Source organism: uncultured Pedobacter sp., from assembly GCF_913776295.1.
In the GTDB taxonomy this organism is placed as follows: Bacteria; Bacteroidota; Bacteroidia; order Sphingobacteriales; family Sphingobacteriaceae; genus Pedobacter.
In genome coordinates this window covers 57,672-115,342 of record NZ_CAJYOJ010000045.1, presented here as the reverse complement: position 1 = coordinate 115,342, position 57,671 = coordinate 57,672, and the positions used below count along the sequence as shown (strand labels likewise).

Annotated in this window: 41 protein-coding genes and 1 pseudogene (2 of these 42 cut by a window edge); 30 read left to right on the top strand and 12 right to left on the bottom strand. The window is 40.6% G+C overall.

Annotation, left to right across the window (positions count from 1 at the left end; all coding sequences use genetic code 11):
• The 4 genes in view from QZ738_RS09470 to QZ738_RS09455 are tightly spaced (at most 9 nt apart) and all read left to right on the top strand, a layout consistent with a single transcriptional unit that may run on beyond the window.
• Nucleotides 1–728: the 3' portion of a hypothetical protein gene (locus tag QZ738_RS09470; RefSeq protein WP_293786899.1), read on the top strand. It extends 2,509 nt beyond the left edge of the window; only the last 728 of its 3,237 coding nucleotides appear in the window; its start codon lies beyond the left edge, outside the window; the stop codon is at nucleotides 726–728.
• Entirely contained in the window at nucleotides 712–1,827 is a 1,116-nt protein-coding gene (locus tag QZ738_RS09465) for a phosphoadenosine phosphosulfate reductase family protein (protein WP_293786897.1), read from the top strand. The genes QZ738_RS09470 and QZ738_RS09465 overlap by 17 nt, the downstream gene beginning before the upstream one ends.
• A gap of 9 nt (nucleotides 1,828–1,836) precedes the next feature.
• Entirely contained in the window at nucleotides 1,837–2,883 is a 1,047-nt protein-coding gene (locus QZ738_RS09460) for a DUF262 domain-containing protein (protein ID WP_293786895.1), read from the top strand.
• Nucleotide 2,884: 1 nt separating this feature from the next.
• On the top strand, nucleotides 2,885–3,727 hold the full coding sequence (locus QZ738_RS09455; RefSeq protein ID WP_293786893.1) for an SIR2 family protein: 843 nt from the start codon (nucleotides 2,885–2,887) through the stop codon (nucleotides 3,725–3,727).
• A gap of 77 nt (nucleotides 3,728–3,804) precedes the next feature.
• On the opposite strand, the gene QZ738_RS09450 is transcribed toward QZ738_RS09455, so the two are convergent.
• From QZ738_RS09450 to QZ738_RS09410, 9 genes are read right to left on the bottom strand one after another with little or no spacing between them, the layout of a single operon-like run.
• Nucleotides 3,805–4,314, bottom strand: coding sequence for a hypothetical protein (locus QZ738_RS09450; RefSeq protein WP_293786891.1), 510 nt, complete (start codon nucleotides 4,312–4,314; stop codon nucleotides 3,805–3,807).
• 25 nt (nucleotides 4,315–4,339) lie between these two features.
• Nucleotides 4,340–4,723: a hypothetical protein gene (locus tag QZ738_RS09445; protein WP_293786889.1), complete on the bottom strand. Its 384-nt coding sequence runs from the start codon at nucleotides 4,721–4,723 to the stop codon at nucleotides 4,340–4,342.
• Entirely contained in the window at nucleotides 4,723–5,208 is a 486-nt protein-coding gene (locus tag QZ738_RS09440) for a hypothetical protein (protein WP_293786887.1), read from the bottom strand. Before QZ738_RS09440 ends, QZ738_RS09445 begins: the two co-directional genes overlap by 1 nt.
• Nucleotides 5,209–7,329, bottom strand: a complete 2,121-nt coding sequence (locus QZ738_RS09435; RefSeq protein WP_367268575.1) for an AAA family ATPase — start codon at nucleotides 7,327–7,329, stop codon at nucleotides 5,209–5,211.
• Nucleotides 7,329–7,541 carry a hypothetical protein gene (locus QZ738_RS09430; protein WP_293786883.1) on the bottom strand — a complete coding sequence of 71 codons (213 nt, stop codon included), beginning with the start codon at nucleotides 7,539–7,541 and terminating at the stop codon, nucleotides 7,329–7,331. The genes QZ738_RS09435 and QZ738_RS09430 overlap by 1 nt, the downstream gene beginning before the upstream one ends.
• Before the next feature lies 1 nt (nucleotide 7,542).
• A complete protein-coding gene (locus QZ738_RS09425; protein WP_293786881.1) occupies nucleotides 7,543–9,801 on the bottom strand; it encodes a DEAD/DEAH box helicase family protein in 2,259 nt (752 codons plus the stop codon).
• A 38-nt stretch (nucleotides 9,802–9,839) separates the two neighbouring features.
• Entirely contained in the window at nucleotides 9,840–10,073 is a 234-nt protein-coding gene (locus tag QZ738_RS09420; RefSeq protein WP_293786879.1) for a hypothetical protein, read from the bottom strand.
• Nucleotides 10,074–10,084: 11 nt separating this feature from the next.
• Complete coding sequence (locus QZ738_RS09415) at nucleotides 10,085–10,309, bottom strand: hypothetical protein (protein WP_293786877.1); 225 nt, start codon at nucleotides 10,307–10,309, stop codon at nucleotides 10,085–10,087.
• 4 nt (nucleotides 10,310–10,313) lie between these two features.
• Nucleotides 10,314–10,685: a hypothetical protein gene (locus QZ738_RS09410; protein WP_293786875.1), complete on the bottom strand. Its 372-nt coding sequence runs from the start codon at nucleotides 10,683–10,685 to the stop codon at nucleotides 10,314–10,316.
• A gap of 777 nt (nucleotides 10,686–11,462) precedes the next feature.
• Between QZ738_RS09410 and QZ738_RS09405 the strand changes: the two genes are divergently transcribed.
• The 4 genes from QZ738_RS09405 (at nucleotide 11,463) to QZ738_RS09390 (ending at nucleotide 17,530) form a co-directional block, all read left to right on the top strand.
• Complete coding sequence (locus QZ738_RS09405) at nucleotides 11,463–11,762, top strand: hypothetical protein (RefSeq protein WP_293786873.1); 300 nt, start codon at nucleotides 11,463–11,465, stop codon at nucleotides 11,760–11,762.
• Between the two features lie 502 nt (nucleotides 11,763–12,264).
• Nucleotides 12,265–12,891: a TlpA disulfide reductase family protein gene (locus tag QZ738_RS09400; protein ID WP_293786871.1), complete on the top strand. Its 627-nt coding sequence runs from the start codon at nucleotides 12,265–12,267 to the stop codon at nucleotides 12,889–12,891.
• Between the two features lie 46 nt (nucleotides 12,892–12,937).
• On the top strand, nucleotides 12,938–16,144 hold the full coding sequence (locus QZ738_RS09395) for a SusC/RagA family TonB-linked outer membrane protein (RefSeq protein ID WP_293786869.1): 3,207 nt from the start codon (nucleotides 12,938–12,940) through the stop codon (nucleotides 16,142–16,144).
• 12 nt (nucleotides 16,145–16,156) lie between these two features.
• The gene (locus QZ738_RS09390; RefSeq protein ID WP_293786867.1) at nucleotides 16,157–17,530 is read left to right on the top strand and encodes a RagB/SusD family nutrient uptake outer membrane protein; all 1,374 of its coding nucleotides are present in this window, start codon (nucleotides 16,157–16,159) and stop codon (nucleotides 17,528–17,530) included.
• 913 nt (nucleotides 17,531–18,443) lie between these two features.
• Here QZ738_RS09390 and QZ738_RS09385 read toward each other — a convergent pair.
• The gene (locus tag QZ738_RS09385; RefSeq protein ID WP_293786865.1) at nucleotides 18,444–21,377 is read right to left on the bottom strand and encodes an insulinase family protein; all 2,934 of its coding nucleotides are present in this window, start codon (nucleotides 21,375–21,377) and stop codon (nucleotides 18,444–18,446) included.
• Between the two features lie 223 nt (nucleotides 21,378–21,600).
• On the opposite strand from QZ738_RS09385, the gene surE reads away from it, so the two are divergent.
• The 22 genes and pseudogenes from surE to QZ738_RS09275 all read left to right on the top strand — a co-directional run bounded on the left by surE (nucleotide 21,601) and on the right by QZ738_RS09275 (nucleotide 55,783).
• The gene (gene surE, locus QZ738_RS09380) at nucleotides 21,601–22,440 is read left to right on the top strand and encodes a 5'/3'-nucleotidase SurE (protein WP_293786863.1); all 840 of its coding nucleotides are present in this window, start codon (nucleotides 21,601–21,603) and stop codon (nucleotides 22,438–22,440) included.
• A gap of 8 nt (nucleotides 22,441–22,448) precedes the next feature.
• A complete protein-coding gene (locus tag QZ738_RS09375; RefSeq protein WP_293786861.1) occupies nucleotides 22,449–22,718 on the top strand; it encodes a stationary phase survival protein SurE in 270 nt (89 codons plus the stop codon).
• Between the two features lie 180 nt (nucleotides 22,719–22,898).
• Nucleotides 22,899–24,002, top strand: a complete 1,104-nt coding sequence (gene lpxB / locus QZ738_RS09370) for a lipid-A-disaccharide synthase (protein ID WP_293786953.1) — start codon at nucleotides 22,899–22,901, stop codon at nucleotides 24,000–24,002.
• Nucleotides 24,003–24,219: 217 nt separating this feature from the next.
• Nucleotides 24,220–25,224 (top strand): LacI family DNA-binding transcriptional regulator, encoded by a 1,005-nt coding sequence (locus QZ738_RS09365; RefSeq protein ID WP_293786859.1) that lies wholly within the window; start codon nucleotides 24,220–24,222, stop codon nucleotides 25,222–25,224.
• A 343-nt stretch (nucleotides 25,225–25,567) separates the two neighbouring features.
• A complete protein-coding gene (locus tag QZ738_RS09360; protein WP_293786857.1) occupies nucleotides 25,568–28,618 on the top strand; it encodes a SusC/RagA family TonB-linked outer membrane protein in 3,051 nt (1,016 codons plus the stop codon).
• A 10-nt stretch (nucleotides 28,619–28,628) separates the two neighbouring features.
• Nucleotides 28,629–30,272 (top strand): RagB/SusD family nutrient uptake outer membrane protein, encoded by a 1,644-nt coding sequence (locus tag QZ738_RS09355; protein ID WP_293786856.1) that lies wholly within the window; start codon nucleotides 28,629–28,631, stop codon nucleotides 30,270–30,272.
• 71 nt (nucleotides 30,273–30,343) lie between these two features.
• A pseudogene (locus QZ738_RS09350) lies at nucleotides 30,344–31,871 on the top strand (IS1182 family transposase).
• Between the two features lie 583 nt (nucleotides 31,872–32,454).
• Entirely contained in the window at nucleotides 32,455–34,722 is a 2,268-nt protein-coding gene (locus QZ738_RS09345) for a GH92 family glycosyl hydrolase (RefSeq protein ID WP_293786855.1), read from the top strand.
• A 68-nt stretch (nucleotides 34,723–34,790) separates the two neighbouring features.
• A complete protein-coding gene (locus QZ738_RS09340) occupies nucleotides 34,791–35,666 on the top strand; it encodes an ROK family protein (protein WP_293786853.1) in 876 nt (291 codons plus the stop codon).
• A 767-nt stretch (nucleotides 35,667–36,433) separates the two neighbouring features.
• A complete protein-coding gene (locus tag QZ738_RS09335) occupies nucleotides 36,434–36,994 on the top strand; it encodes a discoidin domain-containing protein (RefSeq protein WP_293786851.1) in 561 nt (186 codons plus the stop codon).
• 81 nt (nucleotides 36,995–37,075) lie between these two features.
• On the top strand, nucleotides 37,076–40,276 hold the full coding sequence (locus QZ738_RS09330; protein WP_293786849.1) for a TonB-dependent receptor: 3,201 nt from the start codon (nucleotides 37,076–37,078) through the stop codon (nucleotides 40,274–40,276).
• A 10-nt stretch (nucleotides 40,277–40,286) separates the two neighbouring features.
• Nucleotides 40,287–42,113, top strand: a complete 1,827-nt coding sequence (locus tag QZ738_RS09325; RefSeq protein WP_293786847.1) for a RagB/SusD family nutrient uptake outer membrane protein — start codon at nucleotides 40,287–40,289, stop codon at nucleotides 42,111–42,113.
• Nucleotides 42,114–42,172: 59 nt separating this feature from the next.
• A complete protein-coding gene (locus QZ738_RS09320; RefSeq protein WP_293786845.1) occupies nucleotides 42,173–43,144 on the top strand; it encodes a hypothetical protein in 972 nt (323 codons plus the stop codon).
• A gap of 62 nt (nucleotides 43,145–43,206) precedes the next feature.
• Nucleotides 43,207–44,187, top strand: coding sequence for a basic secretory protein-like protein (locus QZ738_RS09315; protein ID WP_293786843.1), 981 nt, complete (start codon nucleotides 43,207–43,209; stop codon nucleotides 44,185–44,187).
• Nucleotides 44,188–44,361: 174 nt separating this feature from the next.
• Nucleotides 44,362–45,033, top strand: a complete 672-nt coding sequence (locus QZ738_RS09310; protein ID WP_293786841.1) for a basic secretory protein-like protein — start codon at nucleotides 44,362–44,364, stop codon at nucleotides 45,031–45,033.
• Between the two features lie 36 nt (nucleotides 45,034–45,069).
• On the top strand, nucleotides 45,070–47,358 hold the full coding sequence (locus QZ738_RS09305) for a GH92 family glycosyl hydrolase (protein WP_293786839.1): 2,289 nt from the start codon (nucleotides 45,070–45,072) through the stop codon (nucleotides 47,356–47,358).
• Nucleotides 47,359–47,498: 140 nt separating this feature from the next.
• Complete coding sequence (locus QZ738_RS09300; RefSeq protein WP_293786837.1) at nucleotides 47,499–48,902, top strand: DUF1080 domain-containing protein; 1,404 nt, start codon at nucleotides 47,499–47,501, stop codon at nucleotides 48,900–48,902.
• An 11-nt stretch (nucleotides 48,903–48,913) separates the two neighbouring features.
• Nucleotides 48,914–50,881, top strand: a complete 1,968-nt coding sequence (locus QZ738_RS09295; protein WP_293786835.1) for a hypothetical protein — start codon at nucleotides 48,914–48,916, stop codon at nucleotides 50,879–50,881.
• A 476-nt stretch (nucleotides 50,882–51,357) separates the two neighbouring features.
• Complete coding sequence (rpiA, locus tag QZ738_RS09290; RefSeq protein WP_293786833.1) at nucleotides 51,358–52,047, top strand: ribose-5-phosphate isomerase RpiA; 690 nt, start codon at nucleotides 51,358–51,360, stop codon at nucleotides 52,045–52,047.
• Nucleotides 52,048–52,487: 440 nt separating this feature from the next.
• Nucleotides 52,488–52,877: a DUF5668 domain-containing protein gene (locus QZ738_RS09285; RefSeq protein ID WP_293786831.1), complete on the top strand. Its 390-nt coding sequence runs from the start codon at nucleotides 52,488–52,490 to the stop codon at nucleotides 52,875–52,877.
• Nucleotides 52,878–53,342: 465 nt separating this feature from the next.
• Nucleotides 53,343–54,662, top strand: a complete 1,320-nt coding sequence (locus tag QZ738_RS09280; protein WP_293786829.1) for a DUF3887 domain-containing protein — start codon at nucleotides 53,343–53,345, stop codon at nucleotides 54,660–54,662.
• Nucleotides 54,663–54,814: 152 nt separating this feature from the next.
• Nucleotides 54,815–55,783, top strand: a complete 969-nt coding sequence (locus QZ738_RS09275) for a YihY/virulence factor BrkB family protein (RefSeq protein WP_293786827.1) — start codon at nucleotides 54,815–54,817, stop codon at nucleotides 55,781–55,783.
• On the opposite strand, the gene QZ738_RS09270 is transcribed toward QZ738_RS09275, so the two are convergent.
• Nucleotides 55,784–56,206: a secondary thiamine-phosphate synthase enzyme YjbQ gene (locus QZ738_RS09270; protein WP_293786825.1), complete on the bottom strand. Its 423-nt coding sequence runs from the start codon at nucleotides 56,204–56,206 to the stop codon at nucleotides 55,784–55,786. It abuts the gene before it with no gap.
• 498 nt (nucleotides 56,207–56,704) lie between these two features.
• A protein-coding gene (locus QZ738_RS09265; protein WP_293786823.1) for a DUF2157 domain-containing protein crosses the window boundary here: on the bottom strand, nucleotides 56,705–57,671 show its 3' portion. It continues 68 nt past the right edge of the window; 967 of the gene's 1,035 nt are visible here — the last part of the coding sequence; its start codon lies beyond the right edge, outside the window; it ends in the stop codon at nucleotides 56,705–56,707.

Genomic DNA, 57,671 nt, shown 5'->3' with positions numbered 1-57,671 from the left:
AAAACCTAAGCAAAAGAACGCTTGCTGTTAGGAATGCATTAACCAATGCAACCGAGCCAGAGAAATTGTTTTTCGAAGATTTCCCTAGTGCACTTAATTATGATTTAGTGCAGTTAAGCAATAATCCCGAACTGTTAAGCAATTATAACGCAGACCTGCAAGAATGCATTCGGGAACTGCGCAATGCTTACAATGAATTGCTAAATAAGTTCGAGGGGATTATTAATGGCCTCTGGAATGAAGATTATGATTTTACTACTTATACCGAAAAGCTAAGGGCTCGCTACCAAAAATCGCTCAAGCAATATTTGCTGCTTCCATACCAGAAGACCTTCTATGATCGATTATGTTCGCCATTAGATGATAGAGCCGCTTGGTTATCTTCGGTAGCACAGGCAACCGTAGGCAAAACACTCGATCAGATTACGGATAAAGAAGTAGAAAATCTTCAGGAGCGTTTCCGTTCGCTTATTTACGAATTGGATAATTTAAACGATATGGCTTTGCAAAAAGTAAATCTTGAAGAGGAAGATGTTTTCAAATTTGAACTCACTACACCTGGCAGCAGTGCTAGCCATAAAATTATCCGCATGCCTAAAACACCAGATGCTCAATTTCAATATTTAGAAAGCGGAATGTCAGATTTAATGGGGAAAGCAAATAAAAGTACAAAAATTGCTATCTTAGCTAAAATGCTCAAACAAGTTTTAGATGACGAAGGAAAATAACAAGGTAAGGCATGTACTAGGAATTTCAGGAGGCAAAGACAGTGCTGCGCTTGCTATTTACATGAAAGAGCTGTATCCGCAGATGGATATAGAATTTTACACCTGCGATACGGGTAAAGAGTTGGAAGAAACTTACCAGCTTATCCGTAACCTCGAGTCTAAATTGGGTGTAAACATTCATAAATTATATGCAAAAGAGGGGGACAAAGGAAATCCTTTCGATTTTTACCATAATTTATATGGCGGATATTTGCCATCTTCCAATGCCCGTTGGTGCACCCAAAAATTAAAGATAGAACCTTTCGAAAATTATATTGGTACTACACCTGTAATTTCTTATGTGGGTATCCGTGGCGATGAAGATCGTGAAGGGTATATTTCCACTAAACCACATGTACAGTCTATCTTTCCATTTAGAGAAAATATCTGGAGTGAAGAGGTAATTGGCAAAGTATTAAAAAACGACAACCAGCAAAAGCTTTTAAGTCTGTATAAAGAGTTTTTAACTTCGAACCTCTACCAGCGTGCTGCAGACATTATTAAAACCCCATTATCCTTATCTTACAGTCAAAACCAAAAGTTAAAGGCCTTGATGGGCTTAGGTATTAAAGAATTTAATCATGTGACTTTTCAATCATTAAAAGATAGCCAGTTGCCTATTGCATTGGTAGATGATTTTCCTTTATTGGATAACGAGTCCATACTCATTCGTGATGATATTTTTAGAATCTTGCGCGAAAGTGGTGTAGGCGTACCAGCCTACTATGAGGAAATCCCTTATGAGGTAAACGGGCAAATAGGTAAATACAACCGCAGTCGCTCCGGTTGTTTCTTTTGCTTTTTCCAACGTAAAATAGAATGGGTTTGGCTATACGAACAAAATCCGGCTAAGTTCTTTTTAGCGGTTGAGTATGAAAAAGATGGTTACACCTGGATGCAAGATGAACGTTTAGAAGAATTGATCAATCCGGAAAGGATTAAACAGATAAAAGAAGAATTTTTAACCAAACAACAAAACGCTGCTCAAAATTATCGCTCTAACAAACTTATTGATATATTGGATGCAGAGGAAGAAGGCTGTTTAGCCTGTTTTGTATAATTCCTATATATGAAAATAAAAGCACAACAGATTACTTTAAAAAAGCTAATTGACTTAAAAGAAGACATTGACCCAAAGCCTCAATACCAACGAGCACCAGTATGGTTGTTGCCCAAAAAAAAATTACTTATTGATAGTATACTCAGAGGTTACGATCTTCCGAAATTTTATTTAGCAGAAGGACATTTATTCCTTTACGAAGCAGTGGATGGCCAGCAAAGGATGCGTTCTATCTGGGAATTTGTAGATAACCAATTTAAACTCGATGAGAGTGTAATTGAGGGGATTAATATAAAAGGTTATTCTTATGCTGACCTAATGGCTCATCAGTCACTCAAATCACGCTTTGAAGAGTTTCCTATATCATTATCCATTCTTACTGAATTTAGTCAAGAGGAAATTAGAACTCTTTTCGCAAGACTGCAATTGGGAGAAAAATTAAACTCCGTAGAACTTAGGCATGCAATTTCTTCAAATATCGGTTTTGCGATTATATCTCTTGCTTCGAATCATACATTTTTTATTGAAAAAGAATGTAAAATTATAAATGGTCGATATAAGCATCAAGATTATTTAGATAATGCATTGACGCTTTGTAAATATGATGGAGCAAGGAATATCAAAGGGACTGATATGAAGCATTTGTATCTTGAATTCGCAAATTCATCTATTGCCGAATTTGGCAACTTGTTGCAGAGAGCAAATAAAGTATTGGATTATTTGAAAGAAATCAATTCATATCATAAGGGTATGTTTAAAAACAAATGGGGATTTGTCGACATATTTTATTTATTGTATAAGGAATTAGATAATTTTTCATCAATAGATGCTAAAACGTTGTCAGATGAAATTTGGTCGTTTGAGCTTTTGCGCCGTGCTAATAATAAGAGTCCTGAAATGTTAATTGAGGATAAAACCAAAACTAGTTATGATAAAGATCTATATGACTACATCATTGCTTTTAAAACTGGTGGTGCCTTAAAGGAAAACTTGAAAATTAGATATCGGGTTTTCTATCATAAATTTTTTAACAACCAAAATTTTACTCTCAAATAAAATGTCAGGAAGATTACCTAATCAATTAATCCAACATTACAAAAATGGAGCCTTCGGCGTCTATGTTGGAGCAGGGCTATCTCAGGGAGCAGGGCTTCCAAGTTGGGAAAATCTCTTAAAAGATTTGATAGCAAAATGTAAGGATATCAACGCGATTAACGGTCAAAAGGAAACAGAACTTTACGAGTTGGTTAAATTTTCCGATAAATATTTGATGTTAGCACAGGAATTAAGAGAAACTTTAGGGAGTGCGTTTGAAAAATATATCAAGGAAAAATTTGATGATAAGACCTTGAAGCCAACGGATACTCATATCAAACTTCTGGAACTTAACAGTAGGTTTATAATCACCACCAATTATGATAAGTTGATCGAAAAAGCTTATGTAAAGAAATATTTTGATGTTCCGCCTGATCTAACTTACAAGGAAGCTCCAACGATTAACTATAAGATTATTAATAAAGAATTTTTTATCCTTAAGGCTCATGGTAGTGCTGATGGAGCACCTAGCGAAATTGTTCTTACAGAACAAGACTATCGTAAAATTATTTATAATGAACTCGGTTACCAAAGCGTTCTGCATGCACTTTTCTCCACGAATAATTTACTTTTTGTAGGAGCATCTTTGAAAGATCCTGAATTAGCTTTAATTTTGAGGTTTATTCATAATGTTTTCCATGGTGGATCTCCAGATCACTATGCTATAATGAATAAAGAGGAATTAACAGGGGTTGAAATAGATCGCTGGCGTAAGGATTATAATATTAATATCATACCTTATGATCCCAAAAATAACCATGAAGAAATATTTGAAATTATTTCAGAATTGAGCGAAATCAGATAATCTTATTTTACGAAAAGCTCATACCTCGACGATCAAATAAGTTGATATACTTCACTTAGTAACGTATATCAACTTTATTAATAAATTGTTATAATTTCAGAAGCATAAAAACCTATAGTTCTCAGTTTCTCTTTAATATCTCCAGGCATTTCATCAGATACGGTTTCATCAAATTTAATAATCCCATCTGAGTTTTTTCCTTCACGTATAGCTTGCATTAGTCCTTCAGGATCATCCTCATCAATTAAAACGGTGCCGGTAATATACCCTCCATATGTTTTAAATGCATTCGATGTAGGTAAGAAATGTATTTGCACAGCTTTCTTGAATACCCCGAAATGCCATTTCATATACTCTACTGAAAACCTTAATTTTTGGTTATTCAAAGCATTTATCCTATCTTCTATTGCGGAAATCTGAATCCTGAATTGTTCAATTTTTATTTCCATTAACTCCCTAAGCAATTTATCATCGCTATTATTATTTTTATTTAGCTCCTCCAATTTGTTAATGTGGTTTTCTAAAATTCGGTGATAAGATAAATGAAGGCTTTGAAGACCTTCAAGATCAAAACTTGATAAATCCATAGTGTTTAAAAGTATTAGGTGAATATTAAAACTCAATTCTTGTTTCCAGATATTCTTTATTAACAGATGTAAAGAATTCGGTTAGGGTTTCGCTTAATGAAACCAAAATAATCTTTGATAAGATCTCCCGTGTGTTTCTATGATTTTCAATGGAACTAAAGGTCTCAATTGTAATTAAATTATTATTTAACATCGCTTTCAATGGCATTCCAATGTTTCGGTTATTAGACTTAAAAAGATGCTTATATGTTTCCCAGTTTTTGTCAAACTCCGAAACAAGTTCATGTATTGTCAATCTGTCTTTTCCTAAGTTGAAAAAACTAATCAAGAGGATAATTTGATGAGGGGCGAGGTTGCCCCTTGCCCGGTCTCGCTTTAAAGAATCAATGAAATTGTCTTGATCAAGCATTACATTTGTGTTTTATTCGCTTTCCTTGTTCTACTCACCACCTCATAGAAATAGTCATCTGGGCTATTAAATTTCCGCTCAAAACCTGGTGTTTGTCGTATTTCTAGAACATGCTTTGCCCCGCCTTCAGCATACTCGCTGATTATGGTTAGGAGTTTTCTAGAATTTAAAATTTCATCAATATTTTCACTTTCCACTTTTCCAATAGCCATCAACAGTAATGCGCTTGCAATATCATCAGACCCATTCGATATCATCTGATATTGGAATGAAGATTGGTTAGGCAAATCAGCGCCAACTATTCTTTTATTATTAACAAAACCAATAATAGCAGACCACGCATAAACCTGCCAATACTTGGAGAAAAATTTATCATCTTGTTTAGTTATGGATTCTTGTTTCCTTGCAAACAGGTCTCTTACTTGTGTTACATTATTACCGTAATGAACGTTACGCTTATTGAGTTCTAAGATTAACTTTTCCATCTATTTTATAACAGTTACATAAGTTTTTTTATTAATTCTAGATTCGGGCCCATCTTTATCGATTAAATCATTGGTTAACTCGTAATACTTGACAACATTTGCATCATTAATCATTGCTTGTCTTTCTGCATCCGACAACAAAGCATAGTCCTTAGACATGATGATCATTTGTTCAAAAGATTTCCCTAAGCTTTTGGTTAGGTTAGCGGTATTTAAATGATCAAGATCTGACGTAGGTGCGTCAGCAATCATCGGGAAAGATCTTCCCAACGTCTTTTCGCTCAATGATAAAAAAGAATTGGCAACAGCTAGTTTCTGAGCAACTATTTCAGCTGTATTTAGATTAGACATAATGTTCTTAGTATGCTTATCTATAACAGATACCCCTCTATCGATAATGATTTCACCTTGGGCCCGCCCGCCCAAATACAAATTGTATAAAGTATTACTTTCCGCTTGAATTTCATTAATCAAAGTCGTCAATGCACGTTGACGCAATAATGCTATCGTTTTAGAAAATAAAATGATATAATCTCTCGCCTCTTCTTCAACAATGCCACCATCAAGTTTTATCGTATCGCTTTTAACTTTTAAAAGGTCTTGTAGTTTGTTTTCTAGATCGTTGATTTCTAGTTTGTTATTGAATAAATATTTATCGAGCCTATCTTTATTATTTCGAAGACTTTCTACTTTATTCAATATCTGACTTGCTGTAGATGAACCTATTGAAATATCTTCTTCTTTTGTAACTCCAGATTCAGCGAAAACAACTTTTTTCTGGTTGTAAATCTTATTTCTCTTCTCAATAGATTTGTCAATCTCTTTATTATGATCGATCACCTCTTGCTCAATATCAGGCAAAATACCTAACAATTTCTTGCGCGCTCTATTTAATTCAGTATAATTATCATTTAAAATTTTGTAATCCTGATTTGTTTTAAAATCTTCTAAACGTAGTTCTAAGGCTTTATAAGCAGGCGAGCCTTCCTCAACAGGACGTTCACAAATGTAACAAATGTGATCAGCAATCATCTTCTCCACATATTCGGGGCCCGGCAAGGTAATAGGAACAGGGTTTTCTGATTTTTGAAAAGATTGTATTTCAGCCTGTATAATTTTTAAATTCTTTTCTGAAGCCTTGATCAGTTTATCGCAGCCATTTAACATCCATTTACTGATAAGTTTTTCCTTACTTTCTCCAACCAAGCTATCTATCCTATCTTTTGCATATTGAAAATCCGAATCAAGTTTGTTAATTTTCACCTTTAGGTCGGTATATTTATCAAAACCTTTGAGTTTTTGTTCTTCCAGATATATTGCTTCGGTAATTTCTGCTACTTTCTCTTCGTTAGTAGTAATAGATTGTTGTAGTTTGGCAATTGAATCCTTCGTGGTGTTTATCTTCTGGATCAATTCCTCTTGATCATTTGTTAATTTTTTTCTTGATCGTAATTCTTTATCAATTTTCTTTTCTATGCTAGAAACTGATGCATCTACTATGCTGTTAAGATTATCATAAAGCGGGAAATATGAAATTTCGTTAATTGCATTATTAAGCGTGCTTGGCTTTGAAAAATCGTATAATTCATCTACAGTTTCACCCTGAAACCACATAAACTTTCGAATACTGCTAGGAAAAATTCTATTCAAAAACCAGTTAAAATCTGTACTTTTAATATAATTAATTTCTCCTCCAGTTACATACGAAATGGTTAGTTCTGGCTTGGAAACAAAATAAAGCCCGTCCTTATGTTTTTCATAAGTTACGGATTTTAAAATTGTGTAATCTACAAGTTCTCCTTTTGGCTCTTCGTTTTCATGGAACTCATTTGTTAAACCTATTTCTACAAAACACTCTATTCTATCACCTATCAAACTTTCATATTCAATTTTCTCGGGAGCAATAATAATCTTATCTGCATCTTTCCATTCCTTTTTTGTTGTTGAGCTATCAATATCTACATATACCTTGTTGAACAAAGTCCAGTAGAATGCATTGAACAGTTGTGATTTTCCGCCAGAGTTTAATCCGGAAACTATATTTAAACCCTTTGAGAACTCAAATACATTTTCATCCAAATAACAATAGAAATTATTAACTCTTAAACTATTAATTAGCATTATTTATCTGATTTAATTGTATTAATAATATAATTCTCAAATTCAGTTTTCCCTCGATCAGGTACAGCCTGATATTTGAATTCCAGCAGAACATCAAAAGCTTCTTTAATTACCCCAGTATCGAGCTTATTACGAGCTATCATTTCTACGAATTCCTCTTCGCCTAAAATTCCAGTGAATTCTTCTCTTAAGATATCGTTTAGCGTTTTCATTTTAGATTACGTTATATTTTTTCATTTCTTCTAACTCCAGAGCATATATGTCTATATCAAGTGCATAAGCAATTTCCTCTAATTCGGCTAAACTCTCAGACTTATTTTCTGACAAAACCGCAAAATTGATGAATCGTTTCAATTCACTTAGGAAAATATTCCTCTCTGCCTTTCTTAGATTATCATCGGTTGATGTAATGTCCAATATTGGCTTAACAATCATGTCATAAATGATTGCAAATTCTTTGTCATCGTGCATTCTCAATACTCTACCTCTTCGTTGAACAAATTGCCTTGGATTCCCAGTACTAGAGCAAAATATGGCATACTTTGTTTGCGGGATATCTATCCCCTCATCCAAACATTTCATCGCAAGCAGTGCGTCTACTTTCCCTCGTTTAAATAGGTCAATTATCGTTTCCCTATCTAAAGTTTTTCCCGTAAACTTTTTTAATTTTAGTTTAAAGTTCTGGTAAAGAGAATTAGTATAAATATCGATTAAGCTTTCATTAATATTATCTTGTTCGCCATTGACCGATTCGTCTACTTTGGCATAGTCAGGATCGTTTCCTTCAGGAACATATATAAATGCGTTTCTAAAATCCTTTACACCAATCTCTTTAACTATTTTATCTAAAGCAACTATTTTACCTTTAGCTTTATGAATAACATTTTTCCTTTGTATAAGTAAGAGATTTACATAATCATTATCTTGGTACCTGCCGGTTGAAGCGTCAAAAAACTTAATTAGCTTTTTGCTTATATCTAAATATTTATTGATCTCATCTGTCTCTAGAGATACAATCTTCGGATAGTAATAATATTTACATAAAACACCTTGATCAATGGCTTGTTTCATATCGAAAACGAAGGTGTATCGCGGCGGTTTCGTATTAAAAAAGGTATTTATTTCTTGTTCACCAATATCATCAAATTGCCTTTCAGGCGTGGCAGAGAGCCCTATACGGTACTTAATATAATTAGGTATTAACTTTAAAAAACCTGGCGATCCCATTGTATGGGCTTCATCAGCAATTAGAGTTATTTTACTAAACTCGCTCTTAAAAAGTTCTGCAAAAATTTTATTAAAATTCTTACTTCTAAAAGTGGCATATGTCAATATTATCGCATAATCTTTGTCATTATCTAAAAAGAGATTTTTCCCCAGCAAGCGTAAATCCTTTTGCCAGGCAGGCCTTTTACTGGAGCATACAATCGCATTTGAAAATCTAAACTTCTCTACAACTTCCTCTTCCCATTGGTTGGCAAGGGAGATGCTTGGAACTAATACCACAAATTTGTAGAAGCCGCTCTTTTTGTATTCTTCTAGAATGCAATTTAACGATGTTAGGGTTTTTCCTGTACCGGTAGCCATTGCAAATAACCCCTGGTAGTTATTGGCCACCCACTTGTTGTATGCATCAATCTGATATCGACGAGGGCCATTGGGATAAGGAAATCTAGGTCTTAGCTTTATTGTTTCCAGAGTTTGTTCCAACAACTCAATCGAATTTTTGAGTTTTGGATTCGAAAATACTTTAAGCCTTTTCTCAGCTAAATCTTTTTCCTGTATTAAAAGTTCATCGATAGACTTATCGCCGAAGCTATCTTTAATAGCCTCTAAAATATTCATCGGATTGATATATTCAACGAAATCAGCATTACCAGAGAATATTTGCTCAAAATAACTTTCTTGATCTTCTATTTTATCAGATGATAAAACATTATCCCAAGATAAGGTAGCATCAAGTTCTTCGGCATTTTCCAACAAACCATAGGCTGTAAAATTACAGGATGCTTTAAAAGATACTTTTTGTTTGCCGTCATCGAAAACGCCTGATTTATAATGGACGATACCCTTTCCTTTGGATTTTACGATTTTAATATCAATTCTTTTATTACTTATCAAGTAAGATAGACATTGGAAAAAATGAATATCATATTCATCCAGGGTTTCTTTTATCGATTCAATATCAGTCAGATCAATGGGAGGTTGTATTTGTTTCTGTAATGAAGTAATCAAAGTTTCCTTATCAATTTTTGAAAGGATATGATTTGCAATTACTCTTAAATTTCCACCATCGTAGATAAAACGGGCGAAACCAAGAGATAAAACGCTGATTGCCGCTGAGCTAAAGTATCCCAATAGCAAGTCAAATCTTATGCTGTTACTCAGGCCATCTAAATAAAATTGGATAGGCTCATACTCCGATCCAGTTCTATAATTTCTACTCCTTGGCCAATCGATGGTATTCAGCATCAGATTTCTATATTTCGTATTTTAAATGGTTCAACTTGCTAAACTACTTTTAAGATGATTTTTACTTGGGCTTTGTTATCTTCTGCACAATCATCCAATAATAGGTGCTTAATCTCATCGCTTAATTGTTCGGCTGTTAGCTCTTCCGTCCTGTCTTGACCACCTTTATAGATGTGCCTATCGTAGGTATGGACAATCATTCCATTATCATATAAAGTATATTTGTCATCAAGGCCAGGTTTTGGTTTAAAAGATTGAGCAAGAATTTTCATATTGAATTAATTTATTTGTGCTGTGTTGCTTGGATAGAAGCAACTTTCTCCAAATTGAACAAAATGCTTTCATCGGCTTCGTCGGCCAATTCTATAAATACATCAAAAGATTTGTCGGTAAACTTAGTACTCTTTAATGTGCCATTTTGAGCTTGACCATCTTTGAAAGTCACCATAACATTTTGACCTTTTAGCTCTTCAGCCGCGTTTATTAAATTTGTTATTTCTTGATTCATAATATTATTTTTTATACTTCTCCGCAAACTCCCTCAACTTCTTGACCATATCCGGATTATTAACCTCTCTGCTGTCGCCATTGTCGTCCTTTACTATCACTTTTTTTGTCAATCCAATAGATAATAATCTTTTATATTCGCCTTGCAACGCGGCAGCAAGTCCTGTTTGTTTTCTTGATTGTGAACTAAGTAATTCTTTATTGTCAACTTCTAAAATTTCACCAACTTCATTTAGACGTTTTAAACTAGGTTGGGCAATATTTGAATTCCATTTGCTTATTGTCGTATCATCAACATCTAGATATAATGCTAGGGCGGCAACTTGTAACGGTGAATTTTTAATTGCTTTTGCTATATCATTAATTTTTTTAGTCATTTTTTTGTATAAAAAACTTGCATTATAGTCAAGTAATATTTATATTTGATTTATTATTAGTTTAATAGCGACAAATAAAGTCAGGGTATAACCTGGCTTTAACGATGTCACTCATGAAAGAAAACCGCTAAACTTCCCACATGAGCCGATCGTGAGTTCGCCGTATCTATTGGATTTTGCTATCTTCGTGATATCTTATATTCAATAGGGCGCAACTCATGTAAGTCTTTTGTGGAACTCAGGCTTCGGCTTGAGCGGTTCTTAGCGGTACCTCTTTCGAAAGCATTGAGTTTCGCCCTATTGGCTTCTCACCAATCTGGTTTCCTTCTGCTTTTGGGTACATCGTTTTACATAAAACTACCGTTTATGAAAACGAACAAATTAACCGCCATCAACTTTTATTACTTCAAGGAAGTGATCAAAGCTTATTCCCTACAACTATTACTAAAGAACGTCATCTGTTCTCCATCGTAATGCCAGTGCCAGAATTACAGGTGTAAAATAGCCCGATAAAAAAAGGGGTAGGTGTGAGAGCGCGCACTTATTCCCGGTGGGTTAATTTAGCCTGGTGCCAGCCCTTATTGCTTGTTAGGCAAGGGTGCATTACTGTGGATATTCGCATTCCCAAGGTAAGTAACTTTTTCCTCATTTGCAATACGGTTTCCCGTATCTGCCTGTTTTTAGGCAGAGGGGCTGGCTTTTTCCCTTTTTTTCCGAATGAAATAAGGAAATGTCCTGCTTTCCATCTATTTATTTTACCCGAGCTAACCATTTGCCATGACCACCAATAACCGCTATTTACCGCTTTTTTTCCTCTGCTGGGCTTTTTTGTACAGCCCCTTTGCCGTATGGAGCATTTGGCTGGCAAGTGATGGCGGGCATCAACAGGTTGTGGCGGAGAAAAGCCAGGTTAAAAAGGTATCGCGGCATCCACAAGGCGAAAAGCCAGTACCTGATGATTTGACCTGTTTCTGTACTTTTTATGGTAATAAAGCCTGGGGTTTTAACTGTAACCTCAATTTTTTGATGTCTTATTATTTAACGGAGCAGGAAGGAGTGGGCCATGGAGGTAAGTAGCTGTTATCCTTTTGACCGGCTGTATGCCTTGAAGCCGAAAAACCCCGTATAGGCTTTGGCCGTGCAGGGGGCTTTACCCTGAGTTCAATTAATATACTTTAGTAAGACAAATTGGCTAGCCATAAAGACCCTGAAACAAGTTCAGGGTGACGACCGTTTATGCAAGGCGCCATAAAGCAAATTAAAGCACATTATTGATCGAATTCAGGCTTTAGGTTTTTTAATGATGTAATAATAATTCAGTCCCCTGCATTTGCTTTTAGTAGTCTGGCTCAGTAATCATTTTGTAGATTTTTGGCAGCATAATATTTTGAAAGGGCGTCATTCCCGTGAAAACGGGAATCTTAATGCTATAGAACGGCAACTAAATATTCCCTACAAAAGCATTAAGATGCCCAGTCAAGCTGAGCATGACGACATCGCCAAATTTAATTCTTTTGCTATTTCTGAATCTGTTATTTTGAGACAGGTTCATGTTTTTCTGATCAAATAACCCAAACTTATGAACCAATCTACAATTGCTATCTCAGGAAGGTTATGCCTTCATATTTACCATAGCGTTTTAAAAATATTTACCGTTTTGATGCTGATTTTGGCCCTAACCGCAAACAGGGCTGCAGCACAGGAGCTCGGCCAGGCCACGGGGCTTTCCGTTGGCCAGGCTATTCCTGATTATTTATTACATGCAGAACTCGATTTACTCGGTGCCGGTGCGGGCACTGCTTTTAAACTGGCCGGTTTTAAGGGCAAGCCCTTTATTCTCGATTTTTGGGCAAGCTGGTGCGGCAGCTGTATCAAAAGCCTGCCGCATGCAGATAGCCTGCTCAAGGCGAACGGGCAGGCGTTGGGGATTGTACTGGTGAATTCATCAGCCCGTGACAGGGATAGCGAAAAACTGTCCCGCTTTGTCGATTCCTTTTTAAAGGACCATCCGGGTTTTTCAGTTCCCTTTATTGCGCAACACGAGCTGTTTGCAAGGTATTTTAAGATCAGCAGGCTGCCTGGTTACGTATGGGTAGGGAGTGATGGGCGCATAAAGGCCGTTACCGGATATGGTACACTCAATAAGGAGAACATCCGTCGGTTTTTGGCGGGCGGGCAGCTTTTGATGGGAAAGGAGGGGATTTGAGATGTGTGGTTTAAAATCTAATTCGCATAGCTTTAAGTGGAACCTTTTGCTCATCTTCTCAGCTGTGCTGATCCTGTTGTTTTCGGTATTGAGTGTTGTTGCGCAGGAGAGAGCGGGCATTAAAATATCGGGCCGGGCCAGCGCAGTGGATGGAGCAGGGGTGATCTTAAGTGTAACCGCGGCGAAAGGGGGCCGTGCCCAAACCGATCAGGAGGGCAGGTTTACGATTGTGCTTTCGGCACTGCCCGATACGCTTATCTTTTCTGCGGTCGGTTATCAAACGCGGCGCATAGCGGTAAATTCTGCCGATCAGCTGATCGATGTGGAGCTAGCTTCCGCTGCGTTTGATCTGGGTGATGTGCAGGTAAATACAGGCTACCAGCTGCTGCGGCCCAATGAAACCAACGGCACGGTGGCGGTGATCAATAGTGATCAGCTGAATGCCAGGGGCGGATCAAACCTGCTGGACAGGCTGGTTGGGCAGAGCTCCGGCCTGCTGCTGAATATCGGCAAAACCAACCCCAACAACCCCCAGAACAAAACCAATATCTCCATCAGGGGACTGGGAACCATTAACGGCCCGCTCGATCCGCTCATTGTGCTCGACGGGTTTATTTACGACGGCGACATCTCCAACCTGAACCCACTGGATATCGAAAATGTATCTATCCTGAAGGATGCTTCGGCAGCCTCGATCTGGGGCGCCAGGGCGGGCAACGGGGTTATCGTGATCACCACCAAAAAAGGAAAGTTTAACCAGCGTTATGAAACTGCTTTTTCAGCCAGTGTGCTGGTTGCTGCCCTGCCCGATCTGTTCAGGTCGCCACAGATGGGCAGTGCCGATTATATTGAGGTAGAGCGCACGATGTTTAACAGCGGTTATTTTGATACGCAGATTGGCAGTACGCCATTTGCTGCACTAACCCCTGCTGTGGAAGTTTTACTGGCCAAAAGAAACGGGACCCTCACTGCCCAGGCGGCCGAGGAGGCGCTGAACCGGTTGAAAGGTATTGATGCGAGGCAATCTTACCTGGATGAATTTTATACGCGTGCATTAACCCAGCAGTACGGACTAAATTTGAAGGGGGGCGATAGCAAACATGCCTTTGGCCTTTCGGTAAGCTATGACCGCTCTTTGGGCGAAACCTATGCATCGTCTGATAAGATCAACATCGGCCTGTCAAACGATTTTAAGCTAACAGACAGGCTTTCATTGAGTACGAAGGTTTATTTTACGGGTAATAAAAGGGCCTCCGGGCGGCCGGCTTTTGGTTCGCTGACTACGGCCGGCAGGGTAATCCCTTATCTGGAGTTCAGGGATGGGGCAGGGAATGCCCTGCCGGTGGCCATTGCCTACAGGGCTGCCTATACCGATACCGCCGGTAGCGGCAAACTGCTGGATTGGAAATATTACCCGGCGGATGATTACCTGCACCGGACCAACAAATCTGCCCGGCAGGAGCTTTTTGCAACCGCTGCGCTGAAGTACAGGCTTTTACCCGGGCTGAACCTGGATTTAAGCTACCAGTACCAGCGGCAGCGCTCGGATGGCGAGCTGCTTTCGGATGAACAGAGTTATTATGCCCGGGATTTGATTAACAGTTACAGCCAGCTTAACCGCGCTACAGGGGTAATCAAATATATCATTCCCAAAGGAGGGGTTTTAAACAGCAACAATGCGGAGCTGTCTTCTGCTACGGCCAGGGCCCAGCTGAACCTGCTGCGCACTTTCGGCAAACATCAGCTGAATGCAATTTTGGGTGGCGAGGCTAAGCAGACTGATGCCTCATCGGCCTCACTTACGCAGTATGGCTATACGGCTGATCCGCTTACTTTTGTAAATGTAGACCCGGTGAATAATTATCCTGATTTTTTAAGGGGAAGTGCTTCTGCAATTGGGTCGGGGCAGTTTTATACCTCAACCAGTTACCGTTTCCTGAGCTTTTATGCCAATGGCGCATACACCTATAATGGGCGTTATACTTTCTCGGGCAGCATCAGAAGGGATGGGTCGAATATTTTCGGTGCGAATACCAACGACCGCTGGAAACCGCTCTGGTCTGCAGGGCTTGGGTGGTTGCTTTCAGGAGAAAAGTTTTATAAAAGCGCGCTCCTGCCCGAACTGAGGCTCAAAGCTACCTTTGGGTATAGTGGCAATGTAGACCTCACCAAAACGGCACTCCCCATTGCCGCTTATGCTTCCAGTCCGCTTACCGGGCTGCTCACCTCCAGGATTTCGAGTATCAATAATCCCGACCTGAGGTGGGAGCAGCTTTCGCAGCTGAGCCTGGGCGCTGATTTTGGTTTCAAGGATAAACGGTTAAGCGGATCGGTGGCTTATTTTATTAAAAAGGGGACTGACCTCTATGGCCCTGCCCCTTATGATTATACGGGCTGGGGACGTACCGAAACCCTGGTGCGGAACGTGGCCGATATGAGGGGCAAGGGTTTTGAGCTTGACCTGCATACGCTGAACCTGCGTGCGGGGGATTTTAACTGGAGAACTGACGGGTATTTTACATACAGTGTATCTAAAACGGTAAAGTATTACAGCACTGCGCCGAACGGCCTCAGTCAGCTGCTCAATACCGGCACGCAGATTACCCCGATTGTGGGCAAACCCTTATACGCAGTAGGTGCCCTGAAATGGGCGGGGCTTGATGCCAGCGGAAACCCGCAAGGTTATGTTGCAGGGCAGGTAAGCAAAGATTACCGGGCCATCCTGGCTGAGGCCAGCGCTACAGGGGCAAATATTGTTTACTACGGTTCTGCCAGCCCCCTGTACTTTGGCTCGCTGATTAATACCTTCTCTTACGGTAAGCTGAGCCTGTCGGTAAACATCAGCTACAAGCTTGGTTATTATGCCTCAAAACCTACCATAAGTTATCCCGGCCTGGTTTTAAACGGCAGCGGGCACAGTGATTTTGCGCTGCGGTGGAAGCATCCGGGCGATGAGCTGAGCACCAATGTGCCTTCGTTTGTATATCCGGTTGATGAGAACAGGGATTTCTTTTACACTTCTTCGGAGGTGAATATCATCAGGGCCGACAATATCAGGCTGGATTATATCAACCTCTCGTATAAAGTGGGCCTGCGCAGGCTTAAAAAAGTGTTCCGTGCGCTCGAAGTTTTTTCAGCACTCCAGAACGGCGGCATATTATGGCGTGCCAATAAGTTTGGTATTGACCCTGACTATAGCAGCAATATCCCGCCTTCTCGAAGTTACCTGTTCGGGATCAGGGGCAATTTTTAATTTGATGAAAGCATGATGAAAAATAAATTATTATATGCATTGGCAGCCATACTGGTGTTATCGCTGGTATCCTGCAAAAAGTACCTCGATGTAAAGTCGGATGCGAAGCTTGTTACGCCGCAAAGCCTGCAGGATATCCAGGCCCTGTTGGACGATTATCCGACCATGAACGCTAAAACCACGCCAGGCCTGCCGGAGAGTTCAGCAGATGACTATTTCTGGCTACCTGCTACCTATAACGCGCAGAGCGCCATCAGCCAGGGGCTTTACCGCTGGCAGTCTTTTGATTCGCGCTTTGGTAACGACTGGAACTATACTTACCAGGCCGTTTTCAATTGTAATATCGGCCTGGAGCTGCTGGAGAAAATTGAGCGGACGAATGCCAATGCCACGGCCTGGGACAATGTAAAAGGTTCAGCGCTTTTTTTCAGGGCCTATTATTACCTGCTGCTTACCGCTAATTATGCCAGGGTGTACAACGAGGCTACGGCTGACGCCGACCCGGGGATCATCCTCAGGACCGCTTCTGATTTTAACCTGCCGGGAACAAGGGCAAGCCTGCGCGATTGTTACAACAGGGTGCTGCAGGATGCGCAGCAGGCGGTGAGTCTGTTGCCCGATGTTCCGGTCCATGTAATGAGGCCATCAAGGGCGGCAGCCTGTGCTTTGCTCTCGCGGGCTTACCTCTATATGGGCAGATATGACCTTGGGCTGCAATGGGCCAATGCATCGCTAAAGATCAACAGTAAGCTGATGGATTATAATAGTGATCCTAGCGTGATCAATCTCGCGGCGAACGTACCCTTTAGGAAGTTTAACGGCGAAACGTTGTTTTATACCGAAATGGCGCCTCCGTTTACCCTGCATGCCACCAGCAGGGCCAGGATAGATACGCTGCTTTATGCATCTTATCAATCCAATGATCTCCGTCGGACGGCTTTTTTCAGGACGGTAAGTGGCTACCAGCAGTATAAGGGGAGTTATGCAGAAAGTGCATCGGTATTTTTTACCGGTATTGCCAATGATGAGGTGTACCTGAACAGGGCAGAGTGTAATGCCTTTTTAGGGAATGTTGCCCCGGCCATGGCCGATCTGAACCTGCTTTTAAAATCGCGCTGGAAGAGCGGTGCGGTGTTTGTGCCCTTAGTGGCCGCTGACCGTGCAGATGCGCTGAAAAAGATCAGGACCGAAAGGAGAAAGGAGCTTTTGATGAGGGGGATGCGGTGGGTTGACCTGAAGCGGTATAACCGCGAAGGTGAAAACCTGGTGATTTCCAGAAATATTGGAGGTAAACTGGTCAGTTTGCAGCCAAATGCGGGTTATTATGCGCTGCCGATTCCCGTTGATATTATTGAACAGACGGGAATTGCCCAAAATGAGCGATAAAATAAAGAATCTGTATAAACAATATTTGATTCGAATTAACTAAGCGAATGACATTTCGATACATCGTCATTCCCGATTTAATCCTGTTGCTATCGGATGGGAACCACGTAGTGCTCATGAATACAAAAAAAAACGAAAACTCATGAATAATCTTAATGCTTTAGCAAAGTGCTTTAAGATTCCCGCCTGCGCGGGAATGACGGAAACACGGAATAAAATGCTGTCCTTAACTGGTAGATTTTACTTTTGATACAGATCACTTAAAGTGCGCATTGGGAAGGCGCGGCATTCATTCTATCGGTGTCATTGCTGCCCCAAGTGTCCTCGATGTACCCGTTAAGCTTTCAACTTACCGATCAGCAGCCCGATGGATAACCAGATTTTGTGAAAAAAATGCCGGATTTGTTTACCCCCGCTTTACCTGTTATTTACCTTTTGCTGGTACCAAGTTTACCCCTGGCTTACCCTTTGGTTACCTGTTCTTTACCTTTTGGTTACCTATTGCTTACCTAAAAGGTAAACAATAGGTTTTTTTAGGGTTAACATTTAGTGTGCTTGTGGTCATGTTGCCCCAAAGCAGGCTGCTTGCCTGTACCTGCTGTTTGCCTTGCCCACTACGGTTGGCAGGCGCTCAATTTAGCGCTTTGGCGTGTGCATTTGCTTACGGCAATTAAATTGGCCAGCACTTTATCTCGCCATTAAGATTGATTAACACAGTAAATCGGGGTACGCATAATGATTACAACAAACCTTCCTTCAAAATAAAACCCAACAAAAAAGCGGTCCCGGGAACCGCTTTAATTATTAAGCTTTAGCCTTTGAGCTTTACTCTTTCAGCTTTAGCCTTTCAGGCTTTGGTCTATCAGCTTTGGGTCTTTACCTTCAACCCTCCACCTTTTTACCTTCAACCTTCCTAGTATCCAAAAATCTGTTCCAGCGTTAATCTGGTTACCGGGCCAAATTTGGCTAAATCGGCCATGTTGATTTTCTTTTCGGAAGCCACAACGCAATAGTTGTAAGGTTTGCCCGAAAGGTTGCTCTGGTGGAACGATTTGATATCGGCAAAGGTAAGCGGTTTAAGGTTGGCATACTCATCAATGCGCGAATCGTGATCGAAACCTAATTTTTTATCGGCCAGGTAGGTATAAATGATGTCATCTTTGGTGATGCGGCTGGTTTCTATACCGTTTAAAGAATTGGCTTTTGATAGGGCGAACGATTTATCAGACTCTGGTAAAGTGGTTAACAGATCGTTCATACCGGCCACGGCCTCGTTCATTTTATCAGCCTGTGTACCTACATAAGCCACAATGGTGTTCTCTTTATCTTTACTGTTTGGCGATGAATATACGGCGAAGGTAGCATAAGCCAGGGCTTTAGATTCGCGGATGGTTTGGAATACAACCGAACCCATACCGCCGCCAAAATAATTGTTGAACAAGGCTATTTTAGCTGCATTGGCAGGATCGTACAAACCGCTGTTGCGCACCCAACGGATCTCGGCCTGTACCATATCGTAATCGGCAAAGTAAACTTTGTTCGAATCGGTTTTGGTATAGGTGAATTTTTTGATCGGGGCGGCATCGGTAAATTCTTTTGCCAATGGGTGGGCCTTTACAATATCGGCAGAAAATGCCGCCAGGGTTTTAGGGCCATAATAGGTAATGGTGTGTTTGTAATTGGTAAGGTTATGCAAAATATAAATCAGATCTGCTGATTTCATGTTTTTGATCTCATCATTCGTTAAGCCGTAATTGAAAGGATTATCGGCACCGTATTGCGCATAACTCATTAAACCACCCAGGATGGAAGATTTATTTAATTTGGCATTCTCTCTCGATTTTAACAGGCGGCCTTTTAAATCTTCCAAAGCTTTTTCGTTTGGTTTGCAATGGGCCAGTACATCTTCCACTAAAGCCACTGCTTTATCGAAATTTTCCTGTAAACCACTTAGCGAAACCGTAGTTACATCATTACCTACATTGATGTTATAGCTGCAGGCCAGGTTATAAAAGGCCTTGCTGATCTCTTCAGCCGAATATTTATCGGTACTTAAAAACGACAGGTATTGCGCAGCATAAGGCAACAGTTTGTAGTTGTACGAGCCCATATCAAAACGGTAACCCATGCGGAAAATACCATTTTCGGTGTTTTGGATGGCAATTACATCGGCAATGCCGGCCTTGCCAAAATTAAGGTCTTTGGTATAATCCAAAAACTTAGGGGCAATGGGTTTTACAGGGGCATCGATAATGTTTTTGGTAAAGGGCGAAACCTCGTTGGTATTGGTTTTTACCGCGGTAATGGCCGGTTTTTCTACCTTGATGATGCTTTTATCTTCGCCTTTGTGTTTAAACAGCACCACATAATTGTTGATGAAAAACTTGTTGGCAAAATCAACAATTTCTTTTTTGGTTACTTTGCCCATATCATCGGTTGAGGCGAGCATTTTATCCCACTCGGTGCCACGGTTTAAGATAAAGGCATTCATGGTGGCGTTGGCACGCACATCGTTATTATCAAAACCCTGTAACTCCGCCAGTTTAATGTTGGCTACGGTAGCTTTGATCAGGCTTTCGTCAAACTCACCTTTTTTAAGCAGTTCTACCTGCTCTAACAATAACTTTTGGGCATCTTCCAAACTTTGCCCCGCTTTTGGCGAGCCTGTTAAAATGAACATACCATAATCTTTCATGGAGTTGTAACCCGCACCCGCACGCAACATTTTTTGCTGTTTGTTGATGTTGATATCCATTAACCCGGCTTTGCCGTTAGAAAGGATGCTGCCGATCAGATCCAGCAATAAACTCTGGCGGGTATTTTGGGCAAAGCCCCTGTAGGCAATGTAAAGGTTTTCGGCACTTGGGCCATAAATATCAACCTTTTGCACCTGTGTTAAAGGTTTCTCGGGCGCAGGGTTGTACAGGGCAAGGGGTTTAGGAACCATGTAAGCAAAATCTTTGTCGATTTTTTTGATCAGCTGATCGTAATTGATATCACCGCTCATAATTAAGGCCATGTTATTGGGCACATAATATTTGTTGTAATATTTTCTGATTTCAACCAAAGAAGGGTTTTTTAAATGCTCAATGGTACCAATGGTAGTCTGTTGCCCGTAATTATGGGTTGGGAACAGGGCGTAGAGCATTTTCTCATACATTTTACGGCCATCGTTATCCATACCGATATTTTTTTCTTCGTAAACGGCTTCTAACTCGGTGTGGAAGATACGGAAAACCGGTGCGCGGAAACGTTCTGCCTGTACGGCCAGAAATTTATCAATAGCGTTTGATGGAAGGTCTTCTTCATAAACGGTTTCTTCTACCGAGGTATGGGCATTGGTAGAGTTACTGCCGATTGATTTCATCATTTTATCGTATTCATTGGCGATAGAATAATTGGAAGCCTCGCCCGATGTTTTATCGATCTCTTTGTAAATTTCTTTACGTTTGGCCGGATCGGTGGTTTTGGTATAGGTTTCGTAAAGGGCTTCGATCTTATCTAAAAGCGGTTTCTCTTTGGCATAATTCATGGTGCCGAACTTATCGGTTCCTTTAAACAGCAGGTGCTCCAGGTAGTGCGCCAGGCCGGTGTTGGTACGCGGATCGGTATTGCTGCCCGCCCTTACGGCCATTTTGTAGGTAATATTAGGCTCTTTGTTGTTTTGTGATAAGATAACCGATAAACCGTTTTTTAAAGTATAAAAACGTGTTTTGGTCGGATCGTTGGTTACATATTTGTAAGTGTAACCGCCAGATGTACCTGTTTTCCATTGGTAGGTGGTTTGCGCCATGGCTGCAGCACCCGTAATGAGAAAACAAGCCAGAGTAAATAATTTAAATTTCATTGGATTGTTTTTGGTTTATGATAATGAACCGGTACTTAGCGGTTTTAGGGCCTGGCTGAAATACAGCATTCATTTTTAATAAGTTATTTGCTCAAATATAAAGGCTTTATGGCAGGGAAAGAAATAATTTTGATTTCTAAACTAAAAAGCCAGGAATAAAAGGTTTTAGCATATAAATGCTGGTTTATTGTGCGTTGGAATTATAATCTGTATTTTTACCGCCATGACAAAACAGGGCACAAAACCAACTATTTTGGTGGTAAATGACGACGGTATTACCGCAACAGGGATAAAAAACCTGATGGAAGTAATGCAGCAGCTGGGCAATGTGGTGGTGGTTGCACCCGATAGCCCGCAGAGCGGGATGGGGCATGCCATTACCATAGGCAAACCGATCCGTTTTGATAGGGTAGACCTTTACGATGGGGCAGAGATGTACAAGTGCAGCGGTACCCCGGTTGATTGTGTTAAAATTGCCGTAAACAAGATTTTTAAAGGCAAAAAGCCCGATTTATGCGTTTCGGGCATTAACCATGGTTTAAACAATTCTATTAATGTACTGTACTCCGGCACCATGTCGGCAGCGGTTGAGGGGGCGATAGAAAAAATTCCGTCCATTGGCTTTTCGCTGGATGATTTTGCGGCCGATGCCGATTTTAGCCATACCAAAAAATACATTAAAAATATCTGTGAGCAGGTTTTGGCCAACGGTTTGCCGGCAGGTACCCTGCTGAATGTGAATTTTCCAAAAGGAGCAGACCTGAAAGGCGTTAAGGTATGCCGCCAGGCCAATGCCAAATGGATGGAAGAATTTGATGAGCGGACCGACCCCTACAAACGCCCATACTATTGGCTGACCGGTGTTTTTGAAAATTTTGACAAAGGAGAAGATACCGATGTTTGGGCATTGGACCATGGTTATGTGTCGATTGTGCCGGTGCAGTTTGATTTAACGGCGCACCATGCCATACAGACGTTAAACAGCTGGGATTTTATAGGCGGTAGTGATGCCAAAGCTGCCGGCGGCAAGGTAAGCGCACCCGATGGCCTGAATTTAGGTTAACTGCGATAATGGAGCAACTAAGGAAATTAAATAATTCGGTATGGTTGGGTTTGGGCATTGGTTTGCTGGTACCGGCAATCTGCTGTTCTATTGCCTGGTACATCATCCACCAGGTGGCCTCGCTGGCAAAAGCCGATCTGTTGTACATTGGCGGTATTGCCGTAAACGCCTATACCATGCAAACTTTTTTTAAATACAATAAAGAAAATATTGGCAGGGGCATTTTGGCAGCCACATTTTTGTGTGCTTTTGTGTTTTTTGCCTATAAAGTTTTTTAGAAAGAAACGGTCGTCATTACGAACCGAAGTTAAGCATTGTGGGGCGGGGTGAAGCAATCTTCTAAGACAAGATAGGCCAACAGCTAAACAATAGCATAAAAGATTGCCTGCCTGCTGCAGGCAGGCTTCCCCGAACGGTCGGGATGCCTCCTCGCAATAACGATTTATAAAAATATAATGATGAAGTACTACCTCGTAGCCGGCGAAGCCTCTGGCGATTTACATGGCGCCAATTTGATGAAAGCCTTGAAAGCCGAGGATGGCCAGGCGGTGTTCAGGTATTTTGGGGGCGATAAAATGAAGGCCGAAGGCGGGGAGCTGGTTAAACACTATGCCGATATGGCCTTTATGGGATTTACCGAAGTGGTTTTAAATTTACGCACTATTTTTAAAAACCTGAAGGCCTGTAAGGAAGATATGGTAAAATGGCAGCCTGATGTGTTGATTTTGATCGATTTTCCGGGCTTTAACTTAAAAATAGCCGAATTTGCAAAGGCCAATGGCATAAAAGTGTGTTATTATATCTCGCCAAAGGTTTGGGCCTGGAACCAGAAACGGGTACTAAAAATAAAAAAGGTGGTAGACCATATGTTCTGTATCCTGCCATTTGAAGTAGATTTTTATAAAGAATGGGGCATGGAGGTAGATTATGTGGGCAACCCCTTGTTAGATGAAATTGCGCAGTTTATACCAGATCCGGAATTCCGGGCAAACCATCAGCTGGGTGATGAAAAAATGATTGCCCTGTTGCCGGGCAGCCGCAGGCAGGAAATAGAGCGTTTGTTGCCGGTAATGCTAAGCGTTACAGAAAATTATCCTGATTATACAGTTGCCGTTGCCGCTGCCCCAAATTTTACCGAAGCCTATTACCAACAGTTTATCGGAGATAAAAAAGTAAAACTGCTTTTTAACAATACCTATAATTTATTGCACCATGCCCATGCTGCAATTGTAGCCTCGGGCACCGCTACGCTGGAAACGGCGCTATTTAAAGTGCCGCAGGTAGTGGTTTACAAAGGCGGAACCATTTCTATTGCCATTGCCCGGCTATTGGTAAAAATTAAGTTCATCTCATTGGTTAACCTCATCGTTGATAAAAAAATCGTTACTGAACTGATCCAGGAAGATTGCAATACACAAAAGGTAAACGAAGAACTTAACATGATTACTGATGGAGTGGGCAGGGAGCTGATGTTGAAACATTATGAAGAGCTGCTTTTACTGATGGGGAAACCGGGTGCCTCGGCAAAAACTGCCCGTTTGATTGTCAGCTATCTAACATAAACCCTGAATTAAGGCAACCAAACAGCCGGGAATATTTATGAGTGCGCTTAAATGCCTTATACTGTTCCAGCCTCTGGAGCTTTAACATCATTTAATAAACGTTTGTGTAACGATTAATGCAAAAAATGTTAAATTGCACTTTTATAAATGGCAAAAATTTAAAAGCTGTATTTTTTATTTAGCTTTGAATTGATTAACTTACAGAAATCCAAACCAAATGAAATCGCTTTCTATCAAAGATATAGCCGTAAAAGCAAACGTATCCATTACCACCGTTTCATTTATCATCAATGGTAAAGCCAAAGAGAAATCCATCAGTGAGGCGGTAATTGAGAAGGTAAAGAAAATTATAGAAGAAAGTGGTTATAAGCCTAACCAGATTGCCAGAAGTTTAAGAACAGGTAATTCTAACATTATTGGTTTAATTATCGAGGATATTTCCAATTCCTTTTTTTCGAGGATTGCCAGGTTAATTGAAGATAAAGCCTATAAAAGAGGTTATAAAATTATTTATTCCAGCACCGAAAATAATATAGATAAGGCAAAGGAACTGATCAACCTGTTCAAATCGCGAAAGGTTGATGCCTATATCATTTCTCCGATAAAAGGCATAGAAGAAGATGTTCAGATGCTGCTGGATGATGGCAACCCGGTGATCTTCTTCGACAGGAATTTGCCGGATGTTAAAACCAGTTATGTGGGCGCCGATCATTTTAATGCCTCTTACCAATCCATACAGAGTTTTATTGACCAGGGCAAAAAGAACATTGCGCTGGTTACAACCGATATTAATGTAGCGCAGATTACCGAACGCCACGATGGCTATAAAAAAGCGCTGGAAGATAATGGAATTGTATACGACGACAGCCTGGTGTTAAAAATCCATTTTAACCAGGAAGAAAATGAAACCATTGCCCAGATTAAATCATTGTTAGCACACAAAAAGGTGGATGCCGTTTTGTTTGTAACCAATTATCTGGCTATTAGTGGTTTGAAAGCGCTGAAACAGATCGATAAAAAAATAGGCGATGATTTTGCCATTATTGCCTACGATGATCATGAAGCATTCGAATTGCATACCCCACGCATTTCGGCCATTCAGCAACCTTTAGAGGAAATAGCCGAAGCCATCATCAAACTCATTTTAAACCGCCTATCTTCAAAAGGGAAATTACCTGCTGAAGAGCTGATTATCCCTACCCGTTTGGTGCTTAGAGACTAATTGAAAAACTCCCCCCGGTCAAGCTGTAATACTTTTTTTACACACTAAATCGTTTTATTTGATTTATAATCACTATTATTGATTCGCTAAATCGTTTTAGGCTAACCAATTCAATTTTTCATGAAAATTACAGCAACTCCTTACAAAATGTTAACCGGCTTTACCGAAGCTACAAAGTAGAATTGCTTGTTTCATTCGTTTATGTCGTCACCAGATCCAAAACCTTAAAATCGTATAATACCTTAAAATGTCTGGCAATTGTTTCGCCCGGTCATTTTAACTACAGATAAGCATTACCAGGAAAAAATAACTAATCATTTATAATAATTTAACAAAACCGTTGATGAAAATTAATTTACTTAAAATTACGGGGCTGTCGGCTGCAATTGTATTGCTGAACAGTCCTGCATTTTCAATGAATTCGGAGTGGGAAGGCACACGGGGTTTCTTGAATGAGCATATGCGAAGTGCGGGAATTCTGCTGCAAAAAAATGTTACCGGTACGGTAGTGGATGACAGCGGCTTGCCGGTACCAGGTGCAGGCATAAAAAACCAGGCCACTGGTAAAACCACCGTTACCGATGGTAACGGAAAATTTTCTATTGAAGCCAGTGAAGGGCAAGTGCTCCGCATTTCTTACATTGGTTACGATACGCAGGATATCACGGTTGGCCAATCGTCAGTAATTAATGTAAAACTAGCAGTTGCAAAAAATACAAACTTAAAAGAAGTAACGGTTGTTGCCGTTGGTTATGGTACACAGGGCATTAAAGAAACGACCTCTGCAGTAGGCCATGCCGGTATTGAAGATTTCAGACAAAGTGGTTCCAGAAATCCTTTAGACCTTATACAAGGTAAAATTGCGGGTTTAAACTTGACCAGACCAGGCGGTAGTAACCCCAATAGTGGAGTGTCTGTGCAATTAAGGGGATCGGTAACTGTAACCGGAAGCCGGAGTCCACTGTTTGTAATTGATGGTATACCTGGCGGTAACCCCGATTTATTACAGCAAGACGATATTGCTTCGATTGATGTATTAAAAGATGGTTCGGGTGCAGCTATATATGGTACCAGTGCCAATGCAGGTGTAATTTTGATTACCACCAAAAAAGGAAAGGCAGGACCAGGCGTATTCGAATATTCCAGTTATTTAAGAAAAGAGTATATTCAAAAACGGCCTGATTATTTAACTGCTGATGAGTATCGCCAAAAAATAGCTTCAGGGGAGATCAAACAACAGGATTTTGGCAGTTCAACCGATTTTTATAATGATCTGATCAATCACGATAACCTTTCTCAAAACCATAACCTTTCTTTTAGTGGCGGAACGGAAAAAACAAACTATAGAGCCAGTTTAAACTACCGTAACCTGGAAGGTATTGCTAAACAGAATGGCAGAGAAGAATATACCTTAAGGTTAAATGTAAACCAAAGGGGATTAGATGACCGTTTAAACATCCAGATGAACCTGGTTACCAATTTTAACAAGGCCAACTTGTTGGGCGGTGGCGGTTGGGAAAGTGAATCGGCTAAAAATCCTACACTTTCTAACTTTAATCCTGATGGTTCTTATCGCTTTGATTTAACCAGTACCAACGAATATGCCCGTTTATTTCAGGAAACAAGTTACAGAAAACAACAAACCACATCTGGTGATGTAAAGGCCGATTTGGATATTGTTAAAGGTTTAAAGGCCTCTATTTTTGGTTCGGTGGTGAGGAATTCGTATCTGGACGGCCAGTACCGTTTAAAGGCCAGTGAAAACTCAGTAGAAAATACGGATTTCCCTGGTGGTGGTTATGCTTACAGAGGTAATTTCCTTTCGCAAGCTTATGCGGTTGAACCTACCTTAAATTATACCAATACATTTGCACAAAAGCATAACATTACGGCATTAGCAGGTTATAGCTACCGTTATTATATGGAAGAAAGAGCAGACATGTCTAACCGTGGCTTCATCAACGATCTTTTTCATGAGGATAATATCTCTCAAGGAGCTGCATTAGGGGTTGGTAAGGCAACCATGTCGAGTGGCAAAAACGACAATACTTTGATTGCATTCTTTGGTAGGGTTAACTATGCTTTTGATAACAAGTACCTGGTCCAGTTTATTCTAAGGAGAGAGGGCTCATCAAGGTTTGGGGCAAATAACAAATGGGGTAACTTCCCTGCGGTTTCTGCCGGATGGAACATTACCGAGGAAGGTTTCATGAAGAACATTCCTTTTGTAAATTACTTAAAATTAAGAGCTGGTTATGGGGTTACGGGTAATGCACCTACTTCCAATAACGTATCACGTGTTACCCTTGGCGGCGGCGGTAAATACCTGTACCCTGATGGTAATTACTACGAAACTTATGGCCCTGACCGGAACCCAAATCCGAATTTAAGATGGGAACGTAAACAAGAGGCTAACATCGGTTTGGATTTTACTTTGCTTAACAGCCGCTTAACCGGTTCGATTGATGTATTTAAAAGAACAACAAAAGATCTTTTGGATAGCTATACCACGCCTCAACCACCATATGTACGAGATAACCTGCAAACCAACGTGGGCCAGATCTCTTCTAAAGGTATCGAGTTAGGCTTAAGTTACCTGGTGATTAAAAACGACAATTTTAGCTGGAACATGGATGCTACGGCCAGTACCTTAAGCAACCGTTTAGACAGCTACTCGAATGATGTATTTAAAGTTAAATTCATCACCCGGGGCGGCATTGGAGGTGCAGGAGATTTGGGCGATGCCTTTACCCTGTTTGAAGGTGGCAAAATCGGCGAGTTTTTTGGTAAAAGGTTTGCTGGTTTTACCCCGGAAGGCAAATGGTTGTTTTATAACCGAAACGGAGAAAAAGTTTTAAATGGTCAGATCAATACTTCACGTAACGATTTGAATCAGTCAGATTTAGCCGTTATCGGTAATGCCGTTCCTAAATACTATGCTTCGTGGACGAACAGCTTTACCTATAAAAATTTCGACTTGCGTATCTTTTTAAGAGGTAAATTCGATTTTGATGTATTAAACACAACTGCATTAACCTATGCAAACAGAACATGGTCTGGTAATTTATTGAGCAGCACATTTGATAAATATAAAGACATTAACGATACCTATATGTTTTCTGATTACTACCTGGAAAGCGGCAGTTTTGTGAAACTGGATGAGGTTACCTTAGGCTACAATTTTAAATTCAAGAATAAATATATCCGCAATCTGCGCCTTTACGCAACCGGCCAAAATCTTGGAACCATTACCGGCTATACCGGAAACGACCCTGACTTTGTACAGGATAATGGTATCGGTAATGAAATTGATGGTAAAAGTTTAGGTATCGATACCAGAGGTCCGTACCCAAGTACCAGATCATTTGTAATCGGATTAAATGTTGGATTCTAACAAATTAAAAATGAAAAATAAATCAATCATATATGGTGTGCTTGCCGGCGTATTAAGCATTACAAGTGCTTGTACCAAGCTTGATGAAAACGCATACGATCAGTTATTAACTGACAATTTTTATAATAACAAAACGGAAGTATTATCAGCTGTATTAAGACCTTATACGCATGCCAATGCATGGGTTACCCCATCCGGTCAGGATGGCTGGTGGCGTTTAGCCGAGTTGTCAGGAGATCAACTGGCCTGGCCTACCAAAGGTCGCCATGGTGAAGACGGTGGTAAATGGAAAAGGTTACACTATCATACCTGGACTGTAGATGAAGGTGGACTTAACCAGGCCTGGGTATTAATGAACTGGGGTATGGGATTATGTAATGATCCTATCGAGAATATTGAAAAAAGGGATATCGGGCAGATGGGAATTACGCAGGCAGAGAAAGATGCCTATATTGCGGAATTAAAACTTTTACGGGCCTTCCATTATCTTAAATTAATGGATCTGTTTGGTAATATCCCTGTGGTAACCAAAGTGGGGGTTCCTGAAAGACCTGAGACCATGCCTAGAAAAGAGGTATTTAACTTTATTGAATCGGAGATCAAGACCAATATTGATAAAGCACCAAAGCTTTCGCGTGCAATGGTGGGCAGGATCAGCCAGGCTGCGGGCTACGCCATGTTGGTAGAACTTTATTTAAATGCTGAAGTATGGACAGGTACCCCACGTTGGGATGATTGTATCGCTGCAGCAAATAAAATAATCTCTGGTGAAGCAGGCGCACAAAATGGTGTAATGGCACTTGATCCTAACATTACCGATCAGTTTAAAACAACCAACGATTTATCTAAAGAGGCCATTTTTTCTATTGCCTATAATTATTCAATCGCCAATTTCCAACCCTCATGGCCATCAGAGTTCTATCACTTTAAACAACAGCAGATTTATGGTGGCGGTAGAAACGGTAACGACGGAATTGTAGTGGTTCCTGGTGTTTTTACTACTTACGAAGATGCAGACCTGAGAAAAAGGGAATGGCTTTTAGAAGGACCGATGTTTCAGTTTGTTGACCCAACCAAACCGGTTCTGGCATCTGAAGAGTACAATGGATCACAATTGGTGTTTGTTGATAATATCAGAAAAAACAAAACAGGTTCTACCGTGAGCAATATGAGTGAAGGTGAAGAAAATTCTGGTGTACGTTTTAACAAATATAAGTTAGGTAACCAGTTCCCAGGACCAGGTGGAGTGCCTGCAGTGGATGTAAACTATAACAATGGCGACTGGAATATTTACCGTTTAACCATGATATATTTTGCCAAAGCAGAAGCCATTATGCGTAAAAATGGAGGAGTAGCAACAGCAGAAGCCGTTCAGTTAATAAACGATTGTAAAAAACGGGCGTTTACAGAAGCAAATTTTGCTACCCGTGCTTATACCACCACAAGTTTAACTTTAGATGAGCTTTTGGCTGAAAGAGGAAGAGAATTTATTTTTGAAGGCATGAGAAGAGATGATCTGATCCGCTTCGGAAAATTTGCAACAGCCAGCTGGTGGGATCACACGCCATCAACTGCTACTAAAACACTTTATCCAATTCCATTAAGGCAGTTAACCCTTAATACCAACCTGAAACAAAATCCAGGTTATCAGTAAAGATTAAAGAGGCTGTCTCAAAAGTGAGGCAGCCTCTTTTTATTTAGGGTGATTTTTGGTATCTTAGAGGTATGGGAGGCAAAGTAGTCTTTAAGGAATATGATCCTGACCAGTTGACGTTCTTACCGTACAAACTGGAGGAATTGGTGCCGGCAGGTCATCCTGTACGTATCGTTAAGCAGGTGGTTGACCAGGTAGATGTCAAACCGATCAACCGCAAGTATAAAGGTGGCGGGAGCATCAAGCTTCCATCCGCGGCTGATGCTGAAGTTGCTGGTTTACGGTTATCTGACCAATACTTATTCCTCCCGTAAGCTGGAAGATCAGGCGGCACAGAATGTGCATTTCATGTGGCTATTAGGTATGAAAAAGCCCGATCATAACACGATCAATCGCTTCCGGAGCGAGAAATTGTCAGGTGTCCTTAAGCAGATTTTCTCACAGATCGTACTGTTGTTACAGCAGGAAGGTATTGTATCATTGAAGGAGGCCGTGTTCACTGACGGGACCAAGATCGAGTCAGCGGCAAACAGGTACACCTTTGTATGGGGCAAAAGCATCAAAGCGAATAAAGAGAAGATGAAGGCCCAGCTTGATGAACTATGGGGTTATGCGCAAAGCATTGCCGCCGAGGAACTGAAGGATACAGCCCCCGTAACTTTTGAAGAAGTAAATCCGGAGAAAGTAAAGGAAACTATAGCCAGGATCAATGCAGCCTTAGATGATAAACAAGAGGTAGAAAAGAAAGTAAAGCAAAAGCTGAACTACGCAAAGAAGCACTGGCCGGAGAACCTAAAGAAGTATGAGGAGCAGGAAAAGTTGTTGGCAGGCCGCAACAGCATGTCCAAGACCGACCCAGATGCCACATTCATGCGGATGAAGGAAGACCATATGTTGAACGGACAGCTCAAAGCGGCCTACAACCTGCAGATCAGTACCCAGCAGCAGTTCATACTCAACTATTCACTTCACCAGACCTCAACAGATTACCAAACCCTGCAATCACACCTTGAGGGGTATGAGGCCCTTTATAACGAAAAGCCAAAAGCCGTAGTAGCTGATGCAGGTTATGGTTCGGATGAGAACTATGGCATACTGGAAGAAAAAGGTATCGAAGCCTATATCAAATACAATACGTTCGACAAGGAACAAAAAGATGGCCTCAAGGCGTTCAGTAACGATAGCCTGCATTATAACCAGGCGGAGGACTACCTGGTGTGTCCAATGGGGCAGCGAATGAAACATATCGGTGAGGGTCAGCGGGTCACCTCATCGGGCTTTGTCCAGATGATCAGCCGTTACCAGGCGCTGAACTGTGAGGGTTGCCCAATGCGGGGTGTATGTCATAAAGCAGCAGGCAACAGGATCGTTGAAATCAATCATGGTCTGAGAAAACACAAGCAGGCAGCAAAGGAAAGATTAAATACCGAACAAGGAATCAAATACCGGAAACGACGGCCCGCTGATGTAGAACCGGTGTTTGCCCAACTGAAGCACAATCATGGCTTCAGGCGCTTTCTGCTGAAAGGACTCTCCAAAACCGAGGTCGAAATAGGCTTATTGTCAATCGCCCATAACCTCAGAAAGTGGAAAGCCTGAGGAAAAGGGCTTTTTACCTCGCAACACGCCCTTGGGAACATCAAAAAGAATCAAAGTAGGCTGACACAGTACACCGCTACTGATAGGTTAACCAAAATGATGGAAATAAAAAACCGCCTCATAATTTACTTATGAGACGGCCTCTTTTTTTTGCCCAATTTCAAAGAAACTTATGTAATCCATATGTTACATAATTAAAAAGTAAAAGCTGTCTATTTTTTTACTAATATTGGATTGGTAAAACGATTTACTTTACGTCCGTCACCAAACAAACATCATCCATTAAACTAGCGATAATTTAACGGTTTTTCTTCCTTAGAAGTTTGGCATTGATCAACGGTATAAGGTAAAACGATTTATATATATCAAAACCAAATATTAGTTATGAGAAAATTTTCCTTTAGTTAAGCCTTGTTATTTTTAGTTGAATGGTAAAAAGTCAAAAAAATACAGGCACTTGTTTATCCATTAATCAAGCGTTATGCTTGTATCAATCTCTTTCGAAAATTATTATGATGAATAGGGCTGAGAAAGGATAAGCCGGATAAAGGTTAATTGCTTAGGCAAAAAAAACAAACACACAATGAAACTTAAATTAATCGTATCCGTTCTATGCTGCCTGGCCGCCAAAGGTTCACCGGCGCAGCAAAAAAATTGGGTGCAATACGTAAACACCCTGCAGGGTACCAATTCTAAACATGAACTTACCCGGGGCAATACCTACCCAACAACAGCGCTGCCATTTGGCATGCATACCTGGACACCCCAAACCGGCAAAAACGGCGATGGCTGGAAATACCAATATTTTAAAGATAAAATCAGAGGCTTTCAGCAGGCGCACCAATGCAGCTCGTGGACAAGAGACTATGCGGTATTCTCTTTAATGCCCATGGTTGATGAACTGGTGGTGAACGAAGATCAGCGGGAAGCCAGATTTAGCCACCAGGATGAGATTGCCAAACCAAACTATTACAAAGTAAGATTCGAAAACGATATTACCACCGAAATTTCACCGTCGGAGCGAGGTGCACACCTCAGGTTCAGTTACCCAAAAAGCAAAAGAAGCTTTTTGATTTTAGACGGCTATACCAGACTCAGCGGCGTTCAGATTTTGCCAAAAGAAAACAAGATAACCGGTTGGGTAAACAATGGTGAAGGCTTTAAAAAAGGCTGGAAAAGTTATTTTGTGGTTCAATTTGATCAACCGATTAAAGCATATGGTACCTGGGAAAACAAACGCAATACCATTTCAAAAGATTCCATTTCAGCAGAAGGCTTAGGTAAGGGTGCCTTTGTACAGTTTGAACCGGGAGCAAAGGTTCAGGTGAAAACAGCTTCTTCTTACATCAGTTTAAAACAGGCTGAACTCAATTTAAAAAGAGAATTGGGCAACGATAAAACTTTGGAAGATACAAAAGCCAACGCAGCTGCAGTTTGGAATAAATCGCTGGGTAAGATAGAAGTGGAAGGCGGATCTCAGGCAGATATGGAGACTTTTTACTCCTGCTTTTTCAGGGCAAGTTTATTCTCCAGGAAATTTTACGAAATTAACGAAGCCGGCAAACCTTATTATTTTAGTCCGTATGATGGTAAAGTGCACAATGGCTACATGTTTACCGATACGGGTTTTTGGGATACCTTCCGTGCACAATTTCCGCTAAATACGCTCGTACAACCAGAAATGCACGGTCGTTATATGCAGGCCATGCTCGATGCCTATGAACAATGCGGTTGGTTGCCCTCCTGGTCTTTTCCAAGTGAAGCCGGAAGTATGATCGGTAACCATGCCATTTCGCTGTTGGCCGATGCCTGGGCAAAAGGGATCAGAACATTTGATCCGAAAAAGGCTTTGGATGCCTATTACCATGAAGCCATGAACAAGGGGCCATGGGGGCCAGCAAATGGCAGGGATGGGGTAACCGAATACAACCAATTGGGTTATGTTCCTTATCCTAAATACAGAGAAGCTACCGCAAAAACATTGGAATATGCTTACGATGATTATTGTGCTTATGCCTTAGCTAAAATGATTGGCGATAAACATTATATGGAAGTTTTTGAGAAACCCATGTTCAATTATAAAAATGTTTACGATCCGGGTACACGTTTTATGCGGGGAAAAAATGCGGAGGGAAAATGGTCGCCAAATTTCGATCCAACAGAATGGGGAGGCCCGTTTACCGAAGGCAATGCCTGGCATTGGCAATGGTCTGTTTTTCACGATACCAAAGGTTTAATTAACCTGATGGATGGGAATAAGAACTTTGTTTCGAAGCTGGATTCGGTTTTTAGCCAGCCCAATACCGTAAATGTAGGCTCTTATGGTGGGATGATCCACGAAATGACTGAAATGGTGATGGCCAAAATGGGCCAATATGCACATGGCAATCAACCCATACAGCACATGGTTTATTTGTACAATTACGCCAACCAGCCCTGGAAAGCGCAATTTCATGCCCGGGAGGTAATGCGTAAACTATATGATGCTACAGAAAATGGTTATCCTGGAGATGAAGACCAGGGACAAACCTCTTCATGGTATGTATTGAGCGCTTTAGGATTTTATAGCGTAACCCCTGGATCTGGTGAATATGTTTTAGGGAGTCCGGTATTTAAGAAAACAACCATCAGCCTGGAAAATGGCAAAAAGTTTGTTATTTCAGCACCGGCAAATGATGCAAATCATGTTTATATCAGGTCGGCAAGCTTAAATGGTGAAAATTATACCAAAAATTACTTAAATCATAGTGATTTATTAAAAGGCGGTGTGTTAAAATTGGATATGAATGTTAAACCTTCGTTAAATAGGGGCTTATCAGAAGAAGACAAACCGTTTTCGGTTAGTAAATAGACAATGAATGACTACTTTTGCCGAATTAGTCAAATTAATAAAGGAAAGAGAACAGAAATATATAAAGAATGGAAAAGCCTGTTGCATTAGGTGTAGATATTGGCGGCTCGCACATTACAGCCGCATTGGTAGATTTGGAAAGCAGAACCTTAATGGAGAACTCTATCAAGCGTAGCCCTGTGAACTCACAGGAGGATAAGGAAGTGATTTTATCGGCCTGGTGCGATATTATTAATAAAGCTTTTCAGGATATTAAAAATGGCAGCAGGAATGTGGGTATAGCCATGCCTGGACCCTTTAATTATAAAGATGGAATTTCCTTGATCAAAGATCAGGATAAGTTTAAATCGCTTTATCAGGTGAATGTGAAAGAGGAACTTGCAAAACGATTGGAGATTGACATAGAAAATATCCATTTTATAAACGATGCAGCCGGCTTTTTACAAGGGGAAGTTTTTGCCGGGGCTGCCAAAGGAAATGTGAACGTGTTGGGATTAACCCTGGGGACAGGGCTCGGATCTTCACTTTGTTTAAATGATAAGGCTTACGATGCAGATTTATGGAACTCTCCTTTTTTGGATGGAATTGCTGAAGATTATCTATCTACGCGCTGGTTCGTAAAACGTTTTAAGCAATTGAGCGGTGAGGACGTGGAAGGGGTGAAAGAATTGGTGGGAATGGTTGAAAGCAACCATTTTGCGACGATGGTTTTTATGGAATTCGGCTATAACCTGGCCCAGTTCTTAATTCCTGTGGTGAAACAATATAAAATAAATACCGTAATTGTTGGAGGTAATATTGCACAATCTTTTAGCGCATTTGCCCCTGAATTGACTGCAACACTTAAAGGCAATGGGATAGATGCGGAGATTAAAATTTCGGAACTAAAAGAACATGCAGCTTTAATCGGCGCTGCAAGCTGCTGCGATTTAAGCTTAACCTAATGTTGGATAGTTATTCTGTCTGATATTTATTTTTGATAAACTGCAGGATTAACATTTTAATGCTAATTCTGTAGTTTAATCCAATTTCCCCTTATTCCTGTTTTTAAAGAAATCCGTATCTCAATAGGATATTTGTTATGACGGCAATCTCCTGTTATCTCAATGATGCAACCTTTCCAAATAAATTTTTCCGGAAAAAAATAAATAATTTTTAATTTATTAATAATATGCTTATCATTGCTTAATAAAACGTTTTAGCAATGAGCCATTTAAGCATTTTTGCTTAGCGAAAACTAAAAAAGAGGAAAGTGTTGATCGATTGGATTGAGGCTTTTTTTTATATACAAATACTAAAACGTTTTAGTAAAACCAAAAAGTAACTAATCATTCATTAAAATAAAGGAGAATTCAAATGAGATAAATTTTACATCTGATACATCACATTCAACCGCTTAACCAACCAACCAAACTACTAACTCATCATGACTCAAAAACTTACTAAACCGACTCATCGCTACAGGCGCTACTAGTATTTATTCGTGATAGCAGACGGCTAATGCTTAAAGCAACCTAAAATCGTATGGTCGAAATCTGCCATTTATAAATGAACACCTGTTAATTTATAGGGCGTATTTTGCTGCACTTAAAAAATTGCTGAACAGTTAATCATTTGCCTTTCCTAAAAACGAATAAATCCCTGATCGTTCATTGATCAATCGGGTAAATCTTGCACATTTTAATAACCAACAAACTATAATCAAACTATTATGAATCTTTTAAAAATGACCAGGAAAGCTGTTGGGCTCTGCTTTGCTTTAGCTTTAATTCTTGGATGTGGTAAAGAAGAGTACCCGGCAGTGGATCTTTTTACCTGGAAAGCAAAGGTAGATGTGACCGCCAAGGCCACACTTTCAGTAAACATCGAGAGCTCCGGCGGCTCGGCCGGCTCAGAAGGGTCTGCCAAGGTTATTGATAACGACATTAACTCTAAATTCCTGATCAACCCTTATCAGAACAACTTTTATATGCAGCTGGCCTTTGCAGCCCCCCAACAGATTGCATCTTATACATTAACATCGGGAAATGATGCACCGGGCAGGGATCCAAAAGACTGGAAATTGAGCGCCTCTACCGATGGTAATAACTGGGTAGATCTTGATGTGAGAACAGGAGAAACATTTTCGGGTCGCAATTCCACCAAGACCTACAACTTTAAAAACAAGGTTCTATTTAAATTTTACAGACTTAATATCACGGCAATTGGAAGTGGTTCTTTGTTCCAGTTGTCTGAATGGCGTGTGATTGAGGTGCCTGAAGAGCAACAGTAATTTCTGTAGGCAATAAAATTTATTTCAAACTGATTAATAGACCAAATAACAGTAATCTGTTCACAACAAACTAATTTTATAATGAAAAAAAATACAAATTTAACTGGGGCCAGGCTCAGGCTTAAAGATTGTGCTTTTAAAGCTATTGCATTTGCAATGGCCTTAAGCAGTGGTTTTTATGCAACAGCCAGCGCGTCGGCCATTAATATAAACAGTTCGGTTACGGTTAATCAAACCAGGGCTGATATTGTAATCCGTGGTATTATTAAAGACGAAACCGGTGCACCATTGCCAGGTGCAGGTGTTAAAGTTAAAGGAAGCTCTACCAGTGCTGCTGCAGATGTAAACGGAGCATTTACCATAACCGTTCCTGATCAGAACGCGGTTTTGATCATAACTTATGTTGGTTATGATTCAAAAGAGATCACCGTTGGTACACAGACCGTGTTGGATATCCGTTTAAAGGAAACCGTTGGTGCCAATTTACAGGAGGTGGCCATTGTGGGTTTCGGAACACAAAAAAAGGAAAGTTTGGTTGGTGCACAATCATCAGTAAAAGCTGATGAGTTGAAACAGCCGGTTTCGAGCATGAGCCAGTTGTTAGCGGGCCGTATCCCTGGCGTGGTTAACGTATCCCGTAACGGTGAGCCGGGTGCAACCGGATCGGATATTTTTATCCGAGGTATATCTTCACTGAACTCTGGTGACAGGGGACCGCTTATCATTATTGATGGTGTGCCAAACCGTAACCTGAACGATATCAGTGTATATGATGTAGAGAATTTCACAGTACTAAAAGACGCTGCAGCAACAGCGGTATATGGTATCCGTGGTGCAAACGGCGTAATTCTGATCAACACTAAACAAGGTAAAGTCGGCACGCCAAGAATTAATGTGGAGTACTATGAAGGGGTGAGCCGTTTTACTAAAAGGCCACAACTGATTGACGGTGTAGATTATATGAACCTAGCCAATGAGGCGAAGTATTCTGATTATTTACGCGGTGGCGCAGCAGGTGCATTTACACCTGCCTATTCTATAGATGCCATTCAAAAAACTGCTGCAGGTACCGATCCGATCCTTTATCCGAACGTAAACTGGTTTGATGCCATTTATAACGATTTTGGCCATAACAGATCGGGAACAGCTAACCTGTCTGGTGGTGTAAGTAATGCTAAATATTACGTTTCATTAGGTTATTATGGTGAGGATGGTTTGTTTAAAACAGACGAGGCGGTAAATTCTGCTGTTAAACAAAGCTTTAGTCGCTACAATGTAAGTACAAACTTAAATTGGGATATCACGGGTACCACAAAACTGGATTTGGGTATTAAAGGGATTCTATCGCAGAGCAATTTTCCGAGTAATCTCGGCGCCCAGGATATCTTCAATCAGGCTTTTTTGATCAATCCAACATCATTTCCGATACTGTACCCAAATGGCAGTTTACCTGGTATCAGCCCGCAGGCCGATCAACGAAATCCTTATGGCGATGTAACCAGAAATGGATATAGAACAGGATACAGCAACCAGTTATATTCAAACTTACGTTTAACACAGGATTTAAAAGAGTTAACCCCGGGTTTGTCGGTAACCTCTATGTTCTCATTTGATGTGAACAACAATAATGCGATTGCGAGAACCAAGAGAGAAACTATTTACAGGATCAATCCTAACGATCCGTACATCGTGGCAAACAATCCTGCATCGGGTTACAAATACGGATTGGTTCTCCAGGGACAGGATTTCCTGAATTATGGGATCAGCAACGGTGGTGACAAAAAAATGTATTTCGAGGCGGCTATCAACTACAATCGTACCTTCGGTAAACATGCTGTTTCCGGTTTGTTACTATATAACCAAAATGATAACAGTACACCGTTTGCCGGCAACCTCACGTTATCTCTTCCTTATCGTTTACAAGGAGTTGCCAGTCGTGCCACCTATGCTTACGACAATAAATATTTCTTCGAGTTTAACATGGGCTATAATGGTTCTGAAAACTTTGCACCCGATAAACGTTATGGCTTCTTCCCGGCATTGGGTATTGGATGGTTGTTATCAAGCGAGAAATTCTTCGAACCCCTAAAAAATACTTTCCAGATGGTTAAATTCCGTTATTCTGATGGTATTGTGGGTAGTGGTGCCAGCGGTTCAGGCTATGCCGGTGCGGAAGGCGACCGTTTTTATTATTTAACAAAAGTAGGTACCGCAAGTGGTTACACTTTTGGCCAGACGGGAAATATTGGATACAATGGGTTAGGCGTAACCGCGTATGGAGTAGATGTAACCTGGGCCGAAACGCGTAAACAGGACTTAGGCTTTGAGTTAAAAACATTCAATAATAATCTGTCGTTAATCGTCGATTTCTTTAAGGAAAGAAGAACAGATCAATTTATCCAGAGAGGAACTGTGCCAAACTACATTGGTTTAGCCAATACGCCAATAGGTAACCTGGGTATTGTAGAAAATAAAGGAATTGATGGTACCATACAGTACGATGCGCAGTTTGGTAAAGATTGGTCACTTAATTTAAGGGCAAATTTTACCTTCAATAAAGACAAGGTAATTGAAAATGACCAGGCGCCAAAACCATACCCATGGATGGAGCAACGCGGATACAATGTTTTAGCGGCGACCCGTGTTGGTTACATTGCAGAAAAATTATTTGATAGCCAGGCAGAAATCAACGCCAGTCCTACCCAGTTTGGTACTTTGATGCCGGGTGATATCAAGTATAAAGATTTAAACGGTGATGGTAAAATCGATTCTTTTGACCAGACCATTATTGGCAGGGGAGATGTTCCAAGTACCACGTATGGTTTTGGCTTCTCGTTAACCTACAAAAACTTCGACTTCGGTTTATTCTTTCAGGGGCAGCATAACGCAGACATTCTGTTGAATATTCCATCCTTTGCCAATTCTGGCGGTTTGGGTAATATGTTGGCCGTAGCTGCCGATCGCTGGACAACAACCAATCCACGCCAGGATGCCGTTTACCCACGATTATCTTATGGTGGTACCAATAACAATAACTATCAATCCAGTACCTGGTGGAAACGTGATGTGAGTTTCTTAAGGTTAAAAAATGCTGATTTGGGTTATACCCTTAAAAATGGTATCAAATCTCTAGGCGTTAAACGTTTAAGGATATATGCTACAGGTTACAATGTGTTTACCATCAGCAAATTCAAACTATGGGATCCTGAGTTATTAACCAACAATGGTACAAGGTATCCATTAACCTCTAACTATTCTTTGGGTTTAACCGCTAATTTTTAAAATAAAAAGAATGAAAAAGATATTGATATATACTGCTGGTGTATTACTGGTAATGGGTAATTATGGCTGTAAGAAATTTTTAAATCAGGTACCTGACGATAGGTTAACTTTCGATCAGATGTACGAGAAAAAAGCAACTGTTGACCAGGCCTTAGCGAATGTTTATTCTACATTACCAGATCAAAATCAAGACCGTTCGGCCTCCGCATCTGGAAATATGGGGCCATGGACGGCTGCTTCTGATGAGGCTGACTATACGTTGCCAAACTTTACTGAAAACGTAAATTCGGGTGCGTGGGATGCCACGAGCGGTCAGGTAAATTACCACTGGCAAAGTTATTACCGTGGTATTCAGGCGGCGAGTTCTTTTATGGCAAACGTGAGCAGATGTACAGATTGTAATATCGGTGGTATTGATATTGTAAACCGTTATTATAACGAGGCAAGGGCTTTGCGTGCGATTTATTATTATCACCTGGTGAGACAGTACGGGCCGGTTGTATTATTGGGCAATGACCCAATTGCGTCAGATGCACCGCTACAAGCCATCAGTAAACCTCGTAATTCGATGGATGAATGTATCGATTACATTGTAAGCGAGCTGGATGCAGCAAGCTCACGTCTTCCGGCAACACCACAGGCCAATGAAGATTATGGGCACATCACGGCTTCAGTAGCCGATGCTTATAAAATTAAAGCGCTGTTAACTGCTGCCCGCCCGTTATTTAACGGGAATACCGATTATGCAAACCTTAAAAATCAGGACGGTAAACAACTGATCAATCAAACGTATAGTGTGGCAAAATGGACCAGGTTGGCTACAGCAGCGAAAGCTTTTTTAAATAACCCTAACTATGCTAACTATGCGCTGTATTCGGTAAGCTCTACACCAGCTGGTTTGCCAAATACCCCTTTTAACCGGGCTTTTATTGCTACGAGAGATGTATTTTTGAATGGCTGGAACGCTGAGATCATTTTTGGCAGAGGTGGTGATGTTACTTTTTACCAGTATTCTCTAGCGCCAAATCACAATGGTGCTTCGGGTGGCGACAAAGGTGGTTCATTTTTATCTCCGTCTCAACAGCTGGTGGATGCCTTCTTTACTGCGAACGGTTTACCGATCGAAAATGATCCGGCTTATACCGCTAACGGAACATCAACTTATCAGGCTCCAGATCCAAATGATCAGAATGCACCAAGGGCAATTAGCAATATGTATGTGAACCGCGAACCACGTTTTTATGCTGATATTACTTACAGTGGACGTAAATGGATCAATACTTCATCAAATATCATTACCAGCTTTGAATTTAACGGTAATGCGGGTAAAGCTGCCATTGCCAATAACGATTATACCAAAACAGGTTATACTTCCAGAAAACATTTAACGGTAGCAGGCTGGACAAATGGTAGAGCAATTTTCACCGTAATCAGATTGGCAGAAATTTATCTGGATTACATCGAAGCTTTGCAAGAATCTAATCCATCTGATCCGGATATTTTGATTTACCTGAACAGGATCCGTACCCGGGCAGGTATCCCGGTTTATGGAAGTGGAGGTTTACCTGTCCCAACAGATATGAAAGATGCCATCCGCAGAGAGCGACGCGTTGAGTTGGCTTTTGAACTGGACCGCTATTTCTATACAAGGGAGTGGAAAATTGCAGAAACAACCGATACACAGATCAGAGGTTTGAACATTACTCAAAATGCACCTGGATTTTTTACGCCGGTCGTTACCGAAAATAGGGTTTTCCAAAAGAAACACTACTTATGGCCTATACCAGCAGCAGAAATCCAAAAAGTACCTCAACTTGTACAAAACACAGGTTGGTAAAATAGATATAGCACCGGGCATTTTGCTCGGTGCTTTTTTAATTTCTTCATATCCATGCAATGAAAAAATTTTTCCCTTTAGCAGCAATTACAGCTGTTTTATTACTGGCCTGCAACAGCAAAAAGACTCCTGTAGAAACTTCGAAGCCAGCGCCACCACTTGTAGAGGCAATTGATCCACCGGATGCACCGCCCAAAACCTGGAAAGAACATTGGTTCGAACATGTTCAGCTATTAAACCGGGTGGCCTATGATACCAGCGTGGTGGTTTATTATGATGGCGATGTGAAGCCAACTGTTACCTGGCCAAAGACCTATATGGCTGATGCCTGGAATTACACCAAAAAAGTTTATGGTAAGTTTGGCGATGACAGCCGCTTGTTCGTCATTTACCATGCAGGTAAATACGGAGGCGGTCACCCAGGCACCTATCTTGATGCCGGCCATGATTACCGGAATGTTACGGATTGTGGCTCCAATGATTTAAATGCATGGATTACAGGTGTAGATAATGACATTGATTTATCTACACATGAAATTGGTCATATCGTTGAAGGCGCATCCAAAGGGGTAAAGGAATCGCCCGCGTTTGATATCTGGCACGATAGTAAATGGATGGAAATTTATCAATACGATGTGTATTTGGGCTTAAACAGAACCGCCGATGCACAACGCTGGATGAATAAGATGATGACCACAACCGATAATTACCCGAGGGCAGGTACGCAATGGTTCAAAAACTGGTTCTTACCGATTTACGAAAACTATGGTAAAGCAAAGGTGCTGAACGGTTTCTTTACCCTGCTGTCGCAATATTTTCCTAAACAAAATATCACAGTACAGGGCAAAAGCTACCAGCAATACACGCGAAAAATGAATTTTGGCGAATTTATCCACTTTTGGAGCGGTGCGGCTAAAGCAGATTTGGCTCCATTGGCATTCTCCGCCTTTGGACCGAAAGACGAAAAAGGGGCCGACTGGGCACCAATGTTGACCAAAGCCAAAACTGATTTTCCGAATATTACCTATTGAATTTATAACCGGAATAGATTTAGCATGAGGCTGAATCTTTCTTTTCTATTAATATAAAACAAATGATCAAGAAATTTTTAATCTTAGCTTTAGCGTCATGCCTGGCGGTTGTTGCATCTGCCCAAAACAGAGAAAGAGGCTATAAAATTGTTATCAACGATAAGGACAGTGCCACCAATGCTGCTCTAAACGTCAAACTGAAAGCCGCTTTTATCAATGTTTATCCTGGGTTTGCACAAGCTGACGGCTACAGGACAAAAAGAAATGTGGTACTAGATTTTGTAACTGATGAAACGCCCACAATAAAAGCTAAAGCTGGGGAGATTAAAGTGAACAGCGAATGGGTCAAAAATAAATCGCAAAGAAAGATCGAGAAAGAACTCTTTACTGCGCTTTATAAAAATTGGGTATCATACAGTAAAGAAAAACATAAAGGATACACATTAACTTTTATCAGCAAAGATCCTGGCCTTGATCCAACGGTTAGGAAAAACTTAATTGCTACCTATTTCGAGATTTATCCCACACTGGTTAAAACATTTAACCAAAAATCTACACATGATGTACTTTTTGTGGTTGACACTGCTTACAAAGCCGTTGCTGAAGCCAGTGGCAACAGGATTCTGTTCAGTGCAGGTTATATGAAGGCGCACCCGACCGATATAGATGTGGTAACGCACGAAACCATGCATATTGTACAGGGATATGGCTACAGCGCGGGTCCGGTTTGGTTAACAGAAGGTATTGCCGATTATGTACGTTATAAATTTGGCGTAGATAATGTAGGCTCTAAATGGAGCCTGCCAGCCTATAATGCAAAACAAAATTATACCAACAGTTATCGGATTACCGCACGCTTTTTCGCCTGGTTAGAGCAAAATGTTAAACCAGGATTGGTTGCTGCACTAGATCAGCAGTTAAGGGCACATCAATACACGGCACAATCCTGGACAGCTTTAACCGGCAAAAGTGTAGATCAGCTTTGGGAGGATTATAGTAAAGAACCTGAAAAAGTAAACCTTACTTATAGTAGCAAAAAATAATAGAAGAGAAGTCAGGTTTTAATGGCATGCGCTCAGCCAAACCTGATTTCTTTATCGCTTTTTGTAAAAATATCCATCAGTAAAGTAAAATTTTTGATCATTTACTAAAACGTTTTACATAAAATATTTAATTTGCAGAACTAAACGCTAACCAAAACACTATATTCACTATACATGAAAAAAATATCAATTCTATCGGTTTTCGTTATGCTTCTTTCTGCTTCGTCATTGCAGCTAAAAGCGCAGGAAATTACTAAGAAGAACGGTTACACTTTATCCTTTGAAAGCAATTTCAAAGAGCTGGATCCTCAATTGAAAAAACGTTTAATTAAAACCTTTTTCGAAGTTTATCCAAAGCTGGCCAAAGAATATAATCCTTCGACTATCAAAGAAGTAAAGTTTTTTGTAGATACCGCTTATAAAGGTGTTGCAGCAACTGCCGATGGTAAAGTAACTTTCAGTTCGATGTGGATGATCAAACATCCAGAAGATATTGATGTGGTTACCCACGAGGTGATGCACATTGTGCAGGATTATGGCCGAAGTGTTGGCCCGGGCTGGTTAACCGAGGGCATTGCCGATTATGCACGTTATAAATTTGGCGTAGATAATGCCGGTGCCAAATGGTCGCTCCCAGCATTAAAGCCCGAACACAGTTATAAAAACAGCTACCGCATTACCGCTGCATTTTTTGCATGGATTGAAAAAAGTGTAAAGCCAGGTACAATTAAAGCCGTTGATGCTTCTTTAAGAGACCACACCTATACCAAAGAGATCTGGACCAAATTGACAGGTAAAGATTTAGATGCACTCTGGGCAGATTACGCTAAAAGTTCTGAAGTTTAAAAATAATTACAAGCATATAAAAAACACAAACAACAAATGAAACGATTATTTATCGCCTTATTGAGTGTTGCGGCATCAACCAGTTTCGCACAAACAATAGGCAAAATTACAGATCCGGTAGATTGGATTAACCCTTTAATGGGAACGGCATCTAAGCCATCGCTATCTAACGGAAACACCTATCCGGCAATCGGTTTGCCCTGGGGAATGAATATGTGGACACCTCAAACCGGTAAAAACGGCGATGGATGGGCCTATGTTTACGACGCCGATAAAATCCGTGGGTTTAAACAAACACACCAGCCTTCGCCCTGGATGAACGATTATGGCGCATTTTCGCTTATGCCGGTTACCGGAAAATTAAAATTCAATGAGGATGAGCGTGCCAGCTGGTTTAGCCATAAAGCTGAGGTAGCTAAACCATATTATTACAGTGTTTACCTGGCAGATGCAGATGTAACGACCGAAATTACCCCTACGGAACGTGCTGCCCAGTTTAGGTTTACTTTTCCTAAAACCGATAGCGCTTATGTGGTGGTAGATGCGCAAAATAGAGGCTCTTATATCAAAATTATTCCTGCAGAAAGGAAGATAATCGGTTATACCACTAAATATGCCCGTGGGCCACTGCCTAAAAATTTTAAAAATTATTTTGTAATCTATTTCAACAAAGATTTCAAACTGGCCAAAACCTGGGATGATAAAAAACTGAATGAAAAAGATTTAGAATTAACAGTAGATCATGCCGGTGCCGTTATTGGTTTCGCTACACAAAAGGGCGAGCAGGTGATTGCAAAAGTGGCTTCTTCGTTTATCAGCTTTGAGCAGGCCGATCTAAACCTGAAAAGAGAATTGGCTAATGATGGTTTTGACGCTACAAAAGCAAAAGGCAGGGCAACCTGGAACAAAACCTTAAGCAAAATTGCAGTTGAAGGAGGTACAATTGATCAAACCCGTACATTCTATTCTGCTATGTACCGCACCTTGTTCTTCCCGAATAAGTTATATGAAATTGATGCACAAAACCAGATTGTACACTGGAGCCCATACAACGGGCAGATTTTACCCGGTTATATGTTTGCTGGTACAGGTTTCTGGGATACATTCAGGGCGTTATATCCTTTCCTGAACCTGGTTTATCCGTCTATTAATAAAGAGATGCAGCAAGGCCTGATCAACGATTATAAAGAAGGCGGCTGGTTGCCGGAGTGGAGCAGCCCGGGTTATGCCAATATTATGGTGGGTAACAATTCAGCTTCGGTAGTTTCTGATGCCTACATTAAAGGCATGCGTGGTTACGACATTGAAACGTTATGGCAGGCGGTAAAACACGGAGCCAATAACGAAGGCCCCATGGAAGCTGTTGGACGCGATGGAGTTAAATATTATAATGAGTTGGGTTATGTGCCTTTTGATGTAAAAAAGAACGAAAATGCAGCGAAAACATTAGAGTATGCATACGACGATTTTACCATTTACCAATTGGGAAGAGCTTTGGGTAAGCCAGCTTCAGAAATCGATATCTATAAGAAAAGAGCGATGAACTACAAAAATCTTTTCGATCCGGCTTCGGGTTTAATGCGCGGTAAAAATCAGGATGGTACATTCCAAAGTCCATTTAGCCCGTTTAAATGGGGTGGTGCATTTACTGAAGGCAACAGCTGGCATTACACCTGGTCGGTTTTCCAGGATATTGATGGTTTAGCCAAGCTAATGGGTGGCCACCAAAAATTTGTAACTAAGTTAGATTCAGTTTTTTCTATGCCTCCGGTATTTGATGAAAGTGCTTACGGTGGTGTAATTCACGAAATCCGCGAAATGCAGATTGCAAACATGGGCCAATATGCGCATGGTAACCAACCTATTCAGCATATGATTTACCTGTACAACTATGGCGGTGCTCCTTATAAAACACAATATTGGGTGCGCGAAACCATGAACAGAATGTATAAAGCTACGCCAGATGGATATTGTGGTGATGAAGATAACGGTCAAACTTCGGCCTGGTACGTATTTTCGGCAATGGGCTTCTATCCGGTAACACCAGCGGTTGACCAATACGTTTTGGGTGCTCCTTTATTTAAAAAGGTAACCATTACTTTAGAAAATGGTAAAACAGTGGTGATCAACGCACCAGCCAATAACGATAACAACCGTTATGTTCAATCGTTGCAGATGAATGGTAAGGCATATTCCAAAAACTGGATCAGCCATAGCGGTATGCAGAAAGGTGCGGTGTTAAACTTCAACATGACGGCTACACCGAACAAAACCAGAGGTTCAAATCCAGCTGATTTCCCTTATTCGTTATCGACAGAAAAATAGAGACACAAGAAGACTGTATCATAAACACAATTGTCATGCTGAGCCTGTAAAAAGACACCTTTAGTTTACAGTTGATGATACAGTCTGATTTTCAAAATAACAATTGGCCTCAATAGGGCTAAACTAACAAACCAAAATATATGAATATCTCTAAGACGGGTTTTACAGCCATGTTCTGGCTTTGCGGAACCCTGCTGGCATTTGGCCAGCGTATTGATCTCAAAGATCTTTCGGCCTTTAAAAATCCTTCTGGTTCATGGTCGCTGGCACAAAATGTAATGGCCGACCTAAATGCCGAAAATGTATTAAAAACCACAAAAGGTGAAGGTATATTGGTTAATCAATCTACAGCAAAAAAAGCTGGCTCTGATTTGTATACCATTAATGAGTATGGTGATGTAGCCTTAGAATTAGATTATTTAACGGCAAAAGGAACAAATTCAGGGATTTATCTTCAGGGTAACTATGAAATTCAGATTGACGATGCCTGGGGAATTAGAAATCCAAGTTCATCAAACAATGGCGGCATTTACCAACGTTGGGACGATAGCAAACCCGAAGCCGAAAAAGGGTTTGGTGGTGTTGCGCCCCGTCAGAACGCAAGCAAGGCCCCTGGTTTATGGCAGCACATCAAAATCATTTTCCAGGCACCAAAGTTTGATGCTACAGGCAAAAAAACACAAAATGCTAAAATCATCAGTGCAGAACTTAATGGTGTACTGATTCACGAAAATGTTGAGTTATTCGGGGCGACCAGAGGTGCTGCGGGCGCTGAAAAAGCAAAAGGCCCTTTACGCTTGCAGGGCGATCACGGCTCTGTAGCTTTTAGAAATATCCAGATCTCCGAGCTATCGGAAATTCCAAAACCAAATCAAAACGGTGGTGCAGATCCGATATATATTGAAGCCGCAAGCAACAATATGATCAGAAGTTTTGTAGATGTTGCACCGAGAGTACGTTCTGTTCATGCTATTTCGGTAGGTGGACCAGAAAAGGTTGCTTATAGCTACGATCTGGATAATGGTACGCTTCTACAAGGATGGCATGGCGATTTTATTGATGCTACGCCTATGTGGGATGGCCGCGGAAACGGAACTTCACGTGCTTTGGGCAGTGTTACCCGTTTTACCAAACAGCCTATTCTGGCGATTTCTAGGTTGGCAAACGACCAGGCCAAGTGGGTTACCGATACGGCTGGTACAGGTTTCAGAACCAAAGGTTATGTGATGGATAAACAAGATCGTCCGGAGTTTAAATACATCATTAATGGAACAAATGTGACCGATGCAGTTAAAGTGATGGACAACGGACAAGGGTTAAGCAGGGAGATTACGGTTGATAAACCTTCAAAAGATCTGTATTTCCTTTTAGCTGCTGCTTCAAACATTGAAGAAGCCGGGAAAGGCTTGTATTTAATTGACGATAAAGCATATTATATACAGCTTGGAGAAGGCGCCGCAAAGCCGGTGATTAGAAATGTGGATGGCAAATGGGAAATCATTGCCGCCATTGGAAGTAAGTTGAATTATACCATTTTGTTTTAGTCGTGATCATCATGAGAAATACATTTAAAAAATTAGCAATACTGGCGTTAAGTTTTAGCTTTACGACAGTTTTTGCGCAAGAAACACCGAAAGAAGAAGATTTTTTCAAGATAAACAAGGTACGTGTACCCGAGGGTCCGATTTTGGAAGTTGGAGGTCTGGTAACCCTGCCAAATGGCGATTTAGGCATTTCGACTCGTAGGGGAGAAGTATATATTGTAGAAAATCCTACCAGTGCAAAACCTTACTGGCGCAGATTTGCCTATGGTTTGCATGAAATTTTAGGCATTGCCTATAAAAATGGAGCCATCTATGTAGCGCAGCGCGGCGAATTAACCAAACTGGTAGATAAAGATCAGGATGGTAAAGCTGATGTTTACGAAACCGTTTATGCCTGGCCTTTAAGCGGGCACTACCACGAATATAGTTTTGGTCCGAAAATTATGCCGGATGGTAGCTTTATGGTTACCGCAAATGTGGCCTTTGGCGACGAAGAATGGTGGCGTGCCGAAAGCCGTGTACCAATGCGTGGTTGGGCCATGAATATTACCGAAGATGGTAAAATGATTCCTTATGCTGCAGGTTTCCGCTCTCCGGCCGGTATTGGCAGTATTGATGGTCAGTTTTATTATACTGAAAACCAGGGCGACTGGGTAGGATCAGGTGGTTTATGGAAAGTAAACAAAGGTGACTTTATGGGGCACCCGGCAAGTTTAAGATGGACCAACCTGCCTAACTCTCCGGTTAAACTGCAATCAGATTTCTTTTATTCACAAATAGACGAGCGTCGAATCAAAAATGAACAGGGAAGATACATTAAACCAGAGAACAGGGTAAACGAATCGTTTAAAACCTTGTTTGAAATGAAAAAAGTATTCCCTGAACTGCGTTTGCCATCGGTTTGGTTACCTTATGGTGTCCTGGGTATTTCTTCTGCCGAACCTGTTAAAATCCCTGCGAATACATTTGGCCCGTTCGCTGGCCAGATTTTGGTTGGCGATCAGGGAATGAGTATCATTTCCAGGATTTTTATGGAAACCGTTAAGGGTGAAGAACAAGGAGCTGCTTTCCTTTTCCGCAAAGGTTTCCGTTCTGGTGTACTAAGATTGGAATGGGGAACTGATGGTTCGCTGTTTGTTGGTGAAACCAACCGTGGCTGGGGATCTGCTGGTGATGCTAACGAAGGTTTGGAAAGATTGGTCTACAACAATAAAACACCTTTTGAAATGAAAGCCGTAAGGGCCATGCCTGATGGTTTTGAAGTAGAATTTACCATGCCTGTTGACCGCAAATCGGCGGAAGATTTAGCTTCTTACAGTGCCGAAAGTTTTATTTACAAATATCACCCGGTATATGGTTCGCCTCCTGTTAACACAGAGAAGTTAAAAATTTCTGGCGTTAAGGTTTCGGCAGATGGTTTAAAAGCCAGGATTATTGTCCAGAATCTACGTCAATATTATATCCACACTTTAACTTTAGATGGTATCCGTTCGCAGGACGGTTTCTATTCGCTCATTCATCCGGTAGCTTATTACACTTTGAATCAGATTCCTGATGGAAATAAACTTTCTGCCAATGAGGTGAGCACTAAAAACTCAGCAACCCCGGTAAACACCCCTGCTAAAAAGACCGCTGTACCGAAAGCAACAACGGGAAAAGCACCGGAAGCCAAAGGAACTTCAACTTCAGCACCGAACAAACCTGCGGCTACAGCCAAAGCACCTACTTTTAAAGAGGTTGAAGGTTTATTAACTAAAAATACCTGCCTGGCCTGTCATAATCAAACCAAAAGACAGATTGGCCCGCCATTCGTGGAAATTGCAAAACGTAAATATTCGCCAGAGAAAATATTTCAGTTGATCCATAATCCGCAGCCACAAAACTGGCCGGGTTATTCAACAGAAATGCCGCCAATGCCGCAGGTAACCAAAGCAGAAGCGTTAAAAATTGCAGCCTGGATAAATTCTTTAAATAAATAAGTTGATTGTTAGGAAACGGTTGGTAGAAATGCCAGCCGTTTTTTTATGTCAATATATTTTTAAGGAAATTTTTCGACTTAAATGAGAAGATCCTTCGACTAAGCTACCATTGACGGAATCTACTAGCCCAGTCGTCATTTCGACTGGAGCGTACCGATTTTTCATCGGTAGCGAAATGCCTGTCCGTACAGGCGGGGAGAAATCTATAGAGAAAGATTTCTCGACTGCGTTGCACTCCGCTCGAAAGGAGGACTTGGGAGAGGACTATCAACAATATCGATTTTTATACAAAATTATCCCTCAGGATGACAGCATAATTAAAATGAAAAAAGAAATGGGGATTCCACTATCGCAGAATCCCCATCATCTAAATTAACGCTCTCATATACTTAAACGCTGTAAAAACGATTTATTGTATCAGGTGCAATTTTTTTTTCATTTTTGGATGTTTATCATTTAAACCTATTTTTACTTTTATGGCTATTACAGATAAAAATCAACAGGATGCGGAGAAATTGTCAGCTGCCCGGGCTGCAGTAAAATTTGTTAAAGATGGCGATGTAGTTGGCTTGGGCACGGGTTCTACCACGACTTTCGCCATCATTGAATTGGGTAAACGTGTAAAAGACGGACTTCAGATAAAAGCAGCTGCCAGTTCCATTCGAACCGAAGAACTCGCAAAATCGCTTGGCATTGAAGTTCTCGATCTTGGGCGCTTGAGCCAGATTGATATCAGTATTGATGGGGCAGACGAATTTACAGCATCACTTGACCTGATTAAAGGCGGCGGCGGTGCGCTATTCAGAGAGAAGATAGTTGCTTCATTGAGTAAAAATGCCATCATCATTACCGACTCGTCAAAAAAAGTTAAAAAACTGGGTGCTTTTACTGTTCCCGTTGAGGTAATTCCGCTGGCTTATCAATATGTATTCGATCAAATTAACAAACTTGGCGGAAGCGGTATATTAAGAACCGTAGATCACCAGGCATTTATTACCGACAATGGAAACCTGATTATTGACGCTGATTTTGGCCTGATTGATGATCCTGCAAAATTAGCTTCTAACTTAAATCAGATTAACGGAATATTGGCTCATGGTTTATTCGTTAACCTCACTTCAAAAGTAATTATGAGTAATGGAACGGATTTGATCATTTTTGAATAATGTTAGTTTAGTCGTTCATTAGCCGTTGGTTTATTGGTGAGTAGTCTATTGGTCATTGATCAAGAGTTTACTTGTTCATAGCATTGATATGGTTAAATGGTTAATTGTTTAAATTGGTTGACTGACAACTGCGAACTGAGGACTGGATATTGGTTCATAGTCATTAGTAAATTTGTACTCCTTATTGTTTTATTGGCACGGGGAATAATAAGTCAAGCATCACGCATTATCGCTTATAAGAATTTGGTTTTAATTCTGCGTTCTCTGTGTTTCCGTCGGAAAACTGACAATTTCACCGATAAATTCCTCTCTCCTTTAATTTCCGGAAATTTTTTACCGATAATTTTATTTCGCTTACCGATAAAATATCCCTACTGAGGGAAAAGCCATTCTCAGGCATAGTGATTCATGCTACATTTGAATCATAAAACAAAACGGTCATGGAAAATTTAATCAAAAAAAATCACGCAGATAAACAGTTCGGTCTAGGCATTTTAATCATTGCCATCGGTTCGGTGTTCTTATTAAGAAACTCGGGGATAGATATCCCACATTGGATTTTGAGATGGCACACTATTATGTTAGGTATCGGTTTGTGGATGGGTTATCGTAAAGACTTCCAGGGTAGCGGTTGGTTGGCGTTGACTATTATCGGAGGCTTATTTACTTTTAAAGCAATAAACATTTTTGATTTTAATCTGTTTAGAATCAGCATGCCAATGGTATTGATCGGTTTAGGCTTGTATATCATCTTAAAACCTAAAAAAGTTCAAAACTTTGATCAATATTTTGAAAAGAAACCAATTGACTTTACAGATAAAGAAAGCTAAAATTCTTAACTCCATCATATATCAAAAAAAGGGACGTTTTTTAACAATGTCCCTTTTTTTATGCCTGGTAGCAAAGGGCGGGAACCTTTGAGCTTTGCCCTATGCATCTCTGCTCATGCCTTTGCATTTTTGCCAAAAAGAAACGGGGATTCCACCCTCAGGCAGTATCCCCGTCATCTAAATTAACGCTCTCACATACATAAACGCTGTAAATAGAATATATTGTGTTCAGCTTTATTTTTTTTGTTTTTTTTTAAATCGGCCAGATCTAAAAAAAGAACCAGGCATTAAAAATGTTAAAATTAGTTAAAACTAAAGCACTGATTAAGGAAGCATCCTTTCAGAACCAAATATTGTTAACTTTGGGTATTGTAAACAACCAAACATATACTTGAATTTTCATGGCTTTAGATCCTCAAAAGGATAAAGCAAAACATCTCATTATCATTAAAACAAAATATACGGATGAAAAAGGGCATTTTATTAATAGTTGCTTTATTACTAACCACCTCAGCATTTTCTCAGAATGTGATCCAGCTTTTCAATGGTGCAAACGACTTTTTTAAGCTCTTACAGGAAGAAAAATTTAAAGATGCCCATGCTTTCTTTGATGATACTTTAAAAACGAAACTGACAGAGGAAAACCTCAAGAAACTTTGGGGCGATATCGGCAAGAAATATGGAAAGGCGGAATCGTTAGATGCCATTCAAAGTAAAGCCCAGGGCGATTTTTTTGCTGTAACGGTGGAGGGTAAATTTGCCAACGGTGATCAGAACTTTATTTTGGGTTTTAATAAACAACAGAAAATTGTCGGAATATTCCTGGCACCTTCCCGAAAAACATCTTCTTATCTAAAGCCGACCTATGTAGATACCAGTTTATATCAGGAAAAGTCAGTATATATCGGTCCGGCTGGAAAACAATTGGCCGCCATTATTACGACCCCTAAAAACGCCAAAAATTTTCCTGTTGTGGTTTTTGTACATGGCTCCGGACCTGCTGATATGGATGAAACGGTTGGTGCAAATAAACCTTTTAAAGATCTGGCTGGCGGTTTAGCCTCTAAAGGAATTGCTTCCGTCAGATATGTAAAACGAACTTTGATCTATCCTAACGAATTTAACAAGGCTTTTACGGTAAAAGAAGAGGTGCTGGATGATGCAACCGCAGCTATTGCACTTGCTAAAACAGTAGTTGGGGTTGATCCAAAAGCTGTTTATGTATTCGGTCATAGTTTGGGTGGAATGCTGGCTCCTAAAATAGCAACTCTGACACCGGATTTGGCAGGGATTGTTTTGGCCGCAGCACCAGCAAGAAAATTAACCGATATTATTGTTGATCAGAATAAGTATATGTTCGATCTGGTCAATGATACCACGGCTGCCTTTAGAAAACAATTGGCCGATGCTGCTGTGGAGATTGATAAAAGCAGAATTTCACAGTTGGGAACGACCATAAAACCTGACTCTATCATTTTAGGCCTGCCAGCAAAATACTGGACAGATTTAAATAGCTACAACCAGGTTGCGGTAGCTAAAAGCCTTTCGAAACCTAAGATATACATCTTGCAAGGCGGTAATGATTTTCAGGTAGGCAAAGTAGATTTTGATTTATGGAATGAGGCTTTGGGTAAAAAGAAAAATGTGGTACTTAAATTTTATCCGGATTTGAATCACCTGTTGAGTCCTCAAACGGAAAAGGGGACGATGGCTCAATACCAGGCGGCTGTAAGCGTATCCGAAACTTTGGTCAACGATCTCACCTCATGGATTAAGGCCAAATAGCATAAATCACTTAAAAGAACAAAGCTCCGATCAAAATCAGGAGCTTTTTTTGTGTGGATAATTTATTCTCACTCCTTCTTTGTTTATAATTTACAAACAATTCAAAAAATAAGCAGTTTAAATTAGAGTAACTCATCTAAAATAATTTGTTTATGGAAAAGCGGAAAATCACTTTAAAAGGAATATGGGGCGTTTTAAAAGCATCGTTTACAGGATTTAACGATCATAAGGTAACGAAACTTAGTGGCTCATTAGCCTATTATACCGTATTTTCCATGGCGCCATTATTAGTGGTGATTATTTCTCTATGTGGTATATTCCTGGGCAGGGAAATAGCAGAAGGACAGGTTTACGCCCAACTGGAAGGTTTTCTGGGCAGGGAATCTGCGGTCTCACTGCAACAGTTGATCAAGAACGCTTATCTGGATGGTAAGAGTACCATTGCTTTAATTATCGGTATCATTACCTTATTAATTGGTGCAACAACCGTTTTCGGTGATATCCAGGATTCTATCAATACCATTTGGGGATTAAAGCCAAAACCTAAAAGAGGCTGGGTGAAAATGTTGCAGAATCGCTTTTTGTCTTTCTCGGTTATTATTAGCTTGGGCTTCGTATTATTGGTTTCACTGGCCGTTACTTCGGTATTAGATGCCTTTAGCAATCGTTTACAGGCCAGATTTGCAGAAGTATCTGTGATTGTATTTTACATTGTCAATCAGCTTGTAACCCTTGCGGTTATTTCATTAATATTTGGTGTAATATTTAAGGTACTACCTGATGCAATTATCAAATGGCGTGATGTAATTGCTGGTGCAATAGTTACTGCTGTATTGTTTATGATCGGTAAATTTGCCATCTCCATTTATATTGGGCAAAGCGATGTGGGAAGTACCTATGGTGCCACAGGTTCGTTAGTAGTGGTACTTTTGTGGACTTACTATTCTTCTATCATTTTATATTTTGGTGCCGAGTTTACCAAGGCTTATGCCGTTGCTTTCGGTTCGGAGATTTACCCTTCACATTATGCGGTAACTACCAAAGAAATTGAAGTAGAAACCGATGGTAAATCTATTCAGGATAATCATCCTGAAATTAAGGAAGAAGTACATAAGGCATAATTATTCACCCCAGGCCGTAATCAATAATCTTCTTTGTCCGCCATGTTTGCGATGTTCGCAAAGGTAAATACCTTGCCAGGTTCCAAGTGCTAACCTGCCATTTCTGATCGGGATAGTTACAGAGCTACCTAAAAGCGCAGCTTTTAAATGTGCAGGCATATCGTCTGATCCTTCATAGTCGTGCTCATAATCGGGGTCATTTTCTTTAACCGTTTTATTAAAGAACATCTCAAAATCCATACGCACAGTTGGATCGGCATTTTCGTTAATTGTAAGGGAAGCTGAAGTGTGCTGTATAAACACCTGGCAAATGCCGGTATTTATCTCACTAATTTGTGGCAGGGCAGCTTCAACCTCACTGGTAATAATGTGGAAGCCTCTTCTGCGCTCCCTTAGGGCTAAGGTTTGTTGGTATATTTTCATAGATTTTAATTCATTTATATTTCCTAAACACCATCTCGGAAATTCGGATGCTTTCAATTCAGCAGACACTGTCTGACGTTTTCAAATCAGTAGATGGGTCTGCTAACTTACGAAGTTTGGTATCAGAATAGCTAATTATATTGCGTGAGCCTGTCTCGAAATAACAGATTAAATAATAGCAGGAATTAAATTTGGGTATGTCGTCATGCTCAGCTTGACTGGGCATCTTAATGCTTTGGTATGGACTTATTTAGTTGCTGTTCTATCGCATTAAGATTAGCTTCGCTGAGCACTTCGTGGTTCCCGTTTTCACGGGAATGACGCCCTTTTAAAATATTATTCTGCCAAAAATCTCCAAAATCATTTCTGAGACAGCCTCTTCGCCGGCTGAACAAACCATCTCGCAATGACTGATATTAGGGAACTAAAGTACATCATTGCAAACCGAAGCGGTGGGCCATTGAGGAGAGCGTGAAGCAATCTATTCAGTTATTACAGTCACTTCAAAAACTCCACATTCCAAATTTTCTCTGCTTTTCTGCCAATCAACCAAAAAGAAGCCGCTAAAACAGAGAAGAATAAAGCTTTGTGCCAGCTATCCCAAAAATATTCGAAATATCGGGTGTAAAGATTAATGAACAGAAAGGTAATCCCAAATTCACGGGCAATATCATCGTGATACTTTAAGCCAAAGAGTGTACTGGCTACACAAACTGCGGCAGAAATTAAAGCCCAGTAAAATAAACTTAATTGCCTTACCTGGTACCATTCTTCCAGATTGGCAAAGTTACCAAATACCGATAATGCCCAAAGCGATACAAACAAATAAACCATGCCCGCGATATAGGTAACCTGAAAGAAATTTTGTGTTTTAGGGAAAGCCTTCATCATGAACGACGCTACGGTTAATGTAGCACCAAACAGCACAAAACGCAAAGGATAATTCATACCTAGGAAATAATAATTCCAACGGCTTAAATAACCTGTTTCTGTGCCAAACCAGGCACCCAGGGAAATTAAGGCAAAAATCCAGATCAAACGCGAGTTGAAGACATAACCTAAAGCCCCATAAATAAAAACAGATATTAAAATCAGGATAGAGAAATTGCCTGAGCCATTATCAACTGCCTTCCCAAAATAAGCGATGGCATTTGCCGTGAGTAAAATGGCTGCGAACACAATGGCCTCATTGCTGAACTTTAAATGTGCGAGTTTCTTTTTTCGCCGAAAGCCTAAGATGTAAAGCCAGCCCGCCAATCCGCCTGAAACAATAGCTATCACAATGTTGGGCGTATTGTAAACCCGCTTTAAATAGTTTAGGATAGAATTGTCAATAAGGAGTGATCCAAGTGCAATAAACCCACAAGCCAGGGCTACCCAAAAAGCATACTGTGCCAGGCGCAACCAATCGAAGTTCTTGGCTTCATAACTTTTACGGAGTTTATCGCCTGTTTCATGATCAATT

Excerpts from the sequence above, each read along its gene's own strand:
- QZ738_RS09465 (WP_293786897.1), top strand. The coding sequence starts at position 712 with ATGACGAAGGAAAATAACAAGGTAAGGCATGTACTAGGAATTTCAGGA.
- QZ738_RS09460 (WP_293786895.1), top strand. The coding sequence starts at position 1,837 with ATGAAAATAAAAGCACAACAGATTACTTTAAAAAAGCTAATTGACTTA.
- QZ738_RS09455 (WP_293786893.1), top strand. The coding sequence starts at position 2,885 with ATGTCAGGAAGATTACCTAATCAATTAATCCAACATTACAAAAATGGA.
- QZ738_RS09450 (WP_293786891.1), bottom strand. The coding sequence starts at position 4,314 with ATGGATTTATCAAGTTTTGATCTTGAAGGTCTTCAAAGCCTTCATTTA.
- QZ738_RS09445 (WP_293786889.1), bottom strand. The coding sequence starts at position 4,723 with ATGCTTGATCAAGACAATTTCATTGATTCTTTAAAGCGAGACCGGGCA.
- QZ738_RS09440 (WP_293786887.1), bottom strand. The coding sequence starts at position 5,208 with ATGGAAAAGTTAATCTTAGAACTCAATAAGCGTAACGTTCATTACGGT.
- QZ738_RS09435 (WP_367268575.1), bottom strand. The coding sequence starts at position 7,329 with ATGCTAATTAATAGTTTAAGAGTTAATAATTTCTATTGTTATTTGGAT.
- QZ738_RS09430 (WP_293786883.1), bottom strand. The coding sequence starts at position 7,541 with ATGAAAACGCTAAACGATATCTTAAGAGAAGAATTCACTGGAATTTTA.
- QZ738_RS09425 (WP_293786881.1), bottom strand. The coding sequence starts at position 9,801 with ATGCTGAATACCATCGATTGGCCAAGGAGTAGAAATTATAGAACTGGA.
- QZ738_RS09420 (WP_293786879.1), bottom strand. The coding sequence starts at position 10,073 with ATGAAAATTCTTGCTCAATCTTTTAAACCAAAACCTGGCCTTGATGAC.
- QZ738_RS09415 (WP_293786877.1), bottom strand. The coding sequence starts at position 10,309 with ATGAATCAAGAAATAACAAATTTAATAAACGCGGCTGAAGAGCTAAAA.
- QZ738_RS09410 (WP_293786875.1), bottom strand. The coding sequence starts at position 10,685 with ATGACTAAAAAAATTAATGATATAGCAAAAGCAATTAAAAATTCACCG.
- QZ738_RS09405 (WP_293786873.1), top strand. The coding sequence starts at position 11,463 with ATGACCACCAATAACCGCTATTTACCGCTTTTTTTCCTCTGCTGGGCT.
- QZ738_RS09400 (WP_293786871.1), top strand. The coding sequence starts at position 12,265 with ATGAACCAATCTACAATTGCTATCTCAGGAAGGTTATGCCTTCATATT.
- QZ738_RS09390 (WP_293786867.1), top strand. The coding sequence starts at position 16,157 with ATGATGAAAAATAAATTATTATATGCATTGGCAGCCATACTGGTGTTA.
- QZ738_RS09385 (WP_293786865.1), bottom strand. The coding sequence starts at position 21,377 with ATGAAATTTAAATTATTTACTCTGGCTTGTTTTCTCATTACGGGTGCT.
- surE (WP_293786863.1), top strand. The coding sequence starts at position 21,601 with ATGACAAAACAGGGCACAAAACCAACTATTTTGGTGGTAAATGACGAC.
- QZ738_RS09375 (WP_293786861.1), top strand. The coding sequence starts at position 22,449 with ATGGAGCAACTAAGGAAATTAAATAATTCGGTATGGTTGGGTTTGGGC.
- lpxB (WP_293786953.1), top strand. The coding sequence starts at position 22,899 with ATGAAGTACTACCTCGTAGCCGGCGAAGCCTCTGGCGATTTACATGGC.
- QZ738_RS09365 (WP_293786859.1), top strand. The coding sequence starts at position 24,220 with ATGAAATCGCTTTCTATCAAAGATATAGCCGTAAAAGCAAACGTATCC.
- QZ738_RS09360 (WP_293786857.1), top strand. The coding sequence starts at position 25,568 with ATGAAAATTAATTTACTTAAAATTACGGGGCTGTCGGCTGCAATTGTA.
- QZ738_RS09355 (WP_293786856.1), top strand. The coding sequence starts at position 28,629 with ATGAAAAATAAATCAATCATATATGGTGTGCTTGCCGGCGTATTAAGC.
- QZ738_RS09345 (WP_293786855.1), top strand. The coding sequence starts at position 32,455 with ATGAAACTTAAATTAATCGTATCCGTTCTATGCTGCCTGGCCGCCAAA.
- QZ738_RS09340 (WP_293786853.1), top strand. The coding sequence starts at position 34,791 with ATGGAAAAGCCTGTTGCATTAGGTGTAGATATTGGCGGCTCGCACATT.
- QZ738_RS09335 (WP_293786851.1), top strand. The coding sequence starts at position 36,434 with ATGAATCTTTTAAAAATGACCAGGAAAGCTGTTGGGCTCTGCTTTGCT.
- QZ738_RS09330 (WP_293786849.1), top strand. The coding sequence starts at position 37,076 with ATGAAAAAAAATACAAATTTAACTGGGGCCAGGCTCAGGCTTAAAGAT.
- QZ738_RS09325 (WP_293786847.1), top strand. The coding sequence starts at position 40,287 with ATGAAAAAGATATTGATATATACTGCTGGTGTATTACTGGTAATGGGT.
- QZ738_RS09320 (WP_293786845.1), top strand. The coding sequence starts at position 42,173 with ATGAAAAAATTTTTCCCTTTAGCAGCAATTACAGCTGTTTTATTACTG.
- QZ738_RS09315 (WP_293786843.1), top strand. The coding sequence starts at position 43,207 with ATGATCAAGAAATTTTTAATCTTAGCTTTAGCGTCATGCCTGGCGGTT.
- QZ738_RS09310 (WP_293786841.1), top strand. The coding sequence starts at position 44,362 with ATGAAAAAAATATCAATTCTATCGGTTTTCGTTATGCTTCTTTCTGCT.
- QZ738_RS09305 (WP_293786839.1), top strand. The coding sequence starts at position 45,070 with ATGAAACGATTATTTATCGCCTTATTGAGTGTTGCGGCATCAACCAGT.
- QZ738_RS09300 (WP_293786837.1), top strand. The coding sequence starts at position 47,499 with ATGAATATCTCTAAGACGGGTTTTACAGCCATGTTCTGGCTTTGCGGA.
- QZ738_RS09295 (WP_293786835.1), top strand. The coding sequence starts at position 48,914 with ATGAGAAATACATTTAAAAAATTAGCAATACTGGCGTTAAGTTTTAGC.
- rpiA (WP_293786833.1), top strand. The coding sequence starts at position 51,358 with ATGGCTATTACAGATAAAAATCAACAGGATGCGGAGAAATTGTCAGCT.
- QZ738_RS09285 (WP_293786831.1), top strand. The coding sequence starts at position 52,488 with ATGGAAAATTTAATCAAAAAAAATCACGCAGATAAACAGTTCGGTCTA.
- QZ738_RS09280 (WP_293786829.1), top strand. The coding sequence starts at position 53,343 with ATGAAAAAGGGCATTTTATTAATAGTTGCTTTATTACTAACCACCTCA.
- QZ738_RS09275 (WP_293786827.1), top strand. The coding sequence starts at position 54,815 with ATGGAAAAGCGGAAAATCACTTTAAAAGGAATATGGGGCGTTTTAAAA.
- QZ738_RS09270 (WP_293786825.1), bottom strand. The coding sequence starts at position 56,206 with ATGAAAATATACCAACAAACCTTAGCCCTAAGGGAGCGCAGAAGAGGC.